The sequence below is a fragment of the Nitrospira sp. genome (genome assembly GCA_024760545.1).
GTDB lineage: Bacteria > Nitrospirota > Nitrospiria > Nitrospirales > Nitrospiraceae > Nitrospira_D.
Window position 1 is genome coordinate 4479705 of sequence record CP060501.1, and the last position, 55489, is coordinate 4535193.

The window sequence follows — 55489 nt, forward strand, 5'->3', positions numbered from 1 at the left end:
GTGCCACGTCGCAAAAATCAGCACCGTGTACTGGTTGTAAAATGCTCGCCCGACCAGTTTGGCAGTTGTACCGAGAAACTCACCGGTTCGATTATCAAACACATCCATATGGAGCCGAACATAGCCGCTTTGGCTCTGGTTCTTGTAGAGTGTGAGTTCGGGGAGCGAGAAGGGAATCAAGACGCTCTGAACGGGCGGCATGCCTACGAAGGTCGTGCCTTGCATGGTCCCGAACGATTCGGCCATCACACGAACCGAGTATGGCGCGATGTCTTGGGTGGAGACACGATAGCCTTGGCGACCCAACTCTGCGGCCACGGCATCCCTAATGTATAGAATGTCGTGCGATGGACGATCAATCACGCCTGCCTCCCCATTCGTCATGCGGGGCCGGGACTGAGCACTGTCGAGCCCAGTTGCATCCACGGCTACATTGACGTCCTTGGGGAGGCGAATCGATAGATTCTTCAGGGCCTGCTCGACTGCCTGAGTCAACAGGACCTGCTCAACCGCCGTTCGAGGAGTGCGTGACACTTCTTGTTCAAGTGCGCATCCCGTGACCAGTGCCGTGAGCACACAGAGGGTAAAAGGAGAAACCTTCATGAGGAGCCAGACTATTAACCTAGCCGAGACTGACGTACGCCGGGGAATCACCGGTCTTTCGTATGCAGAATGGATTATCAGCTCCTCTCAGCCGCGACCCAACTGGGGCTCTCCCTCGTAGGCGCAAGCATGACTGGTCGAGCGCACCGGAGGCGAAGGCCCACGAAGCAAATAAGCTGCCGATGCTAATGAAGTTCATCGATCGAAGTTCTGGTGAATATACCAGTGCCCAGATACTTGAAGAAACGCTATGGTAACTGTGGCCTACGGACCTCAAAAAGAATAAGGTTTACCGGGGAGGTGCACTATGACTACGACTCAAGCGGCTGAACTCCGAGTCAAGTGGAAACAGCAGAGCAATCCTTCTAAGTGCGAACATCTGAACCTGGAATTGGAATGGAGTGAGGGCGGGTATCGGACTGGGAATTACAGTTGCATTGTATGTGGAGAGAACGTGGTGAAAGCCTGCGGACAATCATGAGACTGGAGTGTGTTTCTAACCCGGGTATGTTCAGTCAGTTGTGACCTTAAGAGTGTGACACCCGATGTCACTACCGTCACGGTGACGCCTGCACTTCAAAATTCTAGTTCCACTATGACGGTGAACGGGACACCCACCACCTCTGGCCAGGCTCGCCCCGTTACATTGCGTGCAGCGGGGTTGAGTACCCTGATCAATATAGTGGTGACGGCGCAGAACGGAACTCAGAGGACCTATACGGTGGAAGTCGATCGTGCCGCATTGGGTGGGAACAACAACCTGTCGGCCTTGAGCGTATCTCCAGGCTCTTTGGCTCCTGCGTTTGTACCAAGCACTCTGACCTACACGGTGAACGTGGCAAACTCCGTCACCAGCGTGAATGTCGCTGCAACCAAAGCCGATGCCAATGCGGTGATATCTGAAGACGTGACAGCCGGAGCAGGAACAGCCACCGGCCAAGCAACCATACAACTCGGTGGGGAGGGGACAGCGACTCTTGTGTTGATCGCGGTCACTGCCTCGAATGGCAGCTCCAAGACGTACCGAATCACCGTGGCCCGAGCCTCGTCATCGAGCAACAACAACTTGTCAGCCCTATCTGTCTCGCCAGGGTCCTTAACGCCTTCCTTTGCAGCGGGCAGAGAGGACTACACCACAGATGTAGCCAGCGATGTCACGAGCATGAACCTTTCGGCTACGAAGGCCGACGCGAATGCCGTGCTGTCCGGCTCAGTGAGCGCCGGGACAGGGGTTTCCACAGGACAAGCCACCATTCCATTAAACGGAGCTGGAACCAGTACTTCTGTCTCCATCACGGTGACCGCTGCGAATGGCAGTTCGAAGACCTATTCCATCACCGTAAATCGTGCGGCCAATGGAGACGAGGACAATAATGGCGGCAACCGGGGGAACGGGAGTAACAGAGGAAATGGAGGAAACAATGGGAATGGAGGAAATAACGGAAATGGAAACAACAAAAATAAGGAAGATGACTAATGCAACTTGCTACGCATATATCCGACCAGCTCGGGCCATACACTCATGAGACTCTTCTCCCATTAACACGTTTCTTTCCATTTTCTGTAACAACGATCAGCAGGCATACGTACTGACATGGGTCGGTCTTCATCACCGTGACCACCTACGAAGCCGCTTTGATATAGGATGCTCGTTTCCAACCTGACCGCAGCCTGCCCTTTACCAAGACTTTGAGGCGCTGGAGCTCTTCAACCACGCGCTCCCACTCCTCTAATTTGTTCAAATCATCTTGGCAACTGGTGTCTGCGAGCCAGACTTGGAACAGGGCAAGGTTTGCGATCTGCTCCTGGTTTGTCGGTTGTGCAAGGATAGAGGGATCGTTATTGATGAGTCCTCTGAGATGGGGGCAAAGACTTCCGAGTTCTGCGAGCTCACACGAACAGCTCACAATGAGCTCTTTCTCCGTCCATTCTGCGTTCACCTCAGAGGGAAAATGCGAGGAGAACTCATCGACGCAATACAGGGACAGTTCCTGTTCATTCACAATTGCCGCTCGCTCTCTGCCAGGCGGTCATCTATTACAAGTGTTTATAAGGCAGTCTAAGAATTGGACGGGTTGTACATCACGATATAGCTATCGTGCAAGAGAAAGCGAACGCATGCAGCACTATGATCCCCTCGTTTGTTTAGTAACGCTCATGAGCGCTAGGTCTTGTAGTGCGCATATACACGCAATAAGTGAGAGAATTGTGCGGCGCATAAATTAGGGGTATTACTAGTTCGGAAGATGAGCTTCCCAATGCATAAGTAAGACATTCATCTTGAAATGCGTCCATATTGACCGCCAGCCCTATTGCAGCCAGAGCAGCCGCGATAAGCGACGCCATGGATGCGCTCTTAAACTGGATCCCAGCATATGGCTATCCTGCCCTCTTCATCTTGCTCATGCTTGGCCTTGTGGGGTTGCCAATTCCAGATGAAACCTTGCTCACCTTTTCTGGGTACCTCATTTTCACAAATCAGTTCGCGCCGATGCCAACAATGGCCGCTGCGTTTCTCGGAAGCATCTGCGGAATCACCATCAGCTACCTCATCGGTCGTTGTCTGGGGTTGTATGTCGTCCACACGGTTGGCCGGAGATTGAGAATTGGGCCTGACGACTTGGACAAAGTCAGCGCCTGGTATGTGCGGTGGGGGAAATATGCTCTCTTCTTCGGCTACTTCGTGCCGGGCGTTCGACATCTCGTGGCCCTCGTGGCGGGATCATCGAATTTGCCGTTGGTGATTTTTATGCCCTTCGCCTATGCGGGAGCACTCATACGGTCGGTGACGTTTCTCGGGTTGGGCTATGGGTTAGGGGAAACATGGGCGCAGGCGTCCGCCACCGTTCAACAAGGTCTCGCGGTCGCTGGTGGTATTGTATTGGTGGTTCTCATCGGACTCCTCGTCGTTCGGATGAGAAAAGAACACATCCATGATGGCCATGATTGAGTCTCGTATACCTCTCTGGATGAGTGTTTGCTAGGAAATTGGCGCGTGGAGCATTGCCAGGGAGAGAGTGAGGATGAATTCTTGTGCATCAGCGCGACATGTAAGGCAGGGACAACCTCGTCTCGGTCCCCCAGGTTCTGGGGATAACCATGTGCACAAGCTAGGGCTTGCGGGAGAATCTCCACGGATGGAGCTCTTGTCTGGCACCTTGCTCAAGTTTTAGGCAACTGTAACTAACCGTGCAACCCCCCAACTAATTGGAAAGGACCGGGCACAACTATTTTCTATAGACACACTTGCTGACTGATTCAAATGATTATAACGATGTCACGAAGCAAGCTGATTGTCCTTAGTCCTCCACCCTCAGGTGGGACAGATTTCGAATCTCATTATCCTTGCTTATCTTGCCCCCTCAGTTCCCATCTCAAGTATTGAGTAGGCCCGAGCTCAATAGGGGTTGCGCCTAGTTGTCGCGATAATTCACTTTTTGTACGGTCAACTCTAGTAAACAAAGCAATCAAGCCCTGGCTCGAAATGAAAGGTGGTTTTCCGAGTTTTCAGCCGCTTTGAACCCACTGGAGGACGGAACCATGCAGGACTTGAGAAAATGTTGGATCGAGTTGAGGAATCCACATCAACACGCGGATGGGACCTGGAGCTGCGGGTATGTGCTTTTTAAATTCGGTGCAACACACTGGAGGTTCAATAAAGGGCCCTGACGGCAGCTTCGCGTCACGAGAAGAGGCTGCTGCGGCAGCCCAGCTTGAGGCAAAACGCATCGTCAGTTCGCTCGGGCTACCTGCACTGCCACGGAAGCGTTTAAGTACATTCAGTGGTCGTAGTCCTGTATCGTTGAAACAAGTCATGGGTGGATGAGGCTCTTGCAAGGACCGCAGCTTGCTGCTGAATGCCTGAGGCGGATACGTTCAGGTTTTCTGTTGTGTAGAACTCGATGGGGTCCCCGTCTTTGACGGTGACCCCTCAGCTCCTGAGTGCATTCTATTCGAAACCTCTGGGTGGAGGTTCGAGAACAAATTTACTAGAGGTGTCTATCCGGCGGCGCAGTCGCGATTGTAGGAGAAGGGAGTCGGAGGTTAAAGCCCATTGGTGTGTCTATCCAGTGGCTCAATACGATGAAACGATAAATAGCCGCTGGCCCAACCGAAGGTTGGGATGGAGCTGGCGAGAGGAATCGAACCTCCAACCTGCGGTTTACAAAATCTCTTAGATCCTTCCTCAGACAACCTAAGCCCACAACAAACAACAAACCAGGACTTCACCGACATGGGGGAAGATGGGGCTTGTTTGTCCTGTCCTGGTAGCAACGTGGTAGCAGATTGAGGCACGAGGTATATAAGTAGAGGCTGTCTCACTGATCCTCCTACAACTCACCCTCAAATAGTTAGTGACTGTCACCAGCCGTGATCGGCAGACCCCCCACCGGCTTAGGCAACGGTCCCATATTGGCTTTGTATCACCAGGACAAGAATGGAGGGCGGAAATGCAAAGTCTAAATAGCATTCGATTATCTAGAGCAAAGACCGGCATGCGACGGGGAACTTCCCGGCCATAGAAACGAGATAGTATTGAATGATCTCTCGCTCATCCGTCGTCAGTTCCTCTGGTAACACGCCATCTCCCAGCAGATGCTCCGAGGCGTACACAAATAAATTCACTTCCTGGCGAATAAAATCCATGGAGCCATCGCTTTCTGAGACATAACGGATACCCTTCTGCTTGTCAGGGTATCCTGCCCCTTCGTGATAGGGTCTGTATAATGCCACTATGCGCATCTACTAACGGACTTCCTCAATTATCACGTTGCAGCGTCGTCGCATGGCCTTGGTCCGTGACATAGGCTTTGACCACGTCCCCTGTCTTCACCATATCCAACTTGGTACTCTTGTCGACGTGAATCTTTTGCAGCCCACTATCGGTCTGGATGAAGTAATACTGACCTTCTTTTTTCATTAAGGTTCCGAGGATCGTATCTATTGTCAGACGCTCTTTGATGGTAGGACTGGCCTCTTTCATGGTATCGGCTGCGTAAATTACACCGATTCCAGAACCCAATAGTCCGACTGTGAGTATTGAGAGTAGTACTGTTTTCATAAAACCTCCCATGTCAGCCGTGAATCATTGAAACAGTGTTGCACCGGATAGACACATCGAATACTGGGCAATCGCCTTGAGGGATGTTCCTGGGTGCTACGTCGACAAGAGGAGCGTACCGTAGGAATAGAGAGAAGACCTTTCTGGATCTTCGCATAAGAGGAGATTGCGATGGTTAGAGGGGATCTAACAGTTATTTATCGCTGGGAGGTGTGTACCGCCCGCTCGTCGTCAGGCGAACAAGTTACAAATATGCTTGAAAGAACTCTCTCATCAGTTAACCACAAAAGGAGGATCGAACATGCAAGTCATGTCCAAGACAATAGGAGCGACATTGCTGGCAGTTCTGTTCTGCATAGGTTTTCCCACAATCGCACTCTCCGTAGATCGGGAAGTCTATGACAAACCGAATGTGCAGACGGGCAACATCATTAAAGGTAAGGTCATGAGTGTGAATCCGGACGCGAAGGCTGCACAGACGTGGCATGTGGGGGTGAAGGATAACGACACCGGCCAGGTGGTTGTGCTGCATGTCGATAAGACGACAACGAGGAAGGACATCATGCTCAGCCCCGATGTAGGAGCAAATGTGGTCGCGAAGTACAATGAGCAAAATCATGCCATTTCGTTTCTGACAGATCAAAGCATGAGCCACTGACATCCCTACGATGAGCATGGTGCGGCTTCGATGGAGAAGCAAGCGACGATGGGCGGACAAGACACTAGGCCGTTCAAATAAAATAACCTAGAAAAGGAGACGGGTGCCTTATCGAAAGACCCGAGTGAGTTAAAAGAAATGGTTGGGACCACCGATGCGGCTGCGAAGGAGGATGTGGCGCGCGGTTCAGGGTTTGTCGTTGGCGGAGCGGATTGCAACTTCAGACCAGGAGATCAGGTGCGTATTGAAGGATCTGATATGGGCACGGCGACAACGATTAAACAAGTGTCACACGCTTCTGGAGGATGAGTGCTGATCTGCAGCGATCTTCTCACCTTCCGTTACTCCTGGATGCTGGGTCAGCAGCAAGCATATGAGCCGGTTGGTGGGACAAGGTAACTGTTCCACCTATGTGTTTTCCGAGTATGGACCCGCCGTGTTCTTGGCTACGATCAAGCAAGAAATATCGAGCTGCAGGTCGGCCAACAGACGAGAAGGAGGCCCAACATGAAAAGCCGCTGTACAGAACGCCTGCACATGAAGATATGTGGAGTATCCCTTCCTATCATGGTGGGACTTGTGTGGCTGGTGCTACCGAATTGGGTGTTCGCTGAAGGGGAACAGAAACCTACGTCCTCGAAACCGTCGGTGGAGAAACAAGCGACGGACATGACAGGCGGACAACCAGGGCTGGTTGAGGAATATGATGTGGTTCCAGTCCCACGAGGGGCCTTAGTTGATGACAAGGGTATCGCGCTTGATCAGGTGGTCAAAAACTCCAAAGGCGAGACGCTGGGAACCATCGAAAAGCTGATGAAGGATACCAAGACCGGCAAGATCGAATACGCGGTACTCCAAGTCGATGGCACCCAACACCAATTACCTCTGAAATGGAGCCAATTCAAGGTCACCGGTGGACAGCTGACCCTCAATGCCACGAAAGAGGAACTGCAACCTTCGACCAACGCGGCACAGGCTAAAGACAAGTCTCCGGACGTTTCCACCTATATGGAGGAGATCGACAAGGTTCGGCGTGAACCGAAGCCGCAAGGCATGCCTTCCGATGTAGGAGGCAGGACGGGCGAAGCAACTCTGCGAGGAGCAGGCAACCGGCAAGATGCAGGCGCGACCAACCCTGGGGTAGGACCGGCAGTGGGGAGCGACTTTGGCACGGAGGCGGGAATCGGGAGCACCGGTTCAACGGGCAGTACAGGCTCTTCGGGCGGCGCAGGATATGGTGGTGGGAAAGGATCATCGGATGGGTCGGGAGGCGGCGGAAAGTAGGCGTGTCGCCTTGAGAGATCGGCGGGGCTGCTCGATTCTCCGATTTTGTTAGCGCTAATAAGAAGGAGGTATCTCATGGTTACCATCCTGTTAATTATTTTCGTGCTGGTCTTTATAGGGGCCTTGCCGACATGGCCTTATAGCGCGAATTGGGGCTACTACCCGAGTGGAGGATTTGGCCTCGCTGCGCTGGTGATCTTGATCCTCCTCTTGATGGGACCGGCTTAATTGATCTGAGGTCCTGCTTGGTAGGGCTCGGCTGATTTTGGTCTCGATTCAGAAGACGATCGATACCTGCAGTACGGTATTTCGAGCAAGCAGAAACGCTCGCAGCTGCACCGCTCAGTTGATTGGGATGTTGCCCAGTATAGAACTCCGTGGTTGTGTCGCTAAGATTGTGCGGAGCCGATGCACAGAGTGGAAAGGTAAAACCGCACTAGGAGGAAGCATCGGCATCACACTTTTGGTTCATGCTTAACACAGAAGGAGGATCGTAAGATGCGCAATAGAAACAGAAATCATGACGATGAGGGGGAGGTGACAGGATGGTCCGCTTTTGTGGCTGGCGCATTGATTGGGGCCGGGGTGGCCCTGCTATTTGCGCCTCAAACGGGCCCAGAGTTGCGGGGCAGGTTGCGCGACTATGCCGATCGCGCAAAGGACGATTTACTGGATAAGGCGGAAGAGACATGGGATGCCGAGGTGGAACGCGGTAAGGAATATTATGACAAGGGAGAAGAGGTCCTCCGTGATGTTGGCGAGTCGGCCCAGGACTATGCACGAGAAGGACAGGAGAGGATGAAGGATGTCAGTCGGTCGGCTCAGGAATTTGCCAAACAAACACAACACATGGTCCGTGAGCCGGGGCGGTCAGCATTGTAATACGTGCAGAAGAGTGAGGACGATGGAGAGGATAGCCTAGAAATATGAGCGAGAAGGAGAGTGGCCTCAACTTTATCTTAGAAGAGTACGCCGCCGCACTAGAGGAGTGGATGCGAGTCCATGGTCCGTATGCCATGCACAAAGAACTCCATCTCGATGTGGACATAACCGAAGGCGGGTTTTGGCGGGCTGGTTACCTTCAAGCGCTTCATGACTTGCAATCCCTCATTCGGGATCGCGACCCAATCGACACCTGTACCCATCAGGACAATTCTCATGTGTTCCACTAGGCCGTCATGTCAAGCTGATAGATGAGCAAGGATATCGTCCATTTCCAATGGCACCTGACACCCAGAGGATGGGTTCGGGGAGACTGGTCTGCCAACGAACCGCTTGAATCCAGGACGCCCCCTCCGGCTGATCGAGTTGAAACGTGGGTAACCACGGAAACCACGTATGATATGCAGTTCGCAAAAGCGCACAAGGAATGGACGCTGACGTGGGCGTCACCTGAGCAAAATGAGGAAGAACGAACAGCTTTACGGTCAACTATCCGTATACCCGCGGCAGAGTCTGAGAATCCAAGTATAAAAGCCTGGGACTTCCCGCTGAACGAGTTGTGAGCCTGCTCACCGAGCGAGCCCCTCTTCAATCTGCACACCTTCTATCGCATAGGCTTTGGTCGCATGTCCGCTCTCCAGCTCTCTTCTTAACAATGCTATGTCATTTCCTAGTACGACGGTTAGGCGAACTGTCATACGTTGAGGCATGTAATCCGACCAGACACGTTCCGTATCAGCTACCCCATTAACCATTCATAAAATGGAGGCGCTTACGATGTCTGTCATTGAAAAAGCCATTGACCTCAATGTTCCGGTTCGGACGGCCTACAATCAATGGACCCAGTTTGAAGACTTTCCTCGGTTCATGGAGGGGGTCGAGCAAGTCCGACAGATCGACGACAAACATCTCCACTGGAAAGCCACGATTGGCGGAAAGCAGGAAGAATGGGATGCCGTGATCACCGAGCAGGTGCCTGATCAACGGATTGCGTGGCGGAGTCAACACGGGGCGAAGAACGAAGGCATCGTCATCTTTTCTCCAGTCACGGAGGGGAAGTCGAAGATCAACCTGCGCATCGAGTATGAGCCCCAGGGCGTGGTCGAAAAAACGGGTGATGCGGTGGGAGTAGTATCTCAACGCGTGGAAGGGGACTTAAAACGATTCAAGGCATTCATCGAATCGCGCGGAAAAGAATCCGGTGCCTGGCGAGGGAATGTCAGCTGAGCAAAGAAAGAAGTACTCTTAGAGCTTCGTAGTGACATCACGTGAAGTGGTATATCAGAACGGGATTGCTCAAGTCCTTGAAGATTTGGGCAATCCCTCCTTCCTTCAATCACAGAGCGCATTTACTTGTAGTTTCTGTTCATACCATTTCATTTCACTTTAGCCCCCCTTGTCGCTCTCAGTAACACCGGGTGAACACCTGCCACCCAGGGTTGATCGGCACACCTCCCACCCGACGGGAGTCTGAGACTTCTTTTGGCTTTGCCGCACCAGGGGAAAAGATAGTGCCCGCGATACCTATTGGTCAGGTGTGCTTCCCCACCTTAAAGAGAGGAAACAAAGAGAAAGCTGACAACTACGATTTGGAGGCAAGCCGGTTATTTCCGAATCCCAAAAGACACTCCGCCTACTTCAGGATGCCACACGTCCAGGATGACCCACTTGATGCAAGGGAACCTGAATCTCAATGGTCGTTCCCCATGAAGGTCGACTATTGATCTTCATGGTCCGATCTCGGTTCGGATCGTACACTTTTTCGCACAGGTCACAGAGCATAACGAGTTTTAATTGAGAGGCCATGACTAACCTCCAGACGATATGAGAATCCACCTAGGAAGGGCATCCGAAATGGGAGGGATTTTGCCATGCGTGACAAAATAATTTACTGGGAGAACCCATAGATGTCGTGGCTGTCATTTTTGATGAATCCTATGAGAAATCCCTGAACACTAGGGGAGGGCCTGCTGAACCATTATTATCGCATGAGCGGCTGATGGCACGAGTTTAAGAGTACGCCCGAGCTACTTTTTACGGCCAACCTTCTTCTTAGCAGCCTTGCGTTTGGTTCTGCGTGGGTCACCACCGAGAGCGTTGCCCTCTGCTCGAGAGAGGTTTATGGGGTTAGCAGGATTTTCCCCGGGGAGCTTCTTGGGTACGGGCGTCATGGTCGCTTTTCGCTTGGGTTGTAGCATGTCTCCCTCATGACAAACCGATGCATGCATTACTTGAGGGACGGGGGATGTAATGGCGCAGGAGTCGCCGTTGCGGTCCCATGGTTGCTATTGCGCTCCTTGTACTCCAGCTTTCCGTTCCGGCTGTTTACTCGATTTTTTCGACGGCGTCTTTATTTGCAAAATTCGCATCGACAATTTTATTCGTTTCGTCGAACATAAAGACGGCATCGATGCCGATGGGAATTGAGGCCATTTTGCTGCGGGCTTGGGAACGAATGTCAAACTTCCGTTCCTCTCCGTTCTCGGTACGGATGAGCGCGGTATCCTGGCCGATGCTCAACGGTTGAGTGATCTGCCCTTTTACGATGTGATGGTGCACTTATACGACCGCCTGGCCCGAGTCATTGAGGAGATGATAACCCACCAGAAGATTTTGCTCGTTGAGCGTCAACTCGATCGTGTCTCCTATTTTAATGTCGGGAAAATGTTTCTCTCGGGCGGTGTTTAATGGGATGTAACGGGGCGTTCCCTCGCCGGTGTTGATTTGAAGCTGGTCGCCTTTGATTTGTTCGACAGTCCTCTTCACGTGACGTTGTCCTGCCAAGGCTTCATTCTCGTGCGATTGGGTGGCAGCTATCACAGCTGGAGAGAACACCAAAAAGGCCGCAAGGGAGCCAAGAATCATCCAATCGTGTCGTCCCATCATGACGCTCCTTTACGTGAAGGATCTAGCAAAATCACAGATTCAACGCTTATCAACCGCATAAAGAAACGCTACCATCGAGGGGACTTCTGAACAATTATCCAATCCCCTAGCCGAGTTGTGCGACATGGCGAAGGTATGGAAGGAGCTCTTTCGCTGAGACCTGAAATGACGTGATAACCTGTGTGAAGCAACGGCTCGCCTCATGAACGAGTCGGCCCGCGTGTCCTGGCGCGGGGGCTGCCCTCAGAAAGTAGCCCTGACGGATGGAGTCAATTTAACCCGTGCAGGCCCTGCTTCTGCTGCCAAATCTCGAAGAAGGTTTGAAGGCTATCTATGGAGCCATGTATTCACGGCGATCCTGCTCCCCCAATGACCCCCCGTGTCTTCTAAATGGGCAATCGCGCAAAAAAAAGGAAACCCCTCGTTCAAGGAGACCCCACTGCCAACTGCATCATTCAACAAGCAGGAGCGTGTCAGTGGGCTGAATCGATGAAGGGCTTAGAGCTTCCGCGACCGTTCGGGGGCTGAGCGGTCAAAAAGATTCCGCTAGTGCTTCGCCTCTCCATGTGTCTAGGTCTACAGAATGAGGTTACTGGTGGCTGCCGCCACCCGCTTCCTTTTCATCCCGTGCATCGCGGGAATCTTTACCGGTCTGATTTTTTGACGTTCCCTGCTGCTGGGACGTGTTTTTTAAGCCGGACGTATCCCGTGACGGTTTGGTGTTTTTATCTTGGAATGTGGCCTCTTTCTCGTCTCTCGCATCACGTGACTCTGTAGTGCCCTGTTGGGAGGAGCTTCCCTGTTTTCCCCGCTGCTGCTCCGCGTGCGCCGGACCAGAGGGCAAGCCCCATGCACACAACACCGCCGAAACTATCAACGCAGTTAACGTGGTTCTCATATTGGTCTCTCCTTTTCAAAAAGGGAGGTTTCGCCTCACCACTTGCGGCTGAAGAAAACCTTTAGGCTTATATTCCTAGCGACAATGAGGGGATTTGCATACTGGGGAAAGACATAGGGTGAAAAATCAAGGGATCAGGGAGGCTATGTGGGGGAAAGCAGAATAGTACCGGTCATCACCGTAACAGTGTTTATCTCAGCGGTAGACTATTCACTTGCTGACCTTTCTTCCGCCATACCCACGGTGGGACTGGGTTGGCATCCGCCCACAGCCCTTTCTTGGCCAGATGCGCCTCGGCTTCTAGGGCCTGCAGGGTTGCATAGTCCGGTGCATACTTCCGATACCACCAGCAGCCTTCCTTCACAAGTTCATGGTTCAGATTCTTTCCATCTCGTAGAATCACCCGCGCAAGCGTTCGTCCATACCGATCCTTGCCCGTCCTCTGAACGGTCACTGTCTGTCCAAAGCTCAAAGCAGACGTGGCCTGCTTCGCCCGTTGTCCAAAGGCTTATTTCTTCTCGGGACAATCGATACCGGTGAGACGAATAGGCTCGGCTCTCTTGTTGTGGAGAACCTCGATGGTGTCACCGTCTTTGACGGAAACTACCAGCCCAATGAAATCCCCTCCATAGCATGGAAGAATGAATAGAATGGGTAGCAGGATTACGGACAAGAGGGAGGGAAGAATCATATGTATTAGGTGTACATGAAAAAGATTGTAGTTATTTCACCTTGCCATAATCGCCCCCTGGTGGAGGGATTTAGGCTATAGGTAACCAGCTTATCCTCAGATGGGTGAGTAGTTCCTAAGAAAATGCCGCTCATCAAGATACCGTATCAGAGGCAAACGCTATCATGCTGACAGATGCGCACAGGATGGGCATGATGTGCAGAACGTAAGCACCAAATGAGCTAGTGACAAGGAAGGGCATCTTTCAAGGCCATTAGGAGAATCAACCCAATTGGAGTTGCGGAATCATAGAGGGATACGTTCTCAGGCTTCGCCAGGTATTTGGAAAGTATTTCAGAATAATTGGTCAAATTTAGGGCAATATTGTTCGGTGCGCAGAACATTTTGGGAAGACCAACATTCGTTAAATCTGCGTTAGCCCATTCATAACCTTCACTAAGCCCGTTCAAGTACACCTTGAAGGCGTCGCTAGCTCCAATTCTTTTATATTTCTCAAGGCTAATCTCTCCTTTGGCGGATTGGTGTTAGCCCTTCCCTAAATCCCCTCTATTGACCTTTGGTGCATATACTGTAACCATTGGTATCATGGAGAGGATTCAGTCCTACAGGCGGCCCGCTCTCGGCTATCAGGTCATTCTCTTTGCCAGAGGCAGCAACTGCCTCGGCATCCATCCAACATTACACACCGTGATTGAGTATCAATATGGTTCCCGTTACTCCTACCCCGCACGTGACGAAGCCAATGCACGTGAGCAGGCTGTCTCGTATGGCATCAGCGCGATAACAGACCATTACGCTCGGCTTGGCACCTGGGCGGAAGCGAGAATTTATCCTTTTGGCGGACTCATTCGAGATATGCGGCTGATCGATAGGCGGTCACGGAGAGGCTAGACCGAAAAGGATGCGATTAGAGGAGAGCGAGCACTAATAGTTAGAACAGAGATCATCTAGAGGGGGTACCAAAATTATCAAACCCTTCGTCTCTCAAGCACCCAACACATTTAAGCATTTTCCGAACGCGTAGAGGAAATCAGCGCCTCCCCTGAGCCGGGAGTAGGCGGCGTGAACGGCTCGATGGCCAACAGCATCGGTTGGTTACTACTGGCGCATGCTGATTCCCGAGAGAAGCGCATCGCGTAGTGGGCCAGCATCCGTACTCGCCCAGTGACAGTTCTTCCCTCCTAGGCCGCCAGCGTCGGAACGGTAGTTCAAGGCTAGGTGGTCACCTAGTGGGGAGGAGTACAGGTCTATCTATGATGTAGTTATTCTTGAGTGCAAATTATGAGGGCTTACTCACGAAAGACAGAGGACGGGCCGGTAGAGGATCCTTTCATCAGCCTCGCTGTCGATCCCCGTCGGCTGGCCTTGACCGTTCTGGCCGTCATCGCAACGATCTTCGCGTTGCAATGGGCGCAGAATTTCTTCATTCCACTTCTCCTCGGCATCCTGATTGCGTACACACTCAATCCACTCGTGGCGTGGCTGACTCGACTGAAAATTCCGCGCATGCTAGCGACCAGTCTGGTGTTGTGCGCCTTCCTCGGGGCAACTGCCCTTGCGACGAAGTCCCTCACCGGCCAGGTTGAGCGGATTTTCGAACAGCTACCCAGTGCAACCGGCAAGCTTTCGACCATGCTCCGAGAATGGGCCGAGGAACCCAACGCGATGCAGAAGATGCAAGCGGCGGCGCGGGAAATCGAACAGGCAACCAAGCAAGCTGCGGACGGCTCGGCGGCTTTACCTCGGAAATCGGCCAATCAGGTTGTGGTTCAACAGCAGCCGTTTAAGCTCACGGATTTCTTGTGGACGGGATCGCTTGGCATGTTCGGTCTGCTGGGCGAATCGGCCATGGTGTTGTTTCTCGTATTCTTCTTGCTCTCATCTGGACCGACGTTCAGACAAAAACTGCTGCGGCTAGCCGGTCCTTCGCTTTCCAACAAAAATATCACGGTCACTATTCTGGACGACATTGACCGGTCGATTCAGAACTATATGCTGACCCTGCTCTTGACGAATATGATGCTGGGTGTCCTGACGTGGCTCGTATTTCGCGGGATCGGGCTGGAGAATGCCGGCGCGTGGGCTCTGGCGACTGCCGTGTTGCATTGTATCCCGTATGTGGGAGCCGCGCTCGTCGCGTTCGCCGCCGGCATGGCAGCCTTCATGCAATTTGAATCGGTGGTCCAGGCGCTCCTGGTGACGGGGGTCGTCATTGCACTGGCCACGTTCATCGGCACGATGGCGGTCACGTGGATGAGCAGCAAGGTGAGCAAGATGAATGCGGCCGCCATCTTCATCGCACTGCTGTTTTGGGGTTGGCTCTGGGGGATGTGGGGTCTGCTTTTGGCCATTCCTATCATGAGCACAGTGAAGGTACTCTCCGACCACATCGAAGACTTGCAGCCGGTATCCGAGTTGCTTAGCGAATGAATCGAGTCCTGTGGGTCTTGCGGAACAAGTCCGACTTCTTCCTGGTTTCTGTCGGCAGGACACTTGATCTTTCACTCTGGAGTGTTTTCTTCTGGTTTCTAGGGGAGCCCCTGCTGCGACCGCGCACGCCTCAGCAGCGAGTACTGACTCAAGGGGCAATTCCGGTAAAATCCTGCCCCATGCCGCTCTCCCCACTTATTTCGTTTTGGAACCTCCACCTGGACCTATGAAGGCTGGCTAGGCCAGATCTATCTGAAGCAATACGCCAAGACGACCTTTGCGCGGGAGTGTCTCGGGGAATATTGTCAGTACCTCTACAATGGGCAACCGCTGTTTCGCACAGTCAGCAACGATTCCACTTTCTACCGACCACCATCAGTCAATCAGCTCCGCAAGTATCTGACGCAGATCCCCGAAGACTTTGAGATGTGCTTCAAGGTGTGGCAGGAAATCACGATTCCAGTGTATGCGCTACAACCACGCTATGGTCTGGAGGCTGGCAAGCCGAATCCTCGTTTTCTGAATGCGAAGCTGTTTAATGATCTGGTACTGACGCCCTATCGAGAAGCGAGGTTTGAGTCACACATGGGGCCGTTCCTGTTCGAGTTCCAGCAGCATGGACTCTCGACGGATGAGTTCTGTTCCAAGCTCAACGCGTTCTTCAGCCAGCTACCAGCGGAGTTTAAGTACGCAGTGGAGGTGCGGAACCCCAGTATCCTCGGTCTGGCCTATCGGCAGGTTGGAACGTCATGGCGTCGCTCATGGCTACAATCACTGGTCCTTTATGACAGCACTTGCCGATCAGCATAAGCGGATGGAAGAAACCTTCACGGTTCCCTTCACGGTGCTGGGTCTTTTAACCCCACTCAAAATGAGCTATGAGGCGGCTAAGAAACGAGCCGAACCGTATAACAAGATCGTGGGAGAACTGCCGGAGATGCGGCGGGATACGGTGGAGCTCGTGAAGAAGGCCGTCGATCAGAATCGACGAGCCTATGTGATCGTCAACAATCGAACAGAGGGCAATGCGCCCACTACCATCCAAGCTTTGGTGGGAATGTTAGGGGATTTCCCAGTACCGACCGAGACCTGACGACGATAGGATTCCAGCAGAATAGCACAACGGAAATATTGTGAATCGCTAACGGAAACGTTATCGAAAACTAGTATAAAAGTTGCGCTGTTCGCTAAGCTCCGTTCTTGAAAGAGGACGGAGCTTTCTTTTGACTTGTTTTGCCTTTGAGTGGATCCATGCCCCTGTTATTTTGCACCATTCCGCCGAGAGACCCCAAGACACAGCTGGTCAACGTCATTATTGACACGCCACGTGGCAGCCGAAACAAGTTCAAGTTCGATGAACAGCTGGGCTGTTTTAAACTCTCGCGCATCCTCCCTGTGGGGCATGTCTTTCCCTATGATTTTGGGTCCATCCCGGGCACGCGTGGAGAAGACGGCGATGCCCTCGACGTGCTGGTTGTCATGGACGAGCCAACATTTCCTGGGTGCCTCATCACGACTCGCCTGATCGGTGTGATGGAGGCGCGTCAGACTGAGAAGGGCCGTATGATCTCAAACGATCGGCTCATCGGGGTGCCGCAGACACCGGCCAACAAGCCGACCATCCGGGAGCTGTCTGAGCTTGGATCCGTCGTGCTCGCGGAAATTGAGCACTTCTTTACGTCGTACAATGCCGCCCAGCATCGGCGATTTGAACCAGTACGCCGACTCGGGGCTGCACAGGCAGAACGCCTTCTGCGTCATGCCATTGAGGACGGCGCACAAAAGAGGAGGGGGTCATGAAACAACCATCAGTAACTGCGGTTGTACATGCGACAATTATACGCGACGAGTTGCTACGCTATGTTAAGGAGGCCATCGGATCAATCCGGGCGCACACGCCTACGGATTCGCAAATCCATCGAGCCCGCAAGCAACTCAAGCGTGCGAGGGCGAATCTTCGTCTCTTACGCGATGTCATCGGCAAAGCCACATACACCCGTGAGAATGTCGGGTTACGCGATGCGGCACGGCCGCTCAGTGGGGTGCGCGACGCCGCAGTACTGGGCGAAACCGCCAATTCATTGATTCAGGCGACACGGCGAGGCCCGCGCCGAAGATTGCTGTTGAAGGTGCGCAGAGCTTTAGAACAGGCACGACTTGAGGCGCGTGCGGAATTACGCCTGATGAACGCCATCAAGGAGAGTACCGCATGCCTCGAGGCGGCAGCCGAGCGCATCAGGAGATGGAAGCTCAAGGACGCGACCAGAGCAGCGCTCTGTAGTGGGTTGCAGCGGACCTACCGTCGGGGGCGGGATGCGTTTGCCATGGCTTGTGCGAAGCCCTCGAATGAACATCTTCACGAATGGCGAAAGCAAGTGAAGTACCTGGGCCAGTCGCTGGATGTCTGGAACAGACATGGAGCCCATCACGTGAAACGGGATTTGCAGGATGCAGACAAGTTGGCGAAGCTACTGGGTGCCGATCATGATCTCGCCGTGATCGCACAACGGCTGGACAATCTCGATTCACCCCATCCTGTGCGGCCCGCCATTACTCGCCATATTACCGACCAACGGTCTGATCTGTTGAAGAAAGTGTTGAAGAAGGGTCAGCGACTGTTCAAAGCCAAACCTCGCCCATTTGTGCATAACATCGTACGACCATATTGAGTCCAGCTCGCAGGTGGTCGCTTAGGGGAACAAGACGAGCGGCCAGCAGGCGGGTCGAATGATGAATCCTTTGTAGGATACTGCTCGGCTCATCTCTGTTCTCCTTGAGAGCAGATAATAAGGAGGGGCCTATTGTAGGGAAATATGCATTTTGTCCGCAAGGGAGACGGTCGGGCGACCTCGTTCGACCTTGTCAAATCAACGCATGATTGTCAGGCATGGACAGGATGCCAGCTTCCATGTGTTCCTTGAATCGCTGGAGATCTGCCGCCAGGGTGTTGCTCGGATCTCCCCCGAACCATTTACCAATCGTCCCGCCAAGCGTGCCGCCCGGCAGTTCATACTGCAGCGTCACGGTCAGCCCGGTCCGCTGTCCATCACCTATCGGTTTAAATTCCACGGAGCCCGCATGATCGAGGTCCGACTCATGGAGCGATCGCCATCCGATACGTTGATTCTCCACTTCGTTGATGATTTCCGCATCCGATTCCACTCGGGGCGCACCCGGGATCAGCTTCATGACCCAGTGCGACACGCGATCGTCCAGGACCTGCACCGACTCGAGATGCGTCATCACGCGAGGCAAATTCTCTAGTGCCCGCCAAAACCGATAGATCTCTGCAGGCGGCCGATTGCTCTCCATCGCTTGTTGAACTTTCGTCGCACGGTCCGTATCCATCTTGCGTCGCCCCAATCGATTGGTATTGTTCGGCTGGCGGGCCCGTGTGGGGCCGCTCGTATCGATACCCAGGGCTCTCCGTAGGCTGGGCAATAGCCACCGATGGCTCGGTACAGCAGCCCGCCTCCCGCGATCGCGAGGACTGAGCGCGCCCAGTTTCGACCGGACAGCCCCCTGACAAGGAGCAGCATCCCGCTGATCGCGGAAAGCACCCGCTCCGTCTCGCTCAGATTTTCCCGGTGCTCATCGAACTCAGCCCGCTTTTCTTGCCACTCTAAGTCCGGGATATTGGTCTGGTATTGTACTGGTCCCGACAGATTCGTAGGCATCTGTTCCCCCCAAATGTCTAAAGAGGTCTTGGCCTACTGGAGTACGATGGAACGTGGTACTAGGGAGTTCTCCTACTACCATGATCCGGCCGGGTCGATCCTCGCCTTACGGCTGCGAGACGATTTCGTGCTCGATGTATTCAGCAGCTGCCAAATGGTTCTGCAGGTGAGGTCTCACATTGCGCAGCTCTTCCTGGATCTCCTGATTTGAAACCGAGTCCTTCGTCTTTCTCACGAGGGCCACTGCATGCTCGTGTATTTTGACTTCATAGGCCATGTAGGTTTTATCAAAGTCCGAGCCGGATTTGGCGCGGAGTTGTTCCATTGTTTTCTGGTGGATCCCCTCTATTGTGGAGGCCAAAGCCGGCTTGTGGGGCTGCACATCTAGGTCTCTCGCCATCCGGTCGATATTCTGCTTCATGGTCTGATGTTCACTCACCATGCGAGACGCAAATGCGCGGACTTGGGGGGCGGACGCCGCCTGCTTGGCAAGTTGTCCGGCCTCGATCTCGCCGCTGTGAATGGTAGTAAGCAGGCCGAGGATTTCAGGATTGTACATGGTGGATGCGGGCATAGTTCCTTGGACCAACGAACAACCTGACAGCAAGAGAGCGGCAGTAAGCGTGCCAACGAATGAATGGGCTGATGTCACGACTAACCTCCCTGTGGAGTCTGAGCCTTCGTTCAGTGGGCTGTTGCGTCCTAGTCCCTCGAGAGACGCGTATAGCTGCCTCGATAGCGCAGCCATGGGGAGACGCATACTTGATAGCAAAAGCGCGTTATTCAGAGCGAACGTGACTAGTTAATAGGTCCATCGCTGGGCCCCGACGAATCAATCACAGAGTGAGCGGCTTCCAGGGCAGCCGCTTCCGCTTCCTCACTCGAGGAGAAACTGCCAGTGGCATACCCTGCGAGAGTGCTGATGGAGTATTCACTCACCCATGTTCCATCCTGTTCCTGGCGGGGTCTCAGCTGTATCAACCGTCCACGATATGTGGTTTCCATGATTTGGCCTTTCGTTGAATGAACGTTAATCCCACCGAGAAGTGAGGTGCTGTAAACCTATGCTTCCGCGCACCTCACTCCTGGGTCACCGCTGGGGAATGTGGCCTCTCCTCACTTTCGGCTGTCATGCCCAGAAAACGGACTGGACGATCACCGGTGAGATGCTCCGGAGTAATGACGTAGGTCCCGAGCAGACTCGGTATCCAGATATTCTTCGCCGTGGTCTCATTGAGTCCTGAAAACACATAGGCGAGCCCACCGACGATTCCACCGCCAATAGCAAATGCCGCCTTAAATGGGAAGTACAGGATCGTGGCGGCGGCTGCAGCCACTTCCATGCCTACCCCGGGCCCTGTCCGTAACTGTGTATCGCCAGAGAAGGACTGGCTCCAGCCTGGAGCCGCAACCATCGTGCAGAAGGTGATGACCACAATGGGAACCAAGAGTGGGACGCTCATGTGAACCGCGTCCTTCCTTTCGTCCATCACATCATAATTGTAAAGCCATGACTTAATTCGCACGCTGCAGCGTCGTCGTATGACCCCGCTCCGTCACATAGGCTTTAACCACATCGCCGAGCAACACCTTATCCAACTTCGTACTCGTGTCGACATGAATCCTATGCTGTTTCCCGTCAGTATCTTTGATGGAGTAATACTCGCCATCAATGCCAATTAAGGTCCCGTTGATTGTGTCTTTGGTCAGACGTTCTTTAATGGTAGGACTGGCATCTTTCTCCGCCATGGGATCGGTTGCGAATACACCAATTCCCGAGTCCAACAGTCCAACTGCGATCTGGCCGAGTACGACCACAAATGTAGCGGACAGTATCTCGCCGTCGAGATTCTCACCAAAAGGGCTTATGTGGCGGCCTTCCCGGAAGAGGCGATTAGAAGAGCGCAGGCAGTTGCTCCGAATGGTCTGTTTCATACCTTGAACTGTTCCTCATAGATCTTCTCGCCTCGATCAGCAATCATCTGATCGCTGGAGTGGTGGGTTCTAGCTATCATAACTGTATCTTGCCGTATTGCAGTTCATTTCCCACTCAGCTTTCCCCTAGGTGGGGAGTTACGTAGCGCCAGTTGGGTTTCAACTACAGAACTCGCTGGACTTTCAGACGAGTCTTGCTTGAGGTCCCTTCAGCGGTAGGCCCCTGCCTGTCCAGTGTTCTCCCTAGTCGCGCAATGCGCCTACACAGATACTCTTTATTATAGCCACCAGGCTAAGGCTCTTATGGCTACGCACTTTGCGTCTCCAGAGCAATCTGGTTCCAGATTAGCCACGCGAAGCAAAATAAAGTCTCGACGAGTTCTTACAAAGGAAGAGCAATCCGCTCTGTCCAGGCGTCCGGTTGAGGTGATCTTAGCCGGAATGCCTTATTCAGAAGCTGCGACTCTGTTTGATATGTGCCAGCAAAATTGCAGGAGACGATTCTTTAGACTGGCACGTCTGGCGGTTGGCAGACTTTCACCGACGCACCGACTCGAAGCACCGTTCGATACGCATCATGTGAGGGTGATGCGGCAACACAAAGACGCCTGGCTCCGGGCCTATGATCAAGCGTTAGAACCAATAACCAAATCTGAGTGTCCAGAACCAGCAGCGGTTTCGATTTCGGACCTGAGACTGAATAAGGCGGTTGAAGCCTGCCTCAGACATGCTGGCATCAGAACGTTGACGGACATCCTCAACATGACAGAGGATGAATTTCTGAACAAAAGGTATTTGGGGAAATCTACTCTGCGAGCGATACAGGACCTGCTGACCCGCCTCGGGCTGTCATTCAAGCCCTCTGCTGTGTCTGATACTCTCACGACGGTCGAACGGCTAGCCCCCTGACCGGCGTCCTGATCAATACCCAGGAGAAAAGACGCGGAACTTAGAACGGTTCAGGCACCTTTGCGAGTAACTTAGCCGCGCAGAGCCGCACCACTCCCGCTTCGTCTGTGGTCAAGGCTTCGCCCTGTGCCACAATACTTTGTATCCGTTCGCTCACCGAAATAAAGTCTCTGATCTCTTTCCTGAAACCGTTGGTGTACGTCTCCATACCAGCAGACTCATGAAACGTGAAAAGTGGTCCTATGGATGGCGCAGATAATCTCTCAACCTATCTAGTCAAGACCTCTATTCGCCCACAGTTTTATACCTATAGCGAAAAGCGGTCATAGATACGGTTTTTCTCCGTCGAACATAACCGGCTCCCGTCCTAGTGAGCATGGATAATCCTCCTATTTGCAGGCTGAAGAGGTCCTTGACTCCCTCCTCGGTCGCTTTATCTATCAACCATTGCTGAATCGGCGCAGCGCCAACGCAGATAACCTGACCGTTCGTCCAGCATGACCTAAAGAGGAGGTTACTATGGCACTCGTACGATGGGATCCATTTCGGGAATTGGAAGAAGTGTCAGACCGGTTGAATCGGATGTTCGCACGTCCGGCGGCGCGAACCATGAATGGCAAGGAGAACATGATCGTAGCCGATTGGACGCCGCCTGTTGATATCAGTGAGACCGAAGGGGAATATCAGATCAAGGTGGAGATTCCAGATGTGAAGAAGGAGGACGTGAAAATCACGCTCGAAGATGGTGTGCTCACCATTCAGGGCCAGCGCAAGCACGAACAGGAAGAGAAGGGGAAGAAGTTCCATCGCATTGAACGATCGTACGGCAGCTTTGCCCGGACCTTCGCCTTACCCGATGTGATTGAAGTGGACCAGGTAAAAGCCGAGTTCAAGGATGGCGTGTTGAATCTCCATCTACCGAAGTCAGAGAAGGCGAAGCCGAAGGCGATCGAGGTCAAGGTAGCGTAACTCGCTGAGGAATGCATGTAGGGCTGAAGGCTTGCGGGAAGGTGTCCTTCGTGTCAAGAGGAGGGGTGCTCGCATTCAGTGGAGTCGCGATATCCACAAGGAAGTGTACTGCCCCATCTAATTTTGGACAGGTAGGGTTTTGGTTTTGACGACCCACTCGGCATAGCACTCGGCCGGGGACCGCATCTTCAGCGCGCTGTGCGGGGCCTGGTGATTGTAGTGCTCGATCCACGCCGGTAGCAGCTGCGCCACTTTCTCTAACGTCTCCAGGCAGGCTTGATACACATAATCCCGTTTGAAGCTGCCAAAGAAGGCCTCGGCGAGGCCGTTTGACTCCGGACTCCGCCGAGGCGTGTGACAGGGGATCAGTCCCATCGCACGGACGAACGGCCGGAATCGGTGCGACGTGTACTCCGGTCCATTGTCGCTGAGGAACTCGATGCCCTGGGCCTGAGCGCGGGTCTCGCCGAACCGTCGGAAGATCGCCTCGCGCAGCATCTCGGCGAGATCCGTGGCGGTCATGCGTGAGGCAAAGCGCCAGGACAAGATCATCCGGTCTGCACAGTCGATGATGATGGCCAAGCGGCCCTTGCGGCCATCCCATGCCCGAATGCCGGTGATATCGGAGGCCCAGCGCCGATTGGAATCGGCCACCCGTACCTGACCGGTATGCGGTCGTCCGAGTCGTGGCCCGCGATGACGACTGGTGGAGAGCCAACCCCGCCGCTGCAAGACCCGCCACACTGTTTTGGGATTGCACGACACCCCACGTCGTTTGAGCAACGCATGAATTCGCCGATACCCATAAGAGGTCGGACTGCCGGCCACCAGGTGCTGAATGAGCAGCTCGATGTCGGGTCGCCGGAGTCGACGCGCATGCTTCGCGCGCCGCCGATAGTACCACCAACTCCGTGGCTTGCCGAGGACTCGGCAGACCATGGCGAGCGAGCAGCCTGTCATGCGGACTAGCCACCGTATATCCCCTCGGGTGATTTGAGCCCTTTGAGCTCGAAGGCTTTTTTTAACACATCGACCTCTAAGGCCTTCCGGCCTAATGCCCGTTCGAGCTCCTCGATGCGCTTCTGGAGCCCACCCACCACATTCTTCGGGACCATCTCTCCGGAGTCCTTCAGCCCCTGGTCCAGACTGCGCTTCCATCGATACATCTGTGCCGCATTCACCGCGTATTTCCGACAGATCTCTTCCAGCGGGACACCAGTCTGCCACTCCTGCAACACCGCCAGCTTCTGCTCACCACTCCACCGCCGCCGTCGCCCTCGACCATTCTGACCAGGTTTCATCGTGGTTTCCATTGCTCCCTCCCGACTTCTGGTGCTGTCCAAATATTAAGTGGGGCACAACAGGTCCCATATTCCATTTGCAACACCAGGACAAAAGGGAAGTTGGCGTTTCACTCATTCGACGGCTATTAGAACCCGCTCAGTTAGACAGTCATGTTGCTTCCATGCGAAGGTTATCCGCCACAGAGAGGACCCAGATCGACCATGCGATGATGAGTTATTTCTGATGAGAAGCGCCTGTGAGATTCATGAGTCGGAGTGTCTTGTTGGCAAACCAGGCCCTCCAGTCCAGTTTCGCGAAGAGGACAACCAAGGCGAGCATGAGAACTTGCGTGACGACAAAATACCCTCCGAGATAAGCGAAGACCGATTCAGCATCGAACATGGCTTTTTGCGCAGCCTCTGTCGCCATAACCACCCAAACACTATAGACCACAAATCGGCCTAGGAAGGAGGCAGCAGCCACTGGGACCAAGGGCAAAGATGTGAGTCCATAGGCCATGAACAGCGAATTCGATGGCAACGGGCTGCAGGTGTAGGCGAGGACGGCTCCGAACGTCATCGCGCGGTGTTGTTCCAGTCGGTTTTTTACCAGATCAATATTCGCTTTGGTGCGGACGCTCAACCAGCGCTGCCTGACCAGAATAAAGGCCAGTTTCGCAAGTACGATTTTCCCGGCGGTGGCCGCGGTTGCAGCCACGAGCGCGGTGAGCCAGGGATTTGCATCGGGTCTGGACACGGCAATTGCCGAGACTACCATCCACGTCGGTGGGGCGAAGGCGGGCAGGCTGTTGAGCACAAAAATGATCGTGAAGAGAGACAGAGTGGTCATCGTCGTTCCATGATAGCGCACCCCCTACCCTTTATGCGAAAGGGTCCCATGTTCGGTTTGCAGCACACGAGGAAAAAGGTTCTCAAAGGAGTCAGATTCCATCAGACTCAAGACCCGCTCTATTCAGAGTAGGCAAGAAGGAGCAGCCCGAAGAGGATGATCGATCCCGCCCAGGAGACTTCCCACCATGTCCTCATTTGTGGCGATGCGCCGGGCAGCCAGGAAGCCAAGCCTTTGGAAAAGGCCGCTCCGATACCGACAATGCCCATCAATGAGTGGTGGAACTGGATCTTCGCAGCTGCGGGGTGATTCCCATGTGAATGGTCCAATAGCGAGAGCGAACTGACCAGGACTAACAAGACGAGGGGAGCTGACCATGCCGGGTGTCGAACTTTACCGGTTCGACGGAGCATTTCAAAGAATGCGATGGCGAGGGCAAGGATCGCGTAGGACTTATGTTGAATAATTTCATGATCTTCACCGAAGAACGTTTCCACAAAGCTGAGGGAACCAATCGGCCACGCGTCGTGGTCACAGCAAATCAGCGTAAACCCTCCGACAATAGTGAGCGCACCTGGAAGAATGAAACGAACCCAGTAGGGCAGAGGATACTGTAACGCAGATCCCAATTCAGCGAGGCCAAATATCACATCGAAAGAACCCGCGAAGTGATGGGCGAATTCTGAAAAAGCCTTCTCTTCGGGTGAACCTTCCCAGGGTTCACTAGTATGCCCCCGGTGAGGATCGTCCGTCACACTCATCTCACTCGCGACATTCTGATGAGCTGAGGGGGCCTGAGCCTGTACGTCTGGGAAGCTAGCAAACCAAACAAGAAGAAACAGAAGGACTAACAGCCGAGAAGCCCGGAGTTTCATATACGGATAACCACCGTTCAAAAGAAGCAGGGCACAGTGGTCGTGGACCATACCACAGATTGGTGACTTGCGCAGTGGCCATTTAAATTCAGGAAATCACCCTCTTGTTCCGGTGGGCATCGCAAAAGTTCAGACAAGGTCTCTCTGCATTCAGCGACCGTTATTTGCCCATAGAGAGAAAAGAAAATCGTTGGAGCCTCCGGACCGAGACACGAGCCACCTCTCACGAATGACGAAGCAGGAAACAAGATTCGCGAAGTGAGCAAAGCGGCGTAGCTTCATTTGCCTTTGCGCAACGAGCACAAAATAGTGAAAGCCGCTATATTCGACTAGAAGCGTCTATGGACTTACGGGACTGCCGAACCTGAGAGGTGAACCAGGGTATATGGCTCGTATTGGGAGTCTGGTTAGATGAGGATTTGGCCCGAGACCGTCTCCGGACCTTCCATCTATCCTTGCTAGGCTGAGGGTTTTTCCTGGACGGCATCTGTAAAAGTAACATTTGTAATACTGCACTCTCCTAGGGATGATCCTAGATACATATTGGCCTGTACTCCCCACCGGTATTGGCTCCGGTCCCATATTCCATTTGCAACACCAGGACAAAAGGAGGGGGGTTACGAAGCTGAACACCATTCGCGGGGTATTACGAGATCAGTTGATAGATGACTGCGGCACATCGGCATCAATTTCCCCTTGGGCGACCTCCAGGGCGGCGGCTTGTGCCGCGTCGCGACTCGAAAAGCTGCCTTTAGGGTAGCCGATGAGGCTTGCTGTCCGGGCAGGGCCGAGTTGGCGAATGGTGTACTGACAGATCCATGTTCCATCTGGTTGCTGGCCGGATCGCAGTCTGATCACCCGACCATTATAATTCGAGTCCGTCACGGTCGTGAGCCCGAGAGGAGGGGCCGGTCCAGTCAGGTCTCCGGCATTTAAACGTGATTCGATGGCCGTTATGGCTGCCAGGAGAGCGGCTGCTCTGGCCTCAGTCGGAGACCCAAACCTGTCCTTCGTATACCCTCTCGAGGAGGGAGAGGCGGTGATGAGGAACTCAAGGATGACATATTCACAATCCCAGGTCCCGTCGTCGTTTCGGCGGGGAGTCAACAGAATCTGATGGCCTTTGAAGGGCTCTACGGTTGGACGAGTGTTAGGGGCTTCCACCATACCGCCTCCCGCTTCCGTGCGTCAGCATCGTCAGAGTGGGCCGTGCCTCAGAGTGATCGGGTATCGTGCTCCTCTAGATACTCCATGCTGCGAGAAGAAGACAATTCGAGTTAGGCCAGAGGGGGACGGGCATCGAGCACGCGCTGTCCTTCATGCAGCGCGGCGGCTTCCGCCGCTTCGCGCGTCGCATACCGACCGTCCGCATGTCCTTTATTTCCGTCTGTCATGGTTTCGGCATAGGCCACAATGACATGGTGCCCAGTCCACTGCCCGTCGTCTTCTTGGCTGACAATGGCTTCAAGCTGGTGTCCTTTGTAGTAGGGCATTGGCGGTGCTCCTGGGTGATCCCATTCACCACATAAGGGAGAGGTCCCTCTTCACTCAAGATGATCAGCCCTTTCATGCTCGTGGGGTGCTGGCGAAGTCCCTAGTGCACCTGCAGCGGATGGTCTGATGCGCTGGTCATTCAGAGAACGCGATCAGCTTATAGGCCCATCGCTGGGCCCCGATGAGTCGATCACGGAATGAGCGGCTTCCAGGGCAGGGGCTTCGGCTTCATCACTCGAGGAGAAACTCCCAGTGTCATACCCTGAGAGGCTCTCGGATGGCGGTGCGTTCAAGTCAATGATGGAGTATTCACAGACCCATGTTCCATCCCGTTCCTGGCTGGATCCCAGCTTGATCGACTGTCCGTAATAGGTGCGTTCCATCATCTGGCGTTTCGTCGGCTGGATGTTGATCCCACACAAACAGGTTACTGTGAATTGGAATCCTCTCACTGTCGGCTAGGATGCCTCGAAACCGGACCGGACGATCTCCCATGAGATGCTGCGGAGCAATAACATAGGTGCCCACCATACTGGGATCCAGATACTTTTCGCCGTTGCCTCACTCAATTCCGAAAACAGATAGACCAGCCCGCCGACGATTCCCCTACCAAGGGCCAATGCCGCTTAAAACGGAAAATATGCAATCGGGGCGGCAGCAGCAGACGCTTTCATACCCGCCCCGGCTGTGGTTCCTTCTTGCGGAACGGCGGAGGATGACTGGCTCCAGACCGTCGCGACACCCATCGAACAGTACGTAATGAGGACGATGAGCAACACGAGGGTGAATCTCACGTCGGGCCCTTCATGGCGTCACCCTTACAACTCCCGTCAATTATCACGCTGCAACGTCGTCGCATGACCTTGTTCCGTGACATAGGCTTTGACCACGTCTCCAGTCTTCACCGTATCCAACTTGGTACTCTTGTCAACGTGAATTTTCTGCAGCCCACTATCGGTCTGGATGAAGTAGTACTCACCTTCCTTTTTCATTAGGGTACCTAGGATCGTATCTTTCGTCAGACGCTCTTTGATGGTAGGGCTGGCTTCTTTCTCAGCCATAGAATCGGTTGCGTAGGTCATACCGATTCCCGAGCCCAACAGTCCAACTGCGATCATCGATAGGATTATGGTTTTCATAAAACCTCCGTGGTTGTTTGAATCATTGTCGCCTATGACAGGCATGTCGATAACTGGGCATCTGCCTATGAGGGAGGTTCCTGGGTGTAAGTGGGCGAGACGAGGATACCGTAGGACGAGGCAGATGGTTCCGAGATAACTAATACTAGTAGCTTAATGAATGGAGGAACACACCATGGCCACACATGTCACGATTCAGGATTCAGCCAAGGCGAAGACGTATTTCGAGGCGAAGATGGCGTTCACCACTGGACCCGTGGAACTTGAACGTATGATGAAGAACAGCGAGGTCAATATCGTTGACGTTCGAGCTGCGGAAGATTATGCCGAAGGGCATATCCCAGGAGCGGTGAATCTGCCCAAGGATGCGTGGCAGACGGCAAAAGGTCTGCGGCAGGACAAGATGAATGTGTTGTACTGCTATTCACAAGTCTGCCATCTGGCCGCAACCGCCGCGGTGGAGTTTGCAGGGAAAGGCTATCCCATCATGGAATTGGAAGGCGGATGGCATTGGTGGAGAGACGATGACTTCGCGATCGAAAAGGGATAATAGCTATCTGAGAAAGAAAGACCAGTCCGCCATTGCCAGACGTCTCTTTGAGCGACGCCTGGCTCCGAGCCTATGATCAAGCGTTAGAACAAATATCCAAATCTGAGTGTCAAGAACCAGCAGCGGTTTCGATTTCGCACCTGAGACTGAGTAGGGCGGTTGAAGCCTGCCTCAGACATGCTGGCATCAGAACGTTGACGGACATCCTCAACATGACAGAGGATGAATTTCTGAAGAAAAGGTATTTGGGAAAACATACTCTGCGAGCGATACAGGACCTGCTGACCTGCCTCGGGCTTTCATTCAAGCCAGCTGAAGAGCCAGTGGCTCACACGACGGGTAGACGGTTAATCCCCTGAATGCCTCTGATCATGCCCCTGGACGGTATGCCGATCTGCCGGGGTAATTTAGTCACCCGTCCTGGCGATGAGACTCTTTTTCGGAATGCAGCACACGCAGAAAAAGGCAGGTAGTGATAACTAATTCCCGTGCTAATCCCTACAAGTTACTTGATGGGGGTAAAGAGATCGTGCCAGCTTGACGAATGCAAATGGAATGGACTGTGCCCTTCAGTTCGGTGACGTGGTAATCAAGAATCTGACATTCTGCTTCCGATAACTCGTCCGTCTGACGTGCGAGGCTCATGAGCCGTTCCGACATTTTGATAAAATCTTTTATTTCTTGTCTCACAGCTTTCATGGGTTCCTCTAAATAAGCAAGCGCCCCCACGAATGGGACTCCAATAATGGCAGAGCTATGTAACCGTGGGTAAAGCGAAATCGACGATCCGCGGCTGATCGGTGTCGGATAATACAAGGAGTTCCAATGAAGATGTTATTCTTGGAGCAGCGATAGGCAGGTAGTCGCTAGCTACGTCGAGCAGACCTCTACTCAAGGGGCGAGTTGACAGGACGTCAACCATCATTCCAGGTACAGGATGGTTATGCGATATCAAGAAGCATGGGCATACAGGCTTATGGGCGTGGGCCTTGTCATGGGCTTGCTCATGTCGGTATCCATTACGCGTTTATTCCAAATCACCTCGTGGTGAGAGCCCGGGACACCGGTTGAATTGACCTTCAAGAGCATAACCTGGGTCGTACCGCATAATGTCATAATCGATGATCCTAAATCCGGATTGGATATTCGGAAAGAGATTCCCGCAGGGGAAAGTCTGACGATCGGATTTACGCCTATGGTTCCGGGTCCATTCGCAATCTATTGCGACAAGAAGCTTCCCTTTTGAAGAGCCATCGTGAAAGGGGTCAGGAAGGGGTTTTGGAAGTACGATGACGTATCGGATGCAAGTGATATCTATAGTCCGTTTGTTCTGCACTTCTGCACCCTCTACGCATCCCTAATTCGGGCTTCCGCCAGAAGACCCCCCGGGGGTACCGTTGCACCAGATCGACGCAGGGGACGCCACTGTACTAAGGTACCTCGTGTGACGGCTTGATACCCGCCGAAAAGATAAAACCCCGGTAGGGCATTGAACGAGTGTTGCTTACAGCTTCGTGCCGATAAATATATGGATATTGGTCCTGGCAATGTTGAGGGCCGCACTGTACAGCCGGTGTGTCGCTGCATCGTAAAAGGCAATCCCATTGACCGTATCGGTCCCATTGCTACAGGCGCCACCTCCAAATGTCATAGAGGTATTCAACACATTTCCCTTTGCACGAGGAGAAAGTGTACCAGTAAAGGTGCAGCCATCTGTTGAATGACCTGAAAAAGTACCTGCCGAATCCACGCTAACGGTGATCGTTTGATTATCGGCACGGCTCCCAGAATAGTTCCCGGCCACGAGATTCATGTTAGGGGCCGACTCATAGGCAGCATCGTACCTACTCGTAAAGCTGCCGCTGCCTCCATTGAAGTAAGCAATTGTCCCGTTAAAGCCATTTTTCGGCAAATAGGAGCCACTCATCGTCGCCGCGCGAACCCCAGCCCCTTCCACATTGTAATCCCTGGTGTTAGAGGAACCGAAGGCGCCGGAGTGCGAAGTGCCAGTTCCCTGGATCAGTCCAGCCAGGACGTTAGGATTGTCTATTGCCGTATAGAAGATCCAATACGAACCTTCATCGAGGACAAGTCCACCGATGTTGCGACCTGTAGGAGTAGTGCCCGTCCAGATACCCTCAGCCGATGGTGGATGCGGCATAGAAGAAAGGTCGCTCTCGCCATACCCGCCCCCACCCCCACAGGCGACGGCAGCGAACCCACTGTTAAAGCAGCTTGCGAAGCTGCCGCAGGCAACGAGCCCGCTCATCAAGCAGGTTGCCAGAATGCATCTAATAGTGATCATCCCTCTCATGTGCATGGTTGTCCGCCTCAAAGCGAGAGCGAAATGCGCAGGATGTGCCCTATGTCACAATATAACAACAAGATAATCCCTCAGTTGGTCAATTGAGATAGCTACTGTCAGACGGAGAAAACTCCCAGCAGGGGCCAATCGGGGCTATCCTTGCGCCAAATCGAGGGACGGTAGTTGCAGGCAATGCCATTATTAGTGCTTACGGCCGGATTCTTGGACCGCGCGAAAGCAGTTTCGCACGGCATTACGATTTCTTCATGCGCCTCGGAACGTGCAGCGCTTTGCGCACATTTAGGTCAGGGCTGCGGCTAGGGTGATTCCCAGCATGGAACCATCTTCCACCTAACTAGAATCAGTGAAGAACATTGGAGGAGGTGAATGATGGGCATCACGCTGTTACACATTGCGATCGTGGCGACGGTGGCGTTCTCTGCCGGGGCACTCGGGTGCAGCCAGACGGCGGCCGAGCGGCGCGCAGCGTCACCGACATTGGGAGAACGAATCAAACAGGATTCGGTCACCGGCAGAGTCCATGACATCGGGGCGAAGTATGTGTCCATCAAGGACAGCGGCGGCGAAACCACACGTGTCCGCGTAGACGATCAAACCAAGATGGACCGCGTGGCGATCGGAGACCAGGTCAAAGCGTATGTTTCCGAAGATGGATATGCCTCGACGATTCAGCGAGTCTCCGAGTAGGCTCTGTGACGCTCAATATATTAGTCTCTGCGTCACACCCCGTTTGGGTAGGGTAGCTCATGGACTCTACAGTCGTGTCTTGTTTTTGACTAACCACGTTGCATAGAACAGGTTGCGACAAATCGGCGACCGTGTGGTCGTGGCGTTCCCTATTTGCTGCGGCGCATGTTTCTTTTGCAAGAGGGAACTGTATTCGCTCTGCGAGAATTCCAATCCCCACGCCTGGAGGGCGGAGAAACTCTTCGGCCATTCGCCGGCCGGCATCTATTGGTATTCACATCTCACAGGTGGATTCGCGGGTGGCCAAGCCGAATATGTTCGCGTCCCGTTCGAGGACGTCGGCACAGTCAAGATTGAGAATGGACTGACTGACGAGCAGGTGCTCTTTCTCTCCGACATTTTCCCCACGGGCTACATGGCTGCTGAACAATGCAATATTCAGCGCGGCGATACGGTGGCCATCTGGGGGTGCGGACCAGTCGGGCAATTTGCGATCCGGAGCGCCTTCTTACTCCGAGCAGAACGAGTCGTGGCCATCGACCGGTTTCCCGAGCGTCTGCAGATGGCCGGTGAAGGTGGCGCGGAGACGATCAACTATGAAGAGTCTGATGTGTACGATGTGTTGATGCAAACGACCGGGGGCTGGACCAGATTCCTGTATGGATGCCGTCGAGCTGGAGGCGAATATGCCCGGTCCGTTGTACTACTACGATCGTATGAAACAGGCTGTCATGTTGGAATCAGATCGCCCGATTGCGCTGCGACAGGCCATTATGGCCTGTCGCAATGGCGGCACAGTTTCCGTTCCCGGTGTCTACGGCGGGCTCATCGACAAAATGCCCATGGGAGCGGTCATGAACAAGGCGTTGACAATCAAGACGGGGCAAACGCATGCCCAGCGCTATTTCGCACCCCTGCTTGAGCGCATTATGAACGGCGACATTGATCCCAGCTTCGTGGTGACACATCGCATGAAGTTGGCCGAGGCACCGAAAGGATTCGACATGTTTAATCGCAAGAAGGATGGGTGCCTCAAGATTGTGATGACCCCGTAGTTTTGGAGTGGTTAGACCTTGAATTGATTCCTTGGTAGTCGAGGAGCATCTCTTAGCGAGGTCTCAGACATTCATCCAGATTTCTCCCGCCGTCAATGTCCGGTGCGAACGGAATAGGTGGGTAGGGAGGGAGATACGAACAAAGGCTTTCGGGACGCCGCAAGACAAAGACCAACGCGCAACCTGCGCAGCGACTCAGTATGTGTTGTTCGTCAGGAGTCTAGCCGGGTGATAATTAGAAACTGCTGCTATGGGGGGCCGAATCCCTCGGGGTTGATAAGACGCAGCCGAACAATCAGATATCACAATTGAATGGCTCAACAAAGAAAAGGGCGTATTCCCATGGATGTATGTTGTTTACCCAAGGGCGAAGGACAATTCCATTCCCCACCAGGCATTCGAGAGGATCATCGTGCTGATCAGATAGAAATCCAGACACGTGCCGAGCATGAGGGGAAACATGCTCCACAACAGCAGTCGCGACGCCCGGTCAATAAACGATTGACTAACCGAATTTCTCAATGCCAAGCGATGGTACGCAGCTGGGGTCATGACGAGGGCAATGGCGATGGCGAGCAGCCCAATGGCGACCAGATGAACAAGACGGTCAGAAAAGGAAAGATCCCAAAACTTCGTATTAAAGACGGCAATTAATTGAAACCCAAAGAGCGCCTGGATACCCGGAAGCACCATTCGGCACTCCTCGAGCAGATGGGTTGCCACCTCATTGAGAGATTCATTAGTCGGTACCTCTGTGGGGGTACTTTCCGTCTTTTCCATTTCATCAAAAGAGAGTTCGTCCTGCATCCAGGATGGGACCTGTGGTCTTGTTCACGACGGGAGCCTGCTGGCCTTATGCCAATGGCCTCGCTTGTCTATCAGGAGCTCTTCCGGAGCCGTCCTTCCAATCCTGGCAGCACCGCGTCGAAAAACGCATTTTGAAAGAGGGTCACGACCATTTCCCACGTATTCGCCTGGGGATTCTCGACAGGCCCGGAGAGATCGGTTTTTGTGGCCACCTCGTGGCGTGGAATATTTTGGAGGAGGGCGGCCGCCACATTCACGGTCTTCTCAAAGATCTTTTGGAGGAGGCCCTTGTCCTGATCCTGGACGGCATCATAGGCTTTGACGTCTTTAAAGAGCGGTTTGAGATATCCATTCACCTTGCCGTGTTTGACCGTCATCTCGCTATAGACGGAGAACACGCCCGACGCGGCATCGAGCCCGCCGTAGGCGCGCAACAACTCATTGAACGATTTAATGGGTGTTCGCCGTATCTTCACACTCAGATCGAAATCAGGAGATTTACTCTCCGGCCGAAATGCACCCGAAATCTGAGTGTCGCCAGAGCCCATGCACAGGCCCGTCAATCTGACCAGCGCGGTCCCTTCTGACAGTTGGTTACTCCAGTTCTCGAGTTCGATATGCGTCTCAGCTATAAATACCCGATAAGAAGGGTCCGTCGCCGTGTTGACGAGCCCGAACTCGCTGCTCTCAATTTTCCCTCGATCGATACGAACAAGGAGCGAGGGATGATTGGAAACTTTGTCCGCCGTCTTGGCGACCTTCTTGCCCATATCTTTCTCTTTCTCCTTGGTCTTAGCGGAATGGACAAAATCGGCCTTGACGTCTTGTAGGGACAAGGTCGTGAAACGTATCCGCTGGGCCGTGGGGGCATATTCCACCAGCCCCTCTGCGGACAGCACGCCTTGGGAGATATACACCTGGCGTTGAGCCGTGAGGGGAGCCACGTCCGTCAGAGGGATGTCTTTCAGGGTCACTTCCGCATTCACCGCCATGAATGGCTCGGCAAAGAAATCGGCCTGACCCTCCAGGACGAAGCGCCCCTCATCAAACACCCTCATGTCAATCTGCAGGTGTGAGGGATATTGAGTGGACGCCGAGCGCACATTGCGGATATTTTCGGCCCGCACATTCAGCTCGCTCATATGGAGAGGTCTGGAAGTCGGATGATCCCGATAAGTGATCTCGCCATGCGTAATGCGGAGTTCGTTGAGTTTGACTTCCTGCATCGTGAAGAGAAGTTCCTGCCAACTCTGCTGGTGCTCGGGCGATGCCTCCACCTCCTTCGTGGCCTGCGGACGGGTAAAATGAATGATCGGCTGTTCGATCATCTGATCGGTCACAATGCTGCCAGAAAGTAAGGCACGCCACTGGAGGCTCCCGTGTATCTTTGCGATGTGGGCGAGCGGGGGATCGGGGTGATCCTTCTGGCTGACTACAATGCGTTCAATATCCAGGGACAAGGTGAGGGGATGCAGGTCGAGAGCTCCAATTTGAACGGTATAGGCGGAGAGTCGATTATTCATTTCCCGCTCGGCGTAAGCTCGAAGCGGTTCGTCGATAAATGATATCGCTACAACGACGAACACGAGTAATCCGAGTGGAATAGCCAGCCACCGCAGCCATGTGGGTAGAGAGATACTGTTCATAGCCGTTGTGTAACAGTGTAAAAGCTGGCAGTGGTGCAATGAACTGGGAAGACCTCGTGAAGCTCTTGCCGCCTTCAGCACGGCGTCGGTCGGCAGGGGCACTTGTCTACACTATTGAGTCGGTATAGAGGCACCGAGTTCCAGCTGACGAACCATCTCGCAGTAGATGGTATCGGCCAGCCTTTCTAAATTCACGCAATCTGCTTCATTGTAGCCGAGCAGCCGAGCTCTCGCCTGCTCATCACGGCTATGCCGCCATCGATTCCACAGCAGCACCGCATCATGCCCATTCAAGCCGGAAAGCTCTGCCGCGCGAGCGATCCCCAGTTGAGTCTCGATGGCCTTCAGTCCTCCTCGATGCCCGAGTTGTTTCCCTAAAAAACAGAGATCGATGTGTACTCGTCACGCCTGAAGCCGGTCGAAATCGCTATTCGAGGATGATGTCTGCGTGCGAGGTCCTTACGCGATACTAAAAATCCTGCAAATTTCCGTAATTGTCACACCACTATGAGTCGAGCACAAAATGTGTGTTGGAGAAGCGGCGCGTACAAACAAAGTATTCTCAAGAGTAAAGGGACGGCAAAAACTCTTACACTGGTGTTTTCCTTTTCTTCATCGCCTGCTGCATTGCGGCGTAGAGCTGATCAACCGCCACTTCTTTGGTGATGAGCTGAACGGCCCCGGCTTGTGCTGCGGCTTCCTGATCAGTATCTGTCGCATTCACCGACAGCGCGATGACGATCGTGTCCGGATGACGGACCATGATTGCCTTTGTGGCCTCGATCCCATTCATCTTCGGCATGTTGATGTCCATCAACACGACTGATGGACAGAGCTGATCGACGAGCTGTACCGCCTCCTCGCCATTCCCAGCTTCACCAATAAGTTCCACATCGGGGTAGGCGTCTAGCATAGCCCGAAGACCCTGGCGCACCATGATGTGGTCATCGACCAGCAGGACGCGAATCTTTGTCGATGAGAGTTGCGAAGGAAAATCAGAAATGACAGTGGCGCGGTGATCCCGAATGCCGGAGACCTTCGGACTCAGTTCTGTCTCTACATGCCGTGCCACTGGCAACACGAGTGTTGCCGTGGTTCCCTTCCCTGGAGCGGACCGGAGCTCTAAGAAGCCTCCGAGTGCCCGCATGCGCTCCCGGATGCTGAAGAGCCCAAACTTGGACGAAATTCCTCCGTGAGGCACGATCGCCTCCGTTGCGGCAGCAATATCGAAGCCGACACCGTCATCACGCACCGTAATCCGTAGCTGCCCATCCAGCTGATCGAGCGTCACGGTGGCTCTCCCAGTTCCTGCATGTTTCGAGGCATTGATCAACAACTCCCGCACCGATTGAAACAGCACGATCTTTTGATCATCCGGGAGCCTCACGTCTTGCTCCGGCGCATGCACGGTGACCGCTAGATTATGTTTTTGCATATAGTCGCTGAGCCAGCGCAGGCCCGCCGCTAACCCATGATCGTTCAGAACCCTGGGGCTTAAATCAGCCACCAGCGTCCGGGTATAGGTAAGCGCCTCTGACAAGACCTCATCCGACTCTTTCATGAGGATGGCACAGGCGGGAACCTGATCCGCGAATGGTTTCGTTTGACCCAGTTTAATCTTGAGCACAACCAACAACTGCTGCAAATGATCGTGCAGTTCCCTGGCCAACCGTTGGCGCTCTCGTTGCTCGGCCAGATTTAGCTCCGAGGCCATTGCGCGGAGGCGATCTTGCGATTGCACAAGCTCCGCGGTGCGTGCTGTCACCCGGTGTTCCAATTCGGTGGAGAACGCACGCAGCGCAGCGTCTGCCTCCCGACGAACGACAATATCTTGGTAGACGATAAAATAGGCAAACAGGAGAATGCCCAGCCCCAACACGAGACTCAGTCCATTTGCGATGATCACCAGTTCATAGGTGGCCTGGTGTTTGTGCTCACCCGCGGCCAACAATGCCGATTCTCGAGCGTTAATGTCATTCAATCGCGATCGGATCATATCCATGACTCGTTTGCCCTGGTCCGTCATCATGACCATGCGAGCCGCTTCTAACCCTTGGTCACGCCGTAAGGCAATCGTTTCTGACAATTCGCCTAGCTTATCCTCCACCAATCGCTCAATGTCCTTGATCGCTGGCGTCTGTTCGAGGTTATCGCTGGTCAGGAGGCGAAGCCGATCCACACTTCCTTGGACTCGTGCTTTCGCGGCCTGAAACGGTTCCAGATAAGCAGGGACACCGGTGATGACGTACCCTCTCTGCCCCGTCTCGGCATCAGCCAGGGTGGAGAGCAGGTGTTCCGATGCCGCCAACACCTCATGCGTATGCGCGACATCGTCGGCGGACTCGAACACCTGCCGCGTCCCCAAAAAGAGCAGCGTCGCGTTGACGAGCATCACCACAATCGCCACCATGGCAGAGACAATATAGCTGCTAGGAATTCCAAACGTGGGAGTGCGCTTGCACGAAGGCCGCTCATTCTGTTTGTGGATAAGACCTAGCGGCTCTGCTAACATGGAAATGAAAATCCCCTCTTAGAATCGACGTGGCCTAAGAAAATCCATGGCTGGTCAACCGCCGCCGGCGAACCGATTTCCTCCGGTAATCTTGCCATGGCCAGGAACAGTGAGCCTACGCTCATAGTGGACTATAAGTAAATGTCCTATTTAACTAGGGGGTTACCTAGAAGCATTTCGGAATCCTGACCACAAACAATCAGAGAGAACACCAGTCGTCATTGACCCAATGAAGGAATGAGATGCCGAGCTTACGAATCAGGGAATACGGGACCTGGTATATCGTGCGAAGAGAGGTGAGGATAGGTACAGCGGTAAGGGCCAAAAAGAAAGCTCCGTCCTTTTTCAAGGGCGGAGCTCGTGAACAGCGCAATTTCTGCATTCTGTTCGGTAGCTACGCGTTCAAAATGTTTCCACTGCTCTGTACGATCATCATGTTAATGCCATTGGGCTTTCGACAAATACTAGAAAGATACCTAAGAACAATCTAACGTCCCTGAAGACGTTTTGCAGCTTAGGCACACAAATATTATTTTACTTTGAATAAAAGAGTATGTTGGAGTGTTAGACGAACGCTCTGCCCAGACGCCTCCTAATCCTGAAACCGTTCTGGAAAATCATGTCGATGCATAATTCAGTCTTTGATGGTTCTCTCCATAGATCTTTCGATAAACGTAACACCATAATAACACCTGGCAGAAGGCCCCCTCCATATTTGGCCCCTAGCCTCATGAGTCCTCTATGACTAGCCATATACCCACGGCGTTCATGCCCTCAGGACCGACCCCCCGGGTCTTCCCAAAACGATTCGTTCCAACAAGGAAACCCGACGCATAAGGAACACCCCTATCGTTGCCTGGCAATCGGTCCCCTATTCAATGGACACCACCAGGACCAAAGGGGTGGCAAGTCTAATGGGAGGCGACGTTTCTTAACTCCACGTCATGCGAGAGTTCGATCTGAATTTGATGGACGGCATCAGACAAGGCTTGATTGAGGAACGTGCCTGGAAGAGGACCTGCTTTACTAGGGGTGAAGGACTCTTTAAAGCTCGATTTGCCGGTATAGGTACCCAGGACCTCGCCCGTTGATTTGAGGACGAGTAGCGTCAAATGGACCTCCCCGCTACTGACGTGCGTCTTCAATCGAAGCAATTGCGCTAATTTGCCGCTATAAGGGACCGCGTCCGTCATCGTGGCCCAGCGCTCAGGTCGATAATCCTCATGTAAGGCCGTGATGCGCCCAGTCAGAATGACATCGGGATGGGGGTCGAATCGGGTAATTCGTGAAAACACCCCTGCTACATCGAGTTTCGTCAGAATTTCATGTTCGACTTGATCGGTGAGTTCACTCGGCTGAACCCTTTCTGTCGTAGAGGCGTATAGGCCATACTTCTCCTTTCCCGACATCAATTCAAATGCAGGGTAGAGACTATGGAATTCGGCGACTGCATCGATGGTCGGACCGGTTTTGGTGAGGGTAAGATTAGGGGCATATTTGTGTTCTCCAGCGCAGCCACCGAAGAGAATGATTAATAGGAATAGAGAACGACAAACTATTCGGTTCATCGATTAGGACCATTCCAATCGCAACTTTATCCCCCTATGCGCTGGTGTGCATCGCAATAGCCTGAGGCTATGATTTCCCACGGTGCAGATCCATAACCCTCGATCGTGCTATGTCGTCATGAGAGACACCGCCCAGCCTTCGGACCCGACTAGACAACTCTCCCTATGTTTCTCATCGCTGGGACATGATGGACATCGAATTCCGAGGCTTGCGAATCGTGAGATCGAGATCGCTGATCCCCGTTTCTTGGTGCGTAATCGTCTCGGATTCGAGTTTCCCAAATCCTTCCGACCATGCTGCATTCACCAGGCGAATCCTCGATTCCCGGAGCGGGACGGATTCATGAAATATGATTGAATGGGTTTTCCGCATGGTTTCTTGGAATTGAGCCTGTCGATCTGAAGGAATTCCGGCCAGGACCGTGAGGGAAGTGAGGTGTTCACCAGATCCTTGGGCCGTTTCTGCCCGCAGGTGTTCATAGGTATACCCCACAAAAATCTCAGTTTTTTCTCGGGCACGAGTGAAGCGGTCAATAGCGGCAGCTCCCGGAGTCGTGCTCGAAAGCAATTTTTGCGTGGGTTCAGTGAATTCCCCTACAGCTTTCGATGTTCCATTCGTGAGGTCCGTCGTCGCATCAAATGGCGCTTTGGTCAGTTCCACGGTGGATTGTGTAATGCAGCCAGACAGCACGAGCATCCCTATGACTGTCACCCATAATTGAATTCTCTTCATGATCTTCCCCTCCTAAACTAAGTTGTCACGCCATCGTCGTCACACTCTGAAGGCTTCACCATATTTAATTTCCTTCTGATTTGGGCCTAGGACAAACCATAGGTGACGACGATCAGGTAGGGATGCTCTGTCAGGCACAGAGAACTTTTAACTTCTTACGGTTCCATGGCATTGTCCCGAACAGATTCCACACCCACGATGAGGCCCTTTGAGCGAATACTATGGCGTGGAAATCCTGTCCAGGATCGCGCCTCACATATCAAAACTTTGCTGATGATTTCGTCCCATTTGTTTAGATTTACTCACTAGCAACACGTATGACCTACCCGGCATGACGGGCAGACCCCCCCCACCGGCTTTGGTCAGGGTTCCAGATTCGGTTTGCAACACCAGAATAAAGAAAAAGCTGGATAGAAATCGCGAAGGGGAGCGGCATCAACCTGATGGTAATGCATCCTGGGTATCGACGAGGCTTCTAGCTCTTTGTAGCGCTGCTGCCTCCGCTTCCTGTTTTGTCGCGAAGGAGCCTGACGGATAGGACGAGATGGAGGCTGATCTATTGGACGTAAATTCAAGACACATAGTTTGACAATGCCAGGTTCCATCATCGCCCTGGCGAATGGCCAGAGAAATCTTCCGGCCCTTATACACGTGCGTTGAGGATGGATAGTCTGAACAACAACCCATACTAAACCATAAGGTTATCTAGCTCCCTCTGGGTGCTGGTGAGTTCCCGGGTATAGTGGGGACGGGACAAGAAGTGAAAAAAACCCAGAGAGATATTAAGTGTGCGTTAGGGGACGGGCCTCTATCAGAAGTTGACCTCTTCAGCGTTATCCCTAGTGGCGCACTATACCTGGTTTAAGTATTCTTACATACATAAGCGAGGGAGGAGGAGGGGGGCCAGTCTTCCCCCTATTGTCCCTCTACACACCCTCTCGCATGTGAATATCGCCGGTCCAAATTGGTCAATGCGCATCACGATGAGGTCTCGAACTGTTCCTACAAAGGAAGAGCAATCCAGTAACCCCAGGCGTTTGTTTGAGATGGTGCTGTCCGGACATTCCTATTCACAGGTTGCGACGACGTTGGGAATGGCAATAGAAAACTGTAGGAAGAGGTTGGGAATGTCCGCTGAGCAAAGAAAGAAGTACTCTTAGAGCTTCGCAGTGACATCACGTGAAGTGGTATATCAGAAAGGGATTGCTCAAGTCCTTGAAGATTTGGGCAATCCCTTCTCCTATCAAGGGAATACACACTTTAGGTTGTAATCTCACTTCGTATCAGTTCATCTCAATTCTGCCCATCTTGTCGCTCTCGCTAACACCGTATTAACACCTGCCACCCTCCGGTCTAATCGGCACACCCCCCATCCAGCATTAGCTTAGGTACCATTTCCCCTTTGCACCACCAACTCAAAAAGGGGGGACAAATGAAATTGAAGTCTCTACAGTGACGGGGCAGAGGTGACCTGTGCCCCTCGCCTTATGGTGTTTCCCCAGTATCCCACGACTCACATCCCTGGCTAGGATATGACCAGCCATTCAGACCGAAGCAACTGGGGCCGCATTTCGCCAGGAAGGGAGAAGGACCAAGGATGATTCGACAAACTCTCATAATGGGCACCGGGATTCTCCTCACGATGGGCTGTTCGTTGATGATCGATCAACCCAATGGAGACATCCCTTCCGAGCGTGAATTAAGAAGTGAATCAAAAAGCCTCGCTGGCGTCTACACCGATGTTGATTCGAACGGCACCATCAAGCCCCATGCCGAAACGGTAGGCGAGGGGGGAACGATCAACGGTCTTATCATTCTCGGTGGACCGTCAGACATGCCCGATATTAAAGCGGGGGGTATGAAGCTCAAGACTCCGAAGGAGACCACGCCTTCAGTGAGAATGGGAGACACGACATTCAGCTCTGAATCGAGCTCGAAGGGGACAGGTCCATTGAATAAAACCCCCGAAGCGCGCAACAAGTAGCAATGTATTTCTTCAGGGGTGAATAGCGGTCAGGAGCCGAGCATTGTCGGATCAGGCGAAGCAAGAAAAGGGTTTCAATCGTGCTTACAAAGGAAGAGCAATCCGCTCGGTCCAGGCGTCTGTTTGAGGTGGTCTTAGCCGGCACGCCCTATTCCCGAGCAGCAACTCTGTTTGGTTATGCGCCCGCAAAATTGCAGGAGACGGTTCTTTAGAGTGGCACGTTTGACGGTTGGCAGACTTTCCATGAGGTATCGACTCGAACGACCCTTCCATGAACAGCATGTGACGGTCATGCGGCAACACAAAGACGCCTGGCTCCGAGCCTATGATCAAGCGTTAGAACAAATATCCAAATCTGCGTGTCAAGAACCAGCAGCGGTTTCGATTTCGCACCTGAGACTGAGTAGGGCGGTTGAAGCCTGCCTCAGACATTCTGGCATCAGAACGTTGACGGACATCCTCAACATGACAGAGGATGAATTTCTGAACAAAAGGTATTTGGGAAAACATACTCTGCGAGCGATACAGGACCTGCTGACCTGCCTCGGGCTTTCATTCAAGTCATCGGATAAAAGGGAATGAGCGGAAAATCGTGAACATCCCTTCAACGCGTCAGGGCATCCGTGCGCAGAATGCCTCGCATGCGCGTGGCTGTACTCTCGGGTCGCGAGTCGCTTGTGTCGGACTTGAGGTCCGGCCTTATGCAATAGCTTGTCGACCAGGTTGAGTAGTCTCACATAATCGCTCTATCCGCTTTTCCTAGTACCTCGTGCCATAAATTCGTATTACGTTTAACCACAGCTTGGGAACGATTTAATCTCTTGACCGCCTACTAAGCATAATTAAGAGCGATCGGTCAGTTGCCTCGGCATCAGAGGCGGAGGGAGATCACAACCATCAAAGGAGGACGTACGATGCGTGTCATATCAAAAGGACTAGGCATTGGCTTGCTCTCGGTTCTGTTGTTGACCAGTTTATCTACAGTCGCCCTATCAGTAGACAGGGAAGTGTACGACAAGCCTGAGGTGCAAACCGGTAAGACTATTAAAGGGAAAGTCATGAAAGTGGATGAAGAGGGGTCACAGGCATGGCAGGTGTCAGTCAAGGATGGTGAAACAGGGAACGTATTCGTGCTGCATGTCGATAAGACTACGACCAGGAAGGACAATATGATGAGGCCCGCTCTAGGAGACAATGTCATTGTCAAATATAACGAGCGGGGTCATGCCATTTCCTTTCTGACGGACCAACATATGAACCGGTAAAGTCTCCAATAATCCATGAGCTCCTATAGCTACCCGACCACCTGTGGGAGAGAGTCTGCGGCATTGTTGATTATGCGAGTGATCCTCGAGAGTGTCATGTTCGCCCATGGCGCTCAGAAACTCCTGGGCTGGTTTGGGGGGAATGGCTTCAGTGGCACAATGGGTTTTTCACCGGAACCATGGGCTTACCGTGGCTCGTGGCCTCCCTCGTCATTATCGGAGAGTCAATCGGGAGGGTGGCATTAATCATGGGCTGCTCACGAGATTCGTGGCCACCAGCTACATTCTCATCATGCTGTGGGCTATTGCGACCGTGCATTGGCCTTTCGTTTCTTTATGAACTGATTTGTTCAATAATCGTGAGAGGGCCCGAACCTTATGATAGAATGGGCTATGCCATTCAGTAACCGCATTAAGCCCGTCCCAAGGCCGTTCCTAAAACCAAGCGTCACATTAAACTGGGTGGCCCCTCTCATGCTAAGCCCTCCTTGAAGCCTCTTCCAGACACATCACGCATCCCATGGTTTACCCACGAGGCTAAGTAGTGGGGTCAGCCTGTGTGCGGGTCACGTGTAATCTATGATGATCCGAGTCATACTGCTGGAGTAATTAGAGGATAGAGGGATTATGGCATTACCCACGCATTTTTGTTTCCTCTGTAAGGTCAAGCATGACGCTGGCTTTTGGTACCATCGCAGTATTGGTGAACACACAGTATATGCTTGTGACACTAAACACGATGAGCTACCGGCAGATCAAAAGGGCCACTGGCTGCATATTGATTCATAACGGACGTGCACTATTATGGAAATGATGTTCGCGGACGTGGCTGAGATCATGGTGGAACATGGCCTTGTCGAACTACAGGAGGATGCGGAGGCGCTTGCCCTTGACGTTATGAATGTTCTGAAGGCTCAAGGTCATGTGAACGCCAATGGCGATATAGTGGCGGGCAGATTCATCTTACTTCCTTCCCGTAGCCCTGAGGTCTCGGTGTTACTCGTTTCACCGTTACCGGCAGATCCGTATGATGATGAGCTTCGGCGGAAACCATCACCCATTCAATTCGATCGAACCGCGAACGGTCAAATCGCGCTCCCAGGTCGAACGATGCTCACGATCATCGAAGAATTGGCGAGCAATCCCGTCGTTCATGAAGAATTGCAGGTCTTATGCTTAAACTTTTCTCGCTGTGCTCCACCGCTTCAAGATATCGTGTTGCCTCCTGAGGCAGAAACCATCGCGCTCCCAACCGAGAGGCAAGACGTTATTGAAGCCCTAGTGCCGGGGTGCATTCTCACACTGAATCTTGAGACAAATCCTTGACGCTTCGATAGATCGACCCTCTAGCCTCCGCAGCCCACCCTTCCAATAGAGACAGTTAGCCCAGTAGCCATCGGGACTCCGTGGTGACTCGCCACGTATCTAACGCTTAAAGTATAGTTATATATAACTAAGTATAGTACTTAGTATCACTGAGACTGGGGAAATTTCCAGTATGCCGACCCCCCCGCGACGCCTCACATTAAGAAACCATCCCACTTCAAGAGTGCCTAGTCAGCGGACGTCTCCATTTGACTATAGTCACTTTTGGAGAAAGATGGGCCTATATTTCAGCAAGAGCCACTACCAGCTGCTAGCTGGGAGACTAAAAAGATGGCCAATACTGTCAGAGGGGTGTTCCGCACCCTCGCCCACGCCCGCTCGGAGCTTCTTCAACCGTTGGCTACGTTCTCTCCCTCTAGAAAAGACCTTCGCAATTTGAGGATTCAAGCATGAATGCAACAATCATCGATGACTTACGCCGCCTTCATGAACTGAAAAAGGCATGGAATGACATCTATGCGGCGGACCCAGATGCCACCGTCTTTGACTCATGGGCTTGGGTGAGTGGGTGGCTGGAAAGCACACCTCGGAAGTGGTTGGTGCTGGGGGTGCGACGGCAGGTTCCATGGGAACAGGCTCACGCCACTCACGCGGCGAATGGCTCGACCGACATTGCGAGCGAACCCTATGTGGCATTCCTGGTCTTCTCTGCGCGTACAAAAGCATCACAAACTATTTTGTCGATGGGGGGCTATCCTCATACCGATCACACAGGATTTGTCTGCGTGCCTGGCTATGCCGATCAGGCCATTCCGGCATTGGCTGTCTTCATCCGAGAACAGGTCCAGTGGGACACACTGGAATTGCTGAACGTCAATGAAACGGACCCACAGTTAAACCTGTTCTTAAAGAGCCTCTTGTCAACACGGATCAGCATCCAAGAAGGGAAGGGCACGTCGTGTCCATACATTCCGTTGCCAGAGACGTGGGAGCAGTACTTTTACACGGTGCTCGGCAGCAGCACTCGCAAGAATTTACGAAATTGCCTCAACAGAATCAAACGCCTCGATGGCTATCATGTGACCGCAATCCAGAGCGGCAATGCGGATTCTCAGATCGATACGCTGTTCTTCCTCTGGCAATCGCGGTGGGGGCTCACTACCGAGGATCTCTATATGGGGTTTAGCCTCGAGGACGTGTTGAACATTAAGCGCTCATTCCTCCGCTCCTGTTTCAATGAGAACCGGTTGTGGCTGAATATTTTATGGGACGGTCCTACGCCGATTGCGGCGGGGGCGGTGTTATTAGATCCCGCTAAAAAGCTCTTTTGTGTGCATAAGCTGGCTGTGAACTATCAGTATGCTCACGTATCGCCGGGTAAACTCTGGTGCCTCGATGCGATTCAATACGCGATTGAGAACGGCTATCGGATCTGTGATTTCGGACGAGGAACGGAACAATATAAATTTGCCCTTGGGTCGAAAGAACGATTCGATCGCAATGTGGTAGTCGTCCGAATGGGCCCAGTCAAGAAGCTGCTACTGAAGGTTCGAAGCCATTTGCAAGTGCGGATCCAACTGAAACGATTGACGGGACAAGCACTTACACGTGCTGCCAGCTGAGGGGCCGAGCAGGCTAGAGTCGCCATGATGTGGAGGTGACTAGCTATGATGCCATGGATCATCGAACCGTTCTTGGTGAGCACCATTTTGGGGCTGACGTACATCGTGATATCGGTATGGCGGGAGTGGTATCGGCATGGCGAGAGTAGTCGGAGTGATTAACTGGGTCCCCGTCAAGGAATTGCTTCAGCCTAGCGTTGGCTGAAGGAGTGGGCGCTCTGCTTCCACCACTCCCACGGCGGTATAGGGTGAGGATCTATCCATAAACCTTTCCTGGATATCCCGAATTCGCGGGACTCCCAAAAGTACAAAATAGTTCGTGCTCCATGTTGGCGCGTCGTTGCGTGTCTGCCTATGCCATTAGAAGGCCGAACATTTTCCAATCTCCATCCGCGGACTTTCGGTCGCTTCGTCAGTTATTTTTCCCCTCCCTAGCCTTTCCTGGCCAACATCTATGTACCCAAACAGATATGTTTTAATGAACCGGCCACTGGCTTTGTTGAATCGAAAATCTCCCCAGTGCATGTCACAATAGAGATATCCCTTGCTGTCGAAGCTTTCCCTGCACCAGCCTTGAGGAAAGCTATCTCCAACAATAGTTATTTGAAACGCATTGTCAGAGCTTGTACTGCTCGATGCTAAGACATATTTTGACGTATTGCCGAATGTAGCAGAGTTCCATTGTTTGCCATTCTTGTCATATGAGAAGCCAGTCGCCTGCTCACTGATGCATAAGTATTGTTCACTGACTTTTCCTCGGTCCACTGCCTCAACATTTGCCGAGAGCATTGCCAATACTCCAGTTAGCAAAAGTTGGATTCGCATCAATCCGTCCTCCCTGCTTCACTACCTGCAAGACCATACACGTAACGCCTTGTCCTATTAAACTATTTCCTCTCAGCTGCACTGCCGATCGGGTGCAACTGTCCTCGTTTGGCCTTGCGCCATTCCCACGGTGGCATGGCATGAGGATCAACCCATAACCCTTTCTTCGTTAGCCGTGCCTCGATCTCCAACCCTTCAAGGACCGTATCACCTGGCGCATATTTCCTGTACCACCAGCACCAACCGCCTTTGACGAGTTCATGGTTGAGATTGCGACTATTGAGAAGAACTACGATACCAAGGGTGCGTCCATATCGATCCTTGCCGGTTGTCTCAATCGTGACGACCTGACCAGAACTTAACGTAGAGGTGGCTTGTTTCGCCCGCTGACCAAAAGCCTGCTTCTTCTCAGGGGATAGGAGGAGTTCAGGCTGTGACTGTTAACGGGAGCCGATCAGTTCTGGTGGAGATGCAGGTACGAGGCCGGGTCTAATGTATCGCCCGTCGACCCCTATGCTGAGAGGAGCAGGGAGTCAAGAGCGCAATTTCCGCGCAGCATCACCATGAAACGGCTCGCTGAGAGAAGACAAATCAGTACAATTTGTCCGCAAGGTCGCTTGGGGATTTGAGAAAATCACGAACCGTGGATATTTGTTATTTCGTACCATCGTAACCTACCTACTCTCGGGTACCCTCATTTACCTTTAATTCTCTCCTCGACGCTGAGTACTCCCATTTCTCCTACCATGATTGCTTTCCCTGGGTTGGCGATGAGCAACGGCATAATACTTTTCTGCATGATTTCACCAAGGTTTTGACAATCCTCTAGAAACTTTTGATGGAACACAATCTCCGAGCGCTGCGGCCTCTCGTTAAATTCAAAATGAGTCCGCATGCGTTCATCTGAGCGCTGATTGACATCAGAGAACAGGAATTGTTCAAGATACTGCCGGATGAGCTGAACCTTCGCAGGATCAATAGGTACCTGGCCTTCATTCATAATTTCCCTCCTACGGTATAAAGCGCGATCATTTCTCTTGCCCAATGTCCCGGCACTTCAGAAGTTCCTTAATCGACTCTCCGAAGCAGGTGTCGAGAACAGCAGAGCTGCATGTCAATGCGCCGAAGACAGTTCAAAGAGTGGTGGAAACGCTGTCAACCCGCCCATCTAGTCTCATTAGGCGATGGATTCCTGGTGCTGGTCGATCTTCCGAGACAGCTCATGTACAAAGGTCGTGAGTTCAAGGACCGCCTTGTAGGACACGTCCCGCTCTGAAACCTCAAGCTGTCGAAGGCAAAGATCAAATTCCTCAATCCGTTTGGATAGTTTACTTACCATGGTTCGCCTCCCTGTTCTCGAACGTCCGGGGGCTCCTTCATTGGTTCTATAAGGAATAAGTCAGTTAATTATCCTCATTCCCCCGCAGTGCTCCCTTAGGTGCCGGATAAAGGTCGCCTTGTGGGGATACTGTAGTCTTCCATCTCTCATTCACAGTTCGTCCTATGCTTTTCCCTAGTACCACCTCATCTTCAGCCCTATTGGGCTAAGGACATATTCAAAAACCCCCTACAACGCCCTGGTTCGTGATGGGAGGAGCTATGATGTCCACAGTCGTTAAATATTGCTCGGGATGCCGTTGCAGGCTATCAAGGGTCACACCTACTACTCCAAATGAGATCCAGTCGCATTGGGCTAGTCTCCGTGGGCATGGAGGGGTGGGCCCGCAAGAGGGAATGTGCGATAATTGTGGCCGAAGGGGGGTAGTGACTCATTATTGGCTACCAGGCTGATCAGATTCAGCATGATTTTAGCCAGGTTGCGCCAGCACGACCCAATCGCAAAAATGTCTCCCAGTACTCGTCGGGACATGGAAGCGATAGTAGAGAAATAGAATAGCGCAGCGAAAATATTGTGTGCCGGTGACCGCAACGCTATCACCTACATGATATAGAACTTGCGCTGTTCGCTAAGCTCCGTTCTTGAAAGAGGACGGAGCTTTCTTTTTTATGTGATCATCAAGATGTCGCTCGGAGGGGAATGCACCAATCAGCATTCAGGCTATGGTGGAGCTCTATCTGCCGAGATTTGCATCGGCCTGGAACGCGTCCGCTAGGCACCTACGAAATCACAGAGGCACCAGGCGAATGCGAAAAACAATAGATGTCTTTCTTCCTAATCGCACGCCTGCATATGAAGGCCATCCTCGTTCACATAAGCCATAAACTCGCGCGATACCGGTCTGCACGCATTGGCAGTCACCGTGACTGCAAATTTCCACTTCTTGCTACGCGACATAAATTCACGTTTGAAATCGCCCGGCACACCTCCTTCAACTCGAATAAAAGAGGGGGGAGGCGCAATCACATAGGAGATCAAATACAGACGGGTTTTCAGTCGCGGGGGAAGATCCATGACCTCCTGTTCTGCGCGGAAGCATAGGGGGAAGCGTTTACGTTCAGTTGTGAAATATACGGCCTCTTCACCCGAATCATTCACCATTCTAAACGATCCCATTTCCGCTCGCACGCTTTGCACGTCGTGTCCTGAAGCATTATGAATGATGGCCCAATACCTTTTACGCGACACCATGTCTTGTCCTCTTTGAGCCCGCTCAGGAACGAGTTCCGAGCAACTCGCATCGTCCACAAACATCATATCGATCGGAGACTCAGGTAGGGCACTCCGTGGAGTGGGGTCTTCAACGACAGAAGGCACTAAGCGAGCCATCTCCTTTTGTAATACCCCCATGCGGTCATCCATCACTTTCAATCGCTCCTCTAGGGACTTAAATCTACTCCCATAGATGAGATGGAATATGAGGAACATCAATCCGCCAATCACCGCGATAGCAAAGGAAGACACGTAGGGGGAGCTTGACAGCATCGCCCACTGTTGCTGGAGATCGTCAATTGAAGGAATATCCATGCTCCCACCTGGTAGAAGCGATGGTGATAGAATACGGGCGGCTATTACTGCCTGGCAAGCTAGTCATCTACCCCATCACGCCGTACTTCCACCTTCCTACAGGCTATCTCGTTTTTAACTCACCCAATCCACGGTATTTTCCCAGCTCCCGATTCGTGGTCTTTTGAGAGAATAATTCCAACACCAAGACGGAGGTTCCTATGAAAACCACATTACTATCGGTGCTGGTGGTTGGATTGCTGGGCTCGGCCCTTGGTCTGACATTCGCAACCGATCCCTATGCATCAGATGCTATGGCTGGAAAGGAAACTAGTCCTAGCCTCAAGGAGCGTTTGATGGAAACTACCATCACAGGGACATTAATGAAAACAGAAGGTGAACATTACTTTATCCAGGTCGATCGCGGGTTGGAAAAAATCCACGTCCATAAAAGTACTCAGTCAGATTTGGTAAAGCCAGGGGATGTCGTCAGAGCCTATGTGACAGACCAACGCCATACGACGACTTTGCAGCGTGTGAAATGAAATCGGTGTCTCAGCACGACACCATAACAAGGTTCTCCAGTACCTCGTTAGGACATGGAAGCTATAGCATGAGAGTAGTACATCGCAGTGGAAAACATTATGAACGGTAGCTGTGACCCTATCGTAATCATGATGTTCAAATTCCGCTGTTCGCTAAGCTCCGTTCTTGAAAGAGAACGGAGCTTTCTTTTTTGCGTGTGCTCGATTGTGAATTCGCATGCTCAAGTAGTACCTCCAACTCGGGTTTCATCGACCCTCCAGACCAGCCAAACAATTCATGCAGTAGGGTAGTTATCAGCTTGGTCAGCCCGGCTCCCACACTTGTTGCCGATGCCCCAAAGAGCAAGATTAAGCGCTGAAATTACCGCACCGTAGAGGGGAAAGCCATGTAGATGTCCCGCCAATTTTCGACAGGTGAGCGATTGAGATCAGGCCGTTCACGTACGCGATTACAATGATAGGCGCGAGTCAGCGAGGTGAGATACTAGTTTGGCCCCTAGTCATATGGGAGAGGAAGTCATCCATTTAAGGGCGGTTCCGATTCCTGAACAACTCTTCGACAGTCAGCCCATTATTATTCGAATATTGAAGGGGCCTAAACAGGTAAAAGATGCAGAGCTAGGAGGGTAACAAGCTGTGCTGTGAAAAATAAAACATGGGCTCGTTCCGGTTCATACTGCTTGCAGAATTCATCGGCTAGCATAAATGTCGCCCAAAGGCCCAATCCTGTTGCGAAGGCTGCATCGACGAGTCCACACCTGAGTGACTGATGCGCAAGACTCACGACAATAGCCCATCCAAATAAAAGTACCGTGGCAAGTTGCCACAGCAAGATGCCGGAGAATAGCGCCTTGGCGATCCAGGCAGGCGTAGCGTATTCGCCGATTGCCAAAGCGACCGGTTGAAAATTGCGAGAAGCAAATCTCCATGTCCAGGGGAAAACCTCAAAGATTTTCATGGCCTCGCACAGATTGGTGAGCACGACGATGACAAACCAGAGTCCCCAAAAAGACAGGAGGCCGAATTTGATCAGAAGGAGAGTGGGAGCCACGTCCATGCTGTGTCATGCACTCTGGAAACACACACCCGTGTGAGTTTCACCTGAAGGGAGTTTCCAAACAAGATCGACTGACCATTGGCCTTGTGTCAGATCAGCTGAGGAATAGTCACTTTGTGCCGGTCTTGCGCGAGCGAAATGGGCACGTCCAGTCCGCTGGAACGGCCCGACCTGCATATTGTCGTGCCTCTGAATTCTCTCCAAAGCTCGCCAGCATGGGATTCATTGATCCTTGCAAGGCCATATCGCGAGCTCGGATGGTCTCCTTCATCACGTCAAACTTGCCGCGGGCTCGTAAGCGATCAAATTGTTCATGGAAATTGAAGACGAGTGTCGGAATCGGACGGGTGCGGGCCAGACGCGACGCTTTGGGATGCATCCCGATAACAAACATGGCTCGTTCGCCGAGGCTAAACGAAAATTGCTGGCTCTGCGGGTCGGCCTCCACACGATGGTCCCAGGCGAAGAACTTGGAGTCACGGGAGTGCATGGCCTGAAGCTGATTCCACAATAGCTCTTCGAAGTGCTGTTCTGACTGAATGACCGGTCCCTGGAACATCGCGATGAAGGTCATGAACTGGTCCTCAACGACAGGAAATTCGTGGGAAAACTCGTACAGATCATGGCACACCGCACCAACGGCACGGTCGGACGCTAAGTCCGGATAGAGCCCAAAACGGTACTGGTTTTGACTAAACGCTGAAATGGCACCAGTGCAGGGGTAAGCCTGGCCCAGGATTTGTTGGCGTAGCTGTTCATGGGCATCAATGAGTTGGGCATCTATAGATAGCTCGGGCGCGAGGGGTTTCCTAACGGACGTGCCGTCGAAGGCGGCATAGCTCGAAAACCGGCTTGCCACCGGATCGACTGATAGTGGGTTCCACGGGCGCTTCATGCTTCTCACAGCATCCTTTAGTAGTAACAAGGTGGTTTCTCACATGTCTGAGACGTGCGAGAAAGAGGATGTCTAGTTTAACTTCAAAAGCGCGGAATGGATGGCCTGATAGAGGTCCTCCGGTGAGGTGTCCTTTGTCAGGTAGGCCGACGTTCCCGCTGCTCTCATATCCTGAGCCACGTCAGCGCTTAGGTAGACCGAGAGCCCAATAATGACGACCTGTGGAAGCGTCGTCTTGATCCACCGCGTTGCCTCGATACCATTCATCCTGGGCATACTCACATCCATCAAGATGACATCGGGCTGTAATTGTTGCGCTAGCACGCAGGCCAACTCTCCGTTCTCCGCTTCGCCGACCATCGTGAACTCACCCGAGGCATTCACCATATTCCGCAACTCCTGGCGGATCAGACGATGGTTCTCGACCAGGAGCACGCGAATGGGCTGAGATGATGGTGCCGTCGTATTAACGGAGTCTGATTTGTATACCACAGCCATAGCTATCTTCACTGAATAGCGACACACCCGCTGTTTATGAGCTTAGAAGGTCCTGAGGGGGAATCATACTGGGAAAGGTCTTAGGGAGTAAATATTATTAGCTAGCAAATGATCAAACGGGAACGAGCGGACACATCCGCAATGAGTCGCTCACGGTCCTGACAATTTGCCGACTCCACTTTCTTCTGCCCGAGAATTGATGATTATTTCCGCCGCGACCAGGGGCCGCGGCAATGTCCGCTTGCTCTTTCCCTTCGGCTGATTCGAACTCTTCGAAAAACCCTTTGACCTCCCTTTTCAACATCTCGATGACGCCGGATTAGATTGCGGCTTTGCCTGACATGGTGCCCTCCCATAGGTTGGGGTTTGTTCGTGTTCGCCTATCCTAGCGGACCTGAACGAGGAGCCTACCAGGAAACCACAGCGTGACCCCCCATGTGTTTTCCCAGTTCTGACCGACTATGCGGTTCGCTACGATCCAACAGAGAAGTTCAACACGCGGTGAGTGAGGTCATCTCGCAATAAAGGAGAGGACATATGAAGATCCCTCAGACATGCGCATCGACATTGATGGTGGCGGGAATGCTCCTGTTCACCGGCGGGACAGGACAGGCCCAGGTAGGGAGTGGAAGTGGTTCGGGCGGAGCAGTCGGACAAGGGGGCCCCGAGATCAAGAGACCAGGAACCGGGCAAGAGGTGACACCGGGAGGACCAGGAACCATGCCGGAATTCAACCAAAATCTGCCGGGAGCTCCTGACAGCGGTAAAGCATCCCGACCCGGATCTGGCAGCATAGGCGCGCCCGGCAGTCCAGGGGAACCTGGAGGGGCCGGGACATCAGGCGGAGGAACGAGTTCGCCTGGGACGGGATCATCTGGCGGGATGGGATCATCCGGTGGGGCAGGGGGAGGCGGAAAGTAAGCGTGCCGTCTTGAGGGGGTCAGCTAGGCTTCTAGATCTTCCGATTGCGTTTGTTAGCGTCTCAAAAGGAGGTTTCACATGGTTACCATCCTGTTAATAATTCTCCTTCTGTTCTTTGTCGGAGCGCTGCCAACATGGCCCTATAGTGCAAATTGGGGCTATTACCCGAGTGGAGGAGTGGGCATCGCTGTGGTGATTCTACTGATCCTTCTTCTGGTGGGACCCATATGATCGGTTTAAAGCCACTCGCGTGACTCACAATCACGAGATCTAGTAGAGCCAAACATTCGTGAGAGTTATCCGCCTAGAACTTTGCGCCGTGAGCACAGCTCACACGAGAGAGGTGCGGTATATATCACCGTCTATATTCCCTGAGGTAAGGCGGATTGGTTCATATCTATCTCTTCTCCTGCTTCTCCACCGGGGCGAAAGGAATTTCGTAAAACTCATAAATCAGGACTTCCTGTTCTTGGTCGCTAAAATCAGGCCAATGATTCTTATCAAATCCCGGAGCCTTTTTGAGATCCCGTTTGCTGACATCCAATACAATCTTTTTGCCGTTGGCATTGAAAGTTATCGCCTCCCAGGGCACCACAAAATATTTATCCTTTATGCCGAGGAACCCTCCAAAATCCAAGACGGCATACTGAATATCCCCTTCGGCTGGATCCAGGACCAGATCCTTTATAGTTCCTAAACTCTTGCCATCCGTGCCCTCAACTTTCATTCCAATTACATCACTGGCCTTGAGGACCCCCGTTTTATCTCGGGCCTCAACCGCTGAACCAGTCATGACCACTATCACAGCGACCAGTACACCCATGATGAGATTGTGCCACCTCCACAACGTAGACCATTTCGTCATGTTGTTCCTCCTAGCTTCAGAAGTGTGACCTAACAAGACGGACAGAGCCGCTTGATGCACCCTGCTATTGTTCGACGTGTTCTTCCGGGACCCCCAGAGAAGACGCGAGGGTTTTCGCCTCAGCGAGGTGCCCTTTCACCACAGGTACGGCGTCGGTCACCCATTGGCGAACCTCTTGATTCTTCTCCTGGCCTGCGCGTTTTTCCAGCTCCTTCATGTCTTTCGCATGTTCCCGCAACACCAGGGTGATATAGGCACGATCAAACCCCTTGCCTGAGGCGGCATCGAGCTCAGCTTTCATCGCTGTGAGCG

Annotated in this window: 66 protein-coding genes and 3 pseudogenes (2 of these 69 only partly in view); 29 read left to right on the forward strand and 40 right to left on the reverse strand. The window is 52.8% G+C overall.

Translation table 11 applies throughout. From position 1 onward, the window contains the following. Window positions 1-603, reverse strand: the 5' portion of a protein-coding gene (locus H8K03_21365; protein ID UVT20285.1) for a hypothetical protein. It extends 42 nt beyond the left edge of the window; the window shows 603 of its 645 coding nt (coding positions 1-603); it begins with the start codon at window positions 601-603; the stop codon falls past the left edge of the window. 307 nt (window positions 604-910) lie between these two features. On the opposite strand from H8K03_21365, the gene H8K03_21370 reads away from it, so the two are divergent. After that, complete coding sequence (locus H8K03_21370; GenBank protein ID UVT20286.1) at window positions 911-1084, forward strand: hypothetical protein; 174 nt, start codon at window positions 911-913, stop codon at window positions 1082-1084. A 54-nt stretch (window positions 1085-1138) separates the two neighbouring features. Beyond that, on the forward strand, window positions 1139-2080 hold the full coding sequence (locus H8K03_21375; protein ID UVT20287.1) for a cadherin-like beta sandwich domain-containing protein: 942 nt from the start codon (window positions 1139-1141) through the stop codon (window positions 2078-2080). 145 nt (window positions 2081-2225) lie between these two features. Here H8K03_21375 and H8K03_21380 read toward each other — a convergent pair whose 3' ends face one another. Then, window positions 2226-2606, reverse strand: coding sequence for a hypothetical protein (locus H8K03_21380; protein ID UVT20288.1), 381 nt, complete (start codon window positions 2604-2606; stop codon window positions 2226-2228). Between the two features lie 341 nt (window positions 2607-2947). Between H8K03_21380 and H8K03_21385 the strand changes: the two genes are divergently transcribed. Then, entirely contained in the window at window positions 2948-3553 is a 606-nt protein-coding gene (locus tag H8K03_21385; GenBank protein ID UVT20289.1) for a DedA family protein, read from the forward strand. Between the two features lie 1529 nt (window positions 3554-5082). Here the strand turns inward: H8K03_21385 and H8K03_21390 are convergent. Together H8K03_21390 and H8K03_21395 are read right to left on the reverse strand one after the other, a co-directional pair. Continuing rightward, entirely contained in the window at window positions 5083-5346 is a 264-nt protein-coding gene (locus H8K03_21390; protein UVT20290.1) for a hypothetical protein, read from the reverse strand. Between the two features lie 16 nt (window positions 5347-5362). After that, a complete protein-coding gene (locus H8K03_21395; GenBank protein ID UVT20291.1) occupies window positions 5363-5665 on the reverse strand; it encodes a hypothetical protein in 303 nt (100 codons plus the stop codon). Window positions 5666-5966: 301 nt separating this feature from the next. On the opposite strand from H8K03_21395, the gene H8K03_21400 reads away from it, so the two are divergent. The 6 genes from H8K03_21400 to H8K03_21425 all read left to right on the forward strand — a co-directional run bounded on the left by H8K03_21400 (window position 5967) and on the right by H8K03_21425 (window position 9776). After that, window positions 5967-6323 (forward strand): hypothetical protein, encoded by a 357-nt coding sequence (locus H8K03_21400; GenBank protein UVT20292.1) that lies wholly within the window; start codon window positions 5967-5969, stop codon window positions 6321-6323. 507 nt (window positions 6324-6830) lie between these two features. Next, window positions 6831-7607 carry a PRC-barrel domain-containing protein gene (locus H8K03_21405; protein ID UVT20293.1) on the forward strand — a complete coding sequence of 259 codons (777 nt, stop codon included), beginning with the start codon at window positions 6831-6833 and terminating at the stop codon, window positions 7605-7607. A 75-nt stretch (window positions 7608-7682) separates the two neighbouring features. Continuing rightward, on the forward strand, window positions 7683-7835 hold the full coding sequence (locus H8K03_21410; protein UVT20294.1) for a DUF3309 domain-containing protein: 153 nt from the start codon (window positions 7683-7685) through the stop codon (window positions 7833-7835). Between the two features lie 270 nt (window positions 7836-8105). Beyond that, window positions 8106-8489 (forward strand): YtxH domain-containing protein, encoded by a 384-nt coding sequence (locus H8K03_21415; GenBank protein ID UVT20295.1) that lies wholly within the window; start codon window positions 8106-8108, stop codon window positions 8487-8489. A 44-nt stretch (window positions 8490-8533) separates the two neighbouring features. Next, entirely contained in the window at window positions 8534-8779 is a 246-nt protein-coding gene (locus H8K03_21420; protein ID UVT20296.1) for a hypothetical protein, read from the forward strand. 547 nt (window positions 8780-9326) lie between these two features. Continuing rightward, window positions 9327-9776: an SRPBCC family protein gene (locus tag H8K03_21425; protein ID UVT20297.1), complete on the forward strand. Its 450-nt coding sequence runs from the start codon at window positions 9327-9329 to the stop codon at window positions 9774-9776. A 1098-nt stretch (window positions 9777-10874) separates the two neighbouring features. On the opposite strand, the gene H8K03_21430 is transcribed toward H8K03_21425, so the two are convergent. From H8K03_21430 to H8K03_21445, 4 genes are all read right to left on the reverse strand, one after another. Then, window positions 10875-11108 carry a hypothetical protein gene (locus tag H8K03_21430; GenBank protein ID UVT20298.1) on the reverse strand — a complete coding sequence of 78 codons (234 nt, stop codon included), beginning with the start codon at window positions 11106-11108 and terminating at the stop codon, window positions 10875-10877. Beyond that, on the reverse strand, window positions 11109-11435 hold the full coding sequence (locus H8K03_21435; protein ID UVT20299.1) for a hypothetical protein: 327 nt from the start codon (window positions 11433-11435) through the stop codon (window positions 11109-11111). Window positions 11436-12024: 589 nt separating this feature from the next. Further along, window positions 12025-12333, reverse strand: a complete 309-nt coding sequence (locus H8K03_21440; GenBank protein UVT20300.1) for a hypothetical protein — start codon at window positions 12331-12333, stop codon at window positions 12025-12027. A gap of 190 nt (window positions 12334-12523) precedes the next feature. Then, a complete protein-coding gene (locus H8K03_21445) occupies window positions 12524-12805 on the reverse strand; it encodes a thermonuclease family protein (GenBank protein ID UVT20301.1) in 282 nt (93 codons plus the stop codon). Between the two features lie 1500 nt (window positions 12806-14305). Here H8K03_21445 and H8K03_21450 point away from each other — a divergent pair. The 5 genes from H8K03_21450 (at window position 14306) to H8K03_21470 (ending at window position 18123) form a co-directional block, all read left to right on the forward strand. Beyond that, window positions 14306-15454, forward strand: a complete 1149-nt coding sequence (locus H8K03_21450) for an AI-2E family transporter (protein UVT20302.1) — start codon at window positions 14306-14308, stop codon at window positions 15452-15454. A gap of 246 nt (window positions 15455-15700) precedes the next feature. Further along, on the forward strand, window positions 15701-16264 hold the full coding sequence (locus tag H8K03_21455) for a DUF72 domain-containing protein (GenBank protein ID UVT22568.1): 564 nt from the start codon (window positions 15701-15703) through the stop codon (window positions 16262-16264). Next, window positions 16194-16547: a DUF72 domain-containing protein gene (locus H8K03_21460; GenBank protein ID UVT20303.1), complete on the forward strand. Its 354-nt coding sequence runs from the start codon at window positions 16194-16196 to the stop codon at window positions 16545-16547. Before H8K03_21455 ends, H8K03_21460 begins: the two co-directional genes overlap by 71 nt. A 158-nt stretch (window positions 16548-16705) precedes the next feature. Further along, entirely contained in the window at window positions 16706-17254 is a 549-nt protein-coding gene (locus tag H8K03_21465) for an inorganic diphosphatase (protein ID UVT20304.1), read from the forward strand. Beyond that, complete coding sequence (locus H8K03_21470; protein ID UVT20305.1) at window positions 17251-18123, forward strand: CHAD domain-containing protein; 873 nt, start codon at window positions 17251-17253, stop codon at window positions 18121-18123. Before H8K03_21465 ends, H8K03_21470 begins: the two co-directional genes overlap by 4 nt. A gap of 193 nt (window positions 18124-18316) precedes the next feature. Here the strand turns inward: H8K03_21470 and H8K03_21475 are convergent, their stop codons facing one another. The 5 genes from H8K03_21475 to H8K03_21495 form a co-directional block, all read right to left on the reverse strand. After that, window positions 18317-18802: an SRPBCC family protein gene (locus H8K03_21475; protein ID UVT20306.1), complete on the reverse strand. Its 486-nt coding sequence runs from the start codon at window positions 18800-18802 to the stop codon at window positions 18317-18319. Next, window positions 18715-19131 carry a DUF2892 domain-containing protein gene (locus H8K03_21480; protein ID UVT20307.1) on the reverse strand — a complete coding sequence of 139 codons (417 nt, stop codon included), beginning with the start codon at window positions 19129-19131 and terminating at the stop codon, window positions 18715-18717. The genes H8K03_21475 and H8K03_21480 overlap by 88 nt, the downstream gene beginning before the upstream one ends. A 106-nt stretch (window positions 19132-19237) precedes the next feature. Then, window positions 19238-19783, reverse strand: coding sequence for a DUF4142 domain-containing protein (locus H8K03_21485; GenBank protein ID UVT20308.1), 546 nt, complete (start codon window positions 19781-19783; stop codon window positions 19238-19240). Between the two features lie 427 nt (window positions 19784-20210). Beyond that, window positions 20211-20594, reverse strand: a complete 384-nt coding sequence (locus H8K03_21490; protein UVT20309.1) for a hypothetical protein — start codon at window positions 20592-20594, stop codon at window positions 20211-20213. Window positions 20595-20646: 52 nt separating this feature from the next. Continuing rightward, the gene (locus H8K03_21495; GenBank protein ID UVT20310.1) at window positions 20647-21066 is read right to left on the reverse strand and encodes a hypothetical protein; all 420 of its coding nucleotides are present in this window, start codon (window positions 21064-21066) and stop codon (window positions 20647-20649) included. Window positions 21067-21654: 588 nt separating this feature from the next. Between H8K03_21495 and H8K03_21500 the strand changes: the two genes are divergently transcribed. Further along, the gene (locus tag H8K03_21500) at window positions 21655-21975 is read left to right on the forward strand and encodes a hypothetical protein (GenBank protein ID UVT20311.1); all 321 of its coding nucleotides are present in this window, start codon (window positions 21655-21657) and stop codon (window positions 21973-21975) included. 40 nt (window positions 21976-22015) lie between these two features. Here H8K03_21500 and H8K03_21505 read toward each other — a convergent pair whose 3' ends face one another. Continuing rightward, window positions 22016-22183: a hypothetical protein gene (locus H8K03_21505; protein UVT20312.1), complete on the reverse strand. Its 168-nt coding sequence runs from the start codon at window positions 22181-22183 to the stop codon at window positions 22016-22018. Window positions 22184-22494: 311 nt separating this feature from the next. Here H8K03_21505 and H8K03_21510 point away from each other — a divergent pair, with 311 nt between their 5' ends. Beyond that, window positions 22495-22944, forward strand: a complete 450-nt coding sequence (locus H8K03_21510; GenBank protein UVT20313.1) for an Hsp20/alpha crystallin family protein — start codon at window positions 22495-22497, stop codon at window positions 22942-22944. Window positions 22945-23061: 117 nt separating this feature from the next. On the opposite strand, the gene H8K03_21515 is transcribed toward H8K03_21510, so the two are convergent. From H8K03_21515 to H8K03_21555, 9 genes are all read right to left on the reverse strand, one after another. Then, window positions 23062-23904 (reverse strand): IS3 family transposase, encoded by an 843-nt coding sequence (locus H8K03_21515; GenBank protein UVT20314.1) that lies wholly within the window; start codon window positions 23902-23904, stop codon window positions 23062-23064. A gap of 5 nt (window positions 23905-23909) precedes the next feature. Then, complete coding sequence (locus H8K03_21520; protein UVT20315.1) at window positions 23910-24257, reverse strand: transposase; 348 nt, start codon at window positions 24255-24257, stop codon at window positions 23910-23912. A 205-nt stretch (window positions 24258-24462) separates the two neighbouring features. Next, window positions 24463-25077, reverse strand: coding sequence for a hypothetical protein (locus H8K03_21525; protein UVT20316.1), 615 nt, complete (start codon window positions 25075-25077; stop codon window positions 24463-24465). A gap of 119 nt (window positions 25078-25196) precedes the next feature. After that, window positions 25197-25838, reverse strand: coding sequence for a hypothetical protein (locus H8K03_21530; GenBank protein UVT20317.1), 642 nt, complete (start codon window positions 25836-25838; stop codon window positions 25197-25199). Between the two features lie 768 nt (window positions 25839-26606). After that, window positions 26607-27119 carry a hypothetical protein gene (locus H8K03_21535; GenBank protein UVT20318.1) on the reverse strand — a complete coding sequence of 171 codons (513 nt, stop codon included), beginning with the start codon at window positions 27117-27119 and terminating at the stop codon, window positions 26607-26609. 110 nt (window positions 27120-27229) lie between these two features. Further along, window positions 27230-27445 carry a hypothetical protein gene (locus tag H8K03_21540; protein UVT20319.1) on the reverse strand — a complete coding sequence of 72 codons (216 nt, stop codon included), beginning with the start codon at window positions 27443-27445 and terminating at the stop codon, window positions 27230-27232. Between the two features lie 153 nt (window positions 27446-27598). Continuing rightward, a complete protein-coding gene (locus tag H8K03_21545; protein UVT20320.1) occupies window positions 27599-27832 on the reverse strand; it encodes a hypothetical protein in 234 nt (77 codons plus the stop codon). A 240-nt stretch (window positions 27833-28072) separates the two neighbouring features. Further along, window positions 28073-28240 carry a hypothetical protein gene (locus H8K03_21550; protein ID UVT20321.1) on the reverse strand — a complete coding sequence of 56 codons (168 nt, stop codon included), beginning with the start codon at window positions 28238-28240 and terminating at the stop codon, window positions 28073-28075. Between the two features lie 36 nt (window positions 28241-28276). Next, the gene (locus H8K03_21555; GenBank protein ID UVT20322.1) at window positions 28277-28585 is read right to left on the reverse strand and encodes a hypothetical protein; all 309 of its coding nucleotides are present in this window, start codon (window positions 28583-28585) and stop codon (window positions 28277-28279) included. A 175-nt stretch (window positions 28586-28760) separates the two neighbouring features. Between H8K03_21555 and H8K03_21560 the strand changes: the two genes are divergently transcribed. Together H8K03_21560 and H8K03_21565 are read left to right on the forward strand one after the other, a co-directional pair. Then, complete coding sequence (locus tag H8K03_21560) at window positions 28761-29135, forward strand: rhodanese-like domain-containing protein (protein ID UVT20323.1); 375 nt, start codon at window positions 28761-28763, stop codon at window positions 29133-29135. Window positions 29136-29182: 47 nt separating this feature from the next. Further along, on the forward strand, window positions 29183-29494 hold the full coding sequence (locus tag H8K03_21565; protein ID UVT20324.1) for a hypothetical protein: 312 nt from the start codon (window positions 29183-29185) through the stop codon (window positions 29492-29494). Window positions 29495-30639: 1145 nt separating this feature from the next. Here H8K03_21565 and H8K03_21570 read toward each other — a convergent pair. Continuing rightward, entirely contained in the window at window positions 30640-31440 is an 801-nt protein-coding gene (locus H8K03_21570; GenBank protein ID UVT20325.1) for a hypothetical protein, read from the reverse strand. Window positions 31441-31827: 387 nt separating this feature from the next. On the opposite strand from H8K03_21570, the gene H8K03_21575 reads away from it, so the two are divergent. Then, complete coding sequence (locus H8K03_21575; protein UVT20326.1) at window positions 31828-32148, forward strand: hypothetical protein; 321 nt, start codon at window positions 31828-31830, stop codon at window positions 32146-32148. Window positions 32149-32260: 112 nt separating this feature from the next. Further along, window positions 32261-33203 (forward strand): annotated as a pseudogene (locus H8K03_21580) (zinc-binding dehydrogenase). Window positions 33204-33560: 357 nt separating this feature from the next. Here the strand turns inward: H8K03_21580 and H8K03_21585 are convergent. From H8K03_21585 to H8K03_21610, 6 genes are all read right to left on the reverse strand, one after another. Continuing rightward, entirely contained in the window at window positions 33561-33896 is a 336-nt protein-coding gene (locus H8K03_21585; GenBank protein ID UVT20327.1) for a hypothetical protein, read from the reverse strand. Window positions 33897-34081: 185 nt separating this feature from the next. Next, window positions 34082-35656: a DUF748 domain-containing protein gene (locus H8K03_21590; GenBank protein UVT20328.1), complete on the reverse strand. Its 1575-nt coding sequence runs from the start codon at window positions 35654-35656 to the stop codon at window positions 34082-34084. Between the two features lie 111 nt (window positions 35657-35767). Continuing rightward, window positions 35768-36049 (reverse strand): ribonuclease H-like domain-containing protein, encoded by a 282-nt coding sequence (locus H8K03_21595; protein UVT22569.1) that lies wholly within the window; start codon window positions 36047-36049, stop codon window positions 35768-35770. 196 nt (window positions 36050-36245) lie between these two features. Then, window positions 36246-38168: a CHASE3 domain-containing protein gene (locus tag H8K03_21600; GenBank protein UVT20329.1), complete on the reverse strand. Its 1923-nt coding sequence runs from the start codon at window positions 38166-38168 to the stop codon at window positions 36246-36248. Window positions 38169-39079: 911 nt separating this feature from the next. Next, entirely contained in the window at window positions 39080-39736 is a 657-nt protein-coding gene (locus H8K03_21605; GenBank protein ID UVT20330.1) for a hypothetical protein, read from the reverse strand. Window positions 39737-39908: 172 nt separating this feature from the next. Then, on the reverse strand, window positions 39909-40469 hold the full coding sequence (locus H8K03_21610) for a DUF3015 family protein (protein ID UVT20331.1): 561 nt from the start codon (window positions 40467-40469) through the stop codon (window positions 39909-39911). A 1597-nt stretch (window positions 40470-42066) separates the two neighbouring features. Here H8K03_21610 and H8K03_21615 point away from each other — a divergent pair. The 6 genes and pseudogenes from H8K03_21615 (at window position 42067) to H8K03_21640 (ending at window position 46666) form a co-directional block, all read left to right on the forward strand. Continuing rightward, complete coding sequence (locus H8K03_21615) at window positions 42067-42453, forward strand: hypothetical protein (protein UVT20332.1); 387 nt, start codon at window positions 42067-42069, stop codon at window positions 42451-42453. Between the two features lie 243 nt (window positions 42454-42696). Further along, on the forward strand, window positions 42697-43035 hold the full coding sequence (locus H8K03_21620; protein UVT20333.1) for a hypothetical protein: 339 nt from the start codon (window positions 42697-42699) through the stop codon (window positions 43033-43035). 332 nt (window positions 43036-43367) lie between these two features. Beyond that, window positions 43368-43718, forward strand: coding sequence for a hypothetical protein (locus H8K03_21625; protein ID UVT20334.1), 351 nt, complete (start codon window positions 43368-43370; stop codon window positions 43716-43718). Window positions 43719-43733: 15 nt separating this feature from the next. Next, window positions 43734-44058 (forward strand): annotated as a pseudogene (locus H8K03_21630) (DoxX family protein). 464 nt (window positions 44059-44522) lie between these two features. Then, the gene (locus tag H8K03_21635; protein UVT20335.1) at window positions 44523-45044 is read left to right on the forward strand and encodes a hypothetical protein; all 522 of its coding nucleotides are present in this window, start codon (window positions 44523-44525) and stop codon (window positions 45042-45044) included. A 449-nt stretch (window positions 45045-45493) separates the two neighbouring features. Beyond that, window positions 45494-46666, forward strand: a complete 1173-nt coding sequence (locus tag H8K03_21640) for a GNAT family N-acetyltransferase (GenBank protein ID UVT20336.1) — start codon at window positions 45494-45496, stop codon at window positions 46664-46666. Window positions 46667-47026: 360 nt separating this feature from the next. On the opposite strand, the gene H8K03_21645 is transcribed toward H8K03_21640, so the two are convergent. The 5 genes and pseudogenes from H8K03_21645 to H8K03_21665 all read right to left on the reverse strand — a co-directional run bounded on the left by H8K03_21645 (window position 47027) and on the right by H8K03_21665 (window position 50417). Further along, window positions 47027-47491 (reverse strand): hypothetical protein, encoded by a 465-nt coding sequence (locus H8K03_21645; protein ID UVT20337.1) that lies wholly within the window; start codon window positions 47489-47491, stop codon window positions 47027-47029. A gap of 62 nt (window positions 47492-47553) precedes the next feature. Continuing rightward, window positions 47554-47904 (reverse strand): annotated as a pseudogene (locus H8K03_21650) (thermonuclease family protein). Between the two features lie 281 nt (window positions 47905-48185). Next, the gene (locus H8K03_21655; protein ID UVT20338.1) at window positions 48186-48491 is read right to left on the reverse strand and encodes a hypothetical protein; all 306 of its coding nucleotides are present in this window, start codon (window positions 48489-48491) and stop codon (window positions 48186-48188) included. Window positions 48492-48668: 177 nt separating this feature from the next. Further along, window positions 48669-48830 (reverse strand): hypothetical protein, encoded by a 162-nt coding sequence (locus tag H8K03_21660; protein ID UVT20339.1) that lies wholly within the window; start codon window positions 48828-48830, stop codon window positions 48669-48671. 834 nt (window positions 48831-49664) lie between these two features. Then, entirely contained in the window at window positions 49665-50417 is a 753-nt protein-coding gene (locus H8K03_21665; GenBank protein ID UVT20340.1) for a hypothetical protein, read from the reverse strand. A 200-nt stretch (window positions 50418-50617) separates the two neighbouring features. Between H8K03_21665 and H8K03_21670 the strand changes: the two genes are divergently transcribed. Further along, entirely contained in the window at window positions 50618-50941 is a 324-nt protein-coding gene (locus H8K03_21670) for a hypothetical protein (protein ID UVT20341.1), read from the forward strand. Window positions 50942-51536: 595 nt separating this feature from the next. Here H8K03_21670 and H8K03_21675 read toward each other — a convergent pair. The 3 genes from H8K03_21675 to H8K03_21685 all read right to left on the reverse strand — a co-directional run bounded on the left by H8K03_21675 (window position 51537) and on the right by H8K03_21685 (window position 53391). Further along, on the reverse strand, window positions 51537-51998 hold the full coding sequence (locus H8K03_21675; protein UVT20342.1) for a hypothetical protein: 462 nt from the start codon (window positions 51996-51998) through the stop codon (window positions 51537-51539). Window positions 51999-52107: 109 nt separating this feature from the next. Beyond that, window positions 52108-52893, reverse strand: coding sequence for a YqcI/YcgG family protein (locus H8K03_21680; protein UVT20343.1), 786 nt, complete (start codon window positions 52891-52893; stop codon window positions 52108-52110). A 72-nt stretch (window positions 52894-52965) separates the two neighbouring features. Then, window positions 52966-53391, reverse strand: a complete 426-nt coding sequence (locus tag H8K03_21685; GenBank protein UVT20344.1) for a response regulator transcription factor — start codon at window positions 53389-53391, stop codon at window positions 52966-52968. Between the two features lie 537 nt (window positions 53392-53928). Between H8K03_21685 and H8K03_21690 the strand changes: the two genes are divergently transcribed. Beyond that, the gene (locus tag H8K03_21690; protein ID UVT20345.1) at window positions 53929-54312 is read left to right on the forward strand and encodes a hypothetical protein; all 384 of its coding nucleotides are present in this window, start codon (window positions 53929-53931) and stop codon (window positions 54310-54312) included. Window positions 54313-54390: 78 nt separating this feature from the next. After that, complete coding sequence (locus H8K03_21695; protein UVT20346.1) at window positions 54391-54543, forward strand: DUF3309 domain-containing protein; 153 nt, start codon at window positions 54391-54393, stop codon at window positions 54541-54543. A 166-nt stretch (window positions 54544-54709) separates the two neighbouring features. Here the strand turns inward: H8K03_21695 and H8K03_21700 are convergent, their stop codons facing one another. Together H8K03_21700 and H8K03_21705 are read right to left on the reverse strand one after the other, a co-directional pair. Next, entirely contained in the window at window positions 54710-55177 is a 468-nt protein-coding gene (locus H8K03_21700) for a PRC-barrel domain-containing protein (protein ID UVT20347.1), read from the reverse strand. Window positions 55178-55241: 64 nt separating this feature from the next. Further along, on the reverse strand, window positions 55242-55489 hold the 3' portion of the coding sequence (locus tag H8K03_21705) for a DUF4142 domain-containing protein (GenBank protein ID UVT20348.1). The gene runs 295 nt beyond the window's last position; only the last 248 of its 543 coding nucleotides appear in the window; its start codon lies beyond the right edge, outside the window; its stop codon occupies window positions 55242-55244.

Bases quoted from the DNA above. Each gene is read 5' to 3' on its own strand.
- H8K03_21425 (UVT20297.1), top strand. From the start codon at position 9,327: ATGTCTGTCATTGAAAAAGCCATTGACCTCAATGTTCCGGTTCGGACG.
- H8K03_21660 (UVT20339.1), bottom strand. From the start codon at position 48,830: ATGGTAAGTAAACTATCCAAACGGATTGAGGAATTTGATCTTTGCCTT.
- H8K03_21540 (UVT20319.1), bottom strand. From the start codon at position 27,445: ATGCCCTACTACAAAGGACACCAGCTTGAAGCCATTGTCAGCCAAGAA.
- H8K03_21415 (UVT20295.1), top strand. From the start codon at position 8,106: ATGCGCAATAGAAACAGAAATCATGACGATGAGGGGGAGGTGACAGGA.
- H8K03_21440 (UVT20300.1), bottom strand. From the start codon at position 12,333: ATGAGAACCACGTTAACTGCGTTGATAGTTTCGGCGGTGTTGTGTGCA.
- H8K03_21615 (UVT20332.1), top strand. From the start codon at position 42,067: ATGATTCGACAAACTCTCATAATGGGCACCGGGATTCTCCTCACGATG.
- H8K03_21525 (UVT20316.1), bottom strand. From the start codon at position 25,077: ATGACCACTCTGTCTCTCTTCACGATCATTTTTGTGCTCAACAGCCTG.
- H8K03_21635 (UVT20335.1), top strand. From the start codon at position 44,523: ATGGAAATGATGTTCGCGGACGTGGCTGAGATCATGGTGGAACATGGC.
- H8K03_21665 (UVT20340.1), bottom strand. From the start codon at position 50,417: ATGGATATTCCTTCAATTGACGATCTCCAGCAACAGTGGGCGATGCTG.
- H8K03_21670 (UVT20341.1), top strand. From the start codon at position 50,618: ATGAAAACCACATTACTATCGGTGCTGGTGGTTGGATTGCTGGGCTCG.
- H8K03_21605 (UVT20330.1), bottom strand. From the start codon at position 39,736: ATGAACCGAATAGTTTGTCGTTCTCTATTCCTATTAATCATTCTCTTC.
- H8K03_21680 (UVT20343.1), bottom strand. From the start codon at position 52,893: ATGAAGCGCCCGTGGAACCCACTATCAGTCGATCCGGTGGCAAGCCGG.
- H8K03_21475 (UVT20306.1), bottom strand. From the start codon at position 18,802: ATGGATACGGACCGTGCGACGAAAGTTCAACAAGCGATGGAGAGCAAT.
- H8K03_21645 (UVT20337.1), bottom strand. From the start codon at position 47,491: ATGCGAATCCAACTTTTGCTAACTGGAGTATTGGCAATGCTCTCGGCA.
- H8K03_21435 (UVT20299.1), bottom strand. From the start codon at position 11,435: ATGATGGGACGACACGATTGGATGATTCTTGGCTCCCTTGCGGCCTTT.
- H8K03_21420 (UVT20296.1), top strand. From the start codon at position 8,534: ATGAGCGAGAAGGAGAGTGGCCTCAACTTTATCTTAGAAGAGTACGCC.
- H8K03_21640 (UVT20336.1), top strand. From the start codon at position 45,494: ATGAATGCAACAATCATCGATGACTTACGCCGCCTTCATGAACTGAAA.
- H8K03_21570 (UVT20325.1), bottom strand. From the start codon at position 31,440: ATGATCACTATTAGATGCATTCTGGCAACCTGCTTGATGAGCGGGCTC.
- H8K03_21490 (UVT20309.1), bottom strand. From the start codon at position 20,594: ATGAGCGTCCCACTCTTGGTTCCCATTGTGGTCATCACCTTCTGCACG.
- H8K03_21400 (UVT20292.1), top strand. From the start codon at position 5,967: ATGCAAGTCATGTCCAAGACAATAGGAGCGACATTGCTGGCAGTTCTG.
- H8K03_21695 (UVT20346.1), top strand. From the start codon at position 54,391: ATGGTTACCATCCTGTTAATAATTCTCCTTCTGTTCTTTGTCGGAGCG.
- H8K03_21480 (UVT20307.1), bottom strand. From the start codon at position 19,131: ATGCCTACGAATCTGTCGGGACCAGTACAATACCAGACCAATATCCCG.
- H8K03_21675 (UVT20342.1), bottom strand. From the start codon at position 51,998: ATGGACGTGGCTCCCACTCTCCTTCTGATCAAATTCGGCCTCCTGTCT.
- H8K03_21450 (UVT20302.1), top strand. From the start codon at position 14,306: ATGAGGGCTTACTCACGAAAGACAGAGGACGGGCCGGTAGAGGATCCT.
- H8K03_21470 (UVT20305.1), top strand. From the start codon at position 17,251: ATGAAACAACCATCAGTAACTGCGGTTGTACATGCGACAATTATACGC.
- H8K03_21520 (UVT20315.1), bottom strand. From the start codon at position 24,257: ATGGAAACCACGATGAAACCTGGTCAGAATGGTCGAGGGCGACGGCGG.
- H8K03_21610 (UVT20331.1), bottom strand. From the start codon at position 40,469: ATGAAGAGAATTCAATTATGGGTGACAGTCATAGGGATGCTCGTGCTG.
- H8K03_21600 (UVT20329.1), bottom strand. From the start codon at position 38,168: ATGTTAGCAGAGCCGCTAGGTCTTATCCACAAACAGAATGAGCGGCCT.
- H8K03_21620 (UVT20333.1), top strand. From the start codon at position 42,697: ATGAGGTATCGACTCGAACGACCCTTCCATGAACAGCATGTGACGGTC.
- H8K03_21370 (UVT20286.1), top strand. From the start codon at position 911: ATGACTACGACTCAAGCGGCTGAACTCCGAGTCAAGTGGAAACAGCAG.
- H8K03_21505 (UVT20312.1), bottom strand. From the start codon at position 22,183: ATGGAGACGTACACCAACGGTTTCAGGAAAGAGATCAGAGACTTTATT.
- H8K03_21545 (UVT20320.1), bottom strand. From the start codon at position 27,832: ATGATGGAACGCACCTATTACGGACAGTCGATCAAGCTGGGATCCAGC.
- H8K03_21555 (UVT20322.1), bottom strand. From the start codon at position 28,585: ATGAAAACCATAATCCTATCGATGATCGCAGTTGGACTGTTGGGCTCG.
- H8K03_21590 (UVT20328.1), bottom strand. From the start codon at position 35,656: ATGAACAGTATCTCTCTACCCACATGGCTGCGGTGGCTGGCTATTCCA.
- H8K03_21495 (UVT20310.1), bottom strand. From the start codon at position 21,066: ATGAAACAGACCATTCGGAGCAACTGCCTGCGCTCTTCTAATCGCCTC.
- H8K03_21515 (UVT20314.1), bottom strand. From the start codon at position 23,904: ATGACAGGCTGCTCGCTCGCCATGGTCTGCCGAGTCCTCGGCAAGCCA.
- H8K03_21700 (UVT20347.1), bottom strand. From the start codon at position 55,177: ATGACGAAATGGTCTACGTTGTGGAGGTGGCACAATCTCATCATGGGT.
- H8K03_21685 (UVT20344.1), bottom strand. From the start codon at position 53,391: ATGGCTGTGGTATACAAATCAGACTCCGTTAATACGACGGCACCATCA.
- H8K03_21465 (UVT20304.1), top strand. From the start codon at position 16,706: ATGCCCCTGTTATTTTGCACCATTCCGCCGAGAGACCCCAAGACACAG.
- H8K03_21510 (UVT20313.1), top strand. From the start codon at position 22,495: ATGGCACTCGTACGATGGGATCCATTTCGGGAATTGGAAGAAGTGTCA.
- H8K03_21625 (UVT20334.1), top strand. From the start codon at position 43,368: ATGCGTGTCATATCAAAAGGACTAGGCATTGGCTTGCTCTCGGTTCTG.
- H8K03_21410 (UVT20294.1), top strand. From the start codon at position 7,683: ATGGTTACCATCCTGTTAATTATTTTCGTGCTGGTCTTTATAGGGGCC.
- H8K03_21585 (UVT20327.1), bottom strand. From the start codon at position 33,896: ATGGTGCTTCCGGGTATCCAGGCGCTCTTTGGGTTTCAATTAATTGCC.
- H8K03_21535 (UVT20318.1), bottom strand. From the start codon at position 27,119: ATGGTGGAAGCCCCTAACACTCGTCCAACCGTAGAGCCCTTCAAAGGC.
- H8K03_21405 (UVT20293.1), top strand. From the start codon at position 6,831: ATGAAAAGCCGCTGTACAGAACGCCTGCACATGAAGATATGTGGAGTA.
- H8K03_21575 (UVT20326.1), top strand. From the start codon at position 31,828: ATGATGGGCATCACGCTGTTACACATTGCGATCGTGGCGACGGTGGCG.
- H8K03_21500 (UVT20311.1), top strand. From the start codon at position 21,655: ATGCGGCAACACAAAGACGCCTGGCTCCGGGCCTATGATCAAGCGTTA.
- H8K03_21655 (UVT20338.1), bottom strand. From the start codon at position 48,491: ATGAATGAAGGCCAGGTACCTATTGATCCTGCGAAGGTTCAGCTCATC.
- H8K03_21385 (UVT20289.1), top strand. From the start codon at position 2,948: ATGGATGCGCTCTTAAACTGGATCCCAGCATATGGCTATCCTGCCCTC.
- H8K03_21530 (UVT20317.1), bottom strand. From the start codon at position 25,838: ATGAGTGTGACGGACGATCCTCACCGGGGGCATACTAGTGAACCCTGG.
- H8K03_21390 (UVT20290.1), bottom strand. From the start codon at position 5,346: ATGCGCATAGTGGCATTATACAGACCCTATCACGAAGGGGCAGGATAC.
- H8K03_21690 (UVT20345.1), top strand. From the start codon at position 53,929: ATGAAGATCCCTCAGACATGCGCATCGACATTGATGGTGGCGGGAATG.
- H8K03_21560 (UVT20323.1), top strand. From the start codon at position 28,761: ATGGCCACACATGTCACGATTCAGGATTCAGCCAAGGCGAAGACGTAT.
- H8K03_21395 (UVT20291.1), bottom strand. From the start codon at position 5,665: ATGAAAACAGTACTACTCTCAATACTCACAGTCGGACTATTGGGTTCT.